The organism is Trinickia symbiotica (assembly GCF_003028655.1).
GTDB classification, from domain to species: Bacteria; Pseudomonadota; Gammaproteobacteria; order Burkholderiales; family Burkholderiaceae; genus Trinickia; species Trinickia symbiotica_A.
In genome coordinates this window covers 168,498-226,168 of the sequence record NZ_PYUC01000004.1, presented here as the reverse complement: position 1 = coordinate 226,168, position 57,671 = coordinate 168,498, and the positions used below count along the sequence as shown (strand labels likewise).

The following is a 57,671-nucleotide window of genomic DNA, read 5'->3' as shown; positions in this document are numbered from 1 at the left end:
CGAGCACTGCCCTCTCGAACCTGCTCATCGTGACGGGCAACTACGGCCGTCCCGGCACGGGCGGCTACCCGATGCGCGGACACAACAACGTACAGGGAGCAAGCGACTTCGGCTGCCTGAAGAACGTCTTCCCGGGGTACGAGAAGGTGACCGACGAGAGAGTGCGGGAGAAATGGGCCAAGGCATGGGGCATCGAGGCAAGCCGCCTCTCGGGCAAGATCGGTCAGGACAACTTCATGATGGTCGAAGAAGCCGCGCAAAAGCGACTGAAGGCGATGTACGTCATCGGCGAGGAAACGGCGTTTTCCGATGCCGATTCCGAAAACGTCCACAAGGCCTTCCGAGAAATCGACTTCCTCGTCGTGCAGGACATCTTCATGAGCCGGACGGCCGAGTTCGCCGATGTCGTGCTGCCCGGGTGTCCCAGCGTCGAGAAAGAGGGCACGTTCGTCAATACCGAGCGGCGTATCCAGCGCTTCTACGAAGTCATGCCGCCGCTCGGAAACTGCCGCCCCGACTGGCGCATCCTCACCGATCTCGCCGCACGCATGGGCCATCCGTGGGGATATACGCACCCGTCGCAGATCATGGATGAAGTCGCCGGCATCGCTCCGATGTTCGCCGGCGTCAACTACGAGCGGCTCGAAGGATGGAAGTCGCTCGTCTGGCCGGTGAAGCCCGACGGCACCGATACGCCGCTGCTCTATACCGATCGCTTCCATACCGACGACGGCAAGGCCGTGCTCTACGCACTCGAATGGAAAGCACCCGACGAGGACGCCGACGACGAATACGATCTGATGGTCGATAACGGACGCATGCTCGAGCAGTTTCAATCGACGAATCAGACCGGCCGCGGGCCGCGCATCTGGCACGAGGCGCCGAACTGGTTCGTGGAGGTGAGCCCCGAGCTCGCCGCCGAGCGCGGCATCGAAAGCGGGGCCTGGGTGCGCATCAGTTCGCGGCGCGGCTCGGCCGAGCTGACGGCGCTCGTCACCGACCGCGTGCGCGGCAAGACGCTCTTCGTGCCGATCCACCAAGGCAAGCCCGGCCTCAACGAGATGACGGGCGAGCACCATGACCCGGACGTCAACACACCGGCCTACAAGGAGATCGCCGCCAAGCTCGAGGTGCTGCCGCGCGCGAAGGATGGTCCGCCGCTGCCGCCGAGCAATTACCGCAACCATGAGCGCACGCCGATCGATGGCGTCGACGCGGCCGAGAAGTGGGCGCGTCAGGACTACACGCGCCCGCCCGCGCAGGCGCCCCATCCGGAGAGAATGTAATGGCCGAACGGATTCACTACCAAGCGAGCGTGCCCGAGATCGGACCCGATGCGCACGAAGAGCTCGAACGTCTGCTCCAAAACCTGCACCGGCACGGCGTTCTACGCTTCGTGAACGACCTCGTCGGCGCGAAAACGCCGGTCGCTCAGGTGCTCGTGAGCGGGCTCGAAAAAGAAGGCACGCTGAACGCGATCCAGAATCTGGCGATCGTGCTCATGGCGCTATCGCGCATCTCGCCACAGCAATTCTACAAAGCAGCGTTCGCGATGACGGACGCGTTTCACGCGGCGAGCACCTGGCAGCCGCAAGAGGACGGGAATACGGCGCCGGGCGTGAGCGGCGCTTATCGCATGCTGCACGACGACGCGCTCTGGCAAGCGCTGACGCCGCTCATCGAAGGACTGAAAGCATTCTCGGCCGGCCTCGAACGCGATATCGATAAACCGATATCGGCGTTCACAGGCAAGCCGAGCAGCGCTTGATGTCATGCGCGTCAGGGATGGTGCTACTGCTCTACTGCTTCATCGTCGAACCGTCGCCGCCTTCGTCGTCTCCCGGCTTGACCGACCTTCTTCTTCTGCTCGATTTCGCATCGGCGTCCTCCGCGTCGGCAATGAGCGGCAAATTGGCGTCGGGATCGGCAACGACGAGGCTCGTCGAATCCGACGCCGGCATACGCGATACCGCATCGCCCAGCAACGACGTCGTCCAACGAGCATATTCACTGAACCCGCACAGGCTCGATCCGACGCTGCCGGCAACGGTCTCGATCGCGATATCGCTGGCATGGCGCCAATAGGCGAGCGATTTCTTCATTGCGGCCTCGATCTGCGCGGGCGGCAGCAGAAGGAGCCAATCCAGCGATCGCGAGTTGACAGCTTCCTCGGCAATCTCGCGTTGCTCGCTCAAGGCACTCTGCGCCGTCTCGAGGTTCAAATGGGCGAGCCGCTGGAAGCCGTCCAGCGTGCGCTGGGCAATACCGGCGATCGATCCTGCCGTGGCCTGTTCGACTGAACCAACATATTCGACTGCAGGTGAATTCATCGTCGTGCTCCCTCGAAAGTGATTGGACAGTGATTGCCCGTCAGGCCTTCTTGGCCTGCGGATTGCCGATCTGCTCGGCAAATTGCGTCAGCTTCTGGTCCGTCGCCTTTTCTTCCTCGAGCGTTTCATGCAACAGCTTCACGGCATCCTCGCGGCCGAGCTGCTTGCCGAGCGCACAGAGCGTGCCGTACGCCGCGATCTCGTAGTGCTCGACCTTCTGTGCCGCGCCGATGAGGCCGGCATCGAGCACCGGACCCTTCTCGATCTCGTCGACGAGGTCCTGCCCCTCCTCGATGAGTCCTTCCATCGCCACGCACTTGACACGCTTGAGTCGGACGCCGCAAATATCGACGACTTTGTCGATCCGCTCAATTTGGCCCTCCGTCTCGTGCAAGTGTGTCTCGAACGCCTTCGACAGCTCGGCGTTCGCCGCCGCTCGCGATAGTTTAGCGAGCGCACGTGTCAATTGTTTTTCGGCGCTGTAGATATCCGAGAGATCGTGAATGAACAGATCCTCGAGTGTCTTGCGTGCAGCCATGATGGATTCCCTCCAGTTGGATTCAGCTGATGCCGCGGTTCAATGAACGCTGGCGAGCGCGAGGCTCGCGCGTTAAGCTGCAACGCGCGTGCCTCGAACGCCACTGGGAAGAATCGATGCGCTACCAGAGCGCGGTGATGGACGCGATGCCTTGCGCCCCGAGCGCGCGTGCCTTGGCGCAATGCTCGCGCGTCATGCCGCCGAGCGCGTACACGGGCACGCGGGCTCGCCCGACGCATTCGCCGAAACGCTCCCACCCGAGCGTCGATGCGTCGGGGTGGCTCGCCGTCGGCAGCACGGGCGAAAGCGTCACGAAATCGACGCCGACGCGCGCCGCCTGCGCCAACTGCTCTTCGGTATGGCATGCGGCCGAAAGCAATTTCGCGTCGGACAGCGGACGCGTCGAGCATTTCATCAGTTGTTCGCTCGTGAGATGGAAGCCGTCGGCGCCGGGGATCCCACCGCCATGACCGGTCGGATCGAAGCCCGACGCAGGGTTCAGCGCCGCGACGATGGCGGCATGCCCTCGCGGCGCGTTGACGATGAGCCGGGCGCCGCGCCGGTGCGATAGGGTCAGCGCCTGAGCCGCGAGTTCGTCGAAACGGGCGGCGTCGAGCCGTTTCGCGCGCAGCTGCACCAGCGCGATCCCGCGCGCCAATGCGCGATCGAGCCGATCGAGGAAGCCCCCGAATCGTCCATCGGCGTCCGGTTCGGGTTCAGGCGTGATGAGCAGTAGTACAGGGAGGTCTGTCACTATCCGCATGCGAGCTCAACGGCTGTCCGGCTTGCGCACCATCGGCGCGGCGGCTTTCTTGCGCCACATCCGCCAAAGCGCCGCCAGGACGATCGGCACGATGGCCGCGCCGATGCCGACGAGCACGATGACGTTCAGATACTGCTTGATGAACGGGATGTTGCCGAAAAAGTAGCCGGCCAGCACGAGCAAGAGAACCCAAAGCGCCGCGCCCGAGATGTTGAAGAACTGGAAGCGGCCGGCGCGCATGGCGGAGACGCCCGCGACGAACGGCGCGAAGGTCCGTACCACGGGAATGAAGCGTGCGAGAACGATCGTCTTGCCGCCGTGCCGCTCGTAGAAGTCGTGCGTCCTTTGCAGCGCGACGCGGTCGAGAAAGCGCTCGAGATAAGGGATATGCGTGTTGAACACTTTCGGCCCAAGCGCTCGCCCGATCGCATAGTTCAAGCTGTTGCCGCTAACCGATGCCGCGAGCAGCAGCACGATCAGGGCGGCGAGATTCATTTCGCCCGTCGCACAAAACGCGCCGCCGATGAAAAGCAGCGAATCGCCTGGCAAAAACGGCAGAATCACGAGTCCCGTTTCGCAAAAGACGATCAGGAACAACACCGCATACACCCATGCGCCATATTGCTGGACGAACTGGCCGAGGAACGTATCGATGTGGAGAATCAATCCGGCGAAATGAAGCAGCGTGTCCAAAGTCATCCCTTCTCGTCAATGGCCCCGGCCGCGACGACGCGCCGGTGAGTCGAACAATCGCCGCCATGATACCGAAACTGCCCGAGATCGAATCGCTATAATCGCCGCATGTCCGAGTTCCCCGAACCGCCGGCCGCCGTGCCTTCCTCGCTCGCATCGCGGGGGCGACCAGCCGCGCGTGCCATTCAGCCGCTCCCCGACCAGCTGATCAGTCAGATCGCCGCCGGCGAAGTCGTCGAGCGGCCGGCCTCGGTGGTCAAGGAGTTGCTCGAAAACGCGCTCGACGCCGGCGCGAAAACGCTGCGCATCCTGCTCGATGCGGGCGGCATCAAGCGCATCTCGATCGCCGACGACGGCTGCGGCATTCCGGCCGCCGAGTTGCCGCTCGCGCTGATGCGCCATGCCACCAGCAAGATCCGCTCGCTCGCCGAGCTCGAATCGGTCGCCACGCTCGGATTTCGCGGCGAGGCGCTCGCCTCGATCGCCTCGGTGGCGGAAACATCCATTACGAGCCGCACGGCCGACGCGCCTCATGCGACACGCATCGACGCGCAGACGGGGGCGTTGACGCCGTCCGCGGGCGGCGTCGGCACGACGATCGAAGTGCGCGAGCTTTACTTCACGACGCCCGCGCGCCGCAAGTTTCTGAAGAGCGAACAGACGGAACTCGGCCATTGCGTCGAGATGATCCGAAGGGTCGCCCTCGCTCGGCCCGATGTCGCGATTTCGGTCCTTCACAACGGACGCGCGCTCGAGCACTGGAACGCAAGCGAGCCGCCGCAACGTGTCGCGAAGATACTCGGCGAGGGATTCGCGCTGGCGCACCTGCCGCTCGACGAAGCAGCGGGCCCGCTCGCGCTCTACGGCTGCGCCGGCTTGCCGACGGCGAGCCGCGGCCGTGCCGATCAGCAGTACTTCTTCGTCAACGGCCGCTTCGTGCGCGACAAGCTGCTTACGCACGCCGTGCGCGCGGCCTACGAGGACGTGCTGCACGGCGATCGCTATCCGTCGTACGTGCTCTTCCTCGATCTGCCGCCGGAAATGGTCGATGTGAACGTGCATCCGTCGAAAATCGAAGTCCGGTTTCGCGACTCACGTGCCGTGCACCAGTTCGTGTTCCATGCGCTGCAGCGCGCGCTCGCGCGTCATGCGGGTGCTTCCGCCGAAACGACGGCCGGCGGACATGCGGCGCATCTCGAAGCGCCGTTTGCGCCCGGACCCGGCGCGGCGCAATCGGCGGGCGCGATGGCCGCGTCGGCATCGGACGGAATCGATACGAACGGCGCGAACAATGGGCCACGCGACGCCAACTCACCGTATCCGGCACGCACCGGCACGACCTGGATGCGCGACGCGCGGATGACGCAAGGCCGCTTGCCCGTCGCGCAACCGTTGGCGCTCTACGATGCGCTTTTCGGCCGCAAAGAGACGTCGGGAAATGCGGGCAGCGGCGACGGGGCGAGCGGCACATCGCACGATCCCCTCTCGCCCTCGAGCCGGCCCGCGTACCAGGTGGAAGCGCGCGACAGCGCGGTTCAAGGAACCGGCGACGCCCACGAAGACCATCCGCTCGGTTTCGCGCTCGGCCAGATCCATGGCATCTACGTGCTCGCGCAAAATGCGCGGGGGCTCGTCATTGTCGATATGCACGCGGCTCACGAGCGCATTCTTTACGAGCAGTTCAAGCGCGCGCTGGCGGAGCGATCGATCGCCGTACAGCCGCTGCTACTGCCGATTTCGATGCCGGCCGATGCCGTCGAGATCGGCACCGCGGAAGAAGAGCGGGAAACGCTCGACGCGCTCGGCTTCGACCTCGCCGCGCTTTCGCCGACGACGCTCGCGATCCGCGCCGTGCCGGCGTTGCTGAAGGACGCCGACCTGCCCTCGCTCGCGCGCGCCGTGCTGGCCGATCTGCACGCGTATGGCGGCTCGCGCGTGCTGACCGAGCGCCAGCACGAGTTGCTCGGCACGCTCGCCTGCCACCATGCGGTCCGTGCGAACCGGCGCCTCACGATCGACGAGATGAACGCGTTGCTGCGTCAAATGGAGGCGACCGAACGCGCCGATCAATGCAATCACGGGCGCCCGACCTGGTATCAGTTGTCGATTGCCGATCTCGACCGGCTCTTCCTGCGCGGGCAGTGACCGCGGACGCTTCAAAACAGCCAGCATGAGCCGAACCGCGATAGCCTGCCTGCTCGGCCCCACGGCGTCGGGCAAAACCGCCGCCGCGCTTGCGTTCGCGGCGCGACATCCAGTCGAGATCGTCAGCATCGACTCCGCACTCGTTTACCGCGGCATGGACATCGGCACGGCCAAGCCGACGCGCGAGGAACGCGCGGCCGTGCCCCATCATCTGATCGACATCATCGAGCCGACCGATAGCTATTCGGCCGCCGAATTTCGCACCGATGCGCTGCGGCTCGCCGGCGAAATCCTTGCGCGCGGACGCGTGCCGCTTTTTGTCGGCGGCACGATGCTCTACTACAAGGCGCTGTCGCAGGGGCTCGACGAATTACCGCCGGCCGACGCTACCGTGCGTGCCGAACTCGAAGCCGATGCGGCCCGCGAAGGATGGCCCGCGTTGCATGCGCGGCTCGCGCGGGTGGACCCGGCCACGGCGGCTCGCCTCGCACCCAACGATTCCCAGCGCATTCAGCGGGCGCTAGAGATCTTTGCGTTGACGGGGCGGCCGATGTCGGACCTGCTTGCCGAGCGTCGGCGGGGCCTTGCGGGCGACGACGAGCGCATCGAAGACGGCAGTACGGCGCGCGGAGAAGCGAACGATGCCGGCGCGCGTTATCGCTTCGTCCCGATCGCGCTCGAACCGAGCGACCGTGCCGTGCTGCATGAACGGATCGCTGAGCGCTTCGACGCGATGCTCGCGGCCGGTTTCATCGACGAGGTGAAACGCCTGCGCGAGCGTGGCGACCTCGATTCCGGCCTGCCGTCGATGCGCTGCGTGGGCTACCGCCAGGCATGGGAGTACCTCGATGGCGAGATCGACTACGCGACGATGCGCGACAAAGGCATCTTCGCGACGCGCCAGCTCTGCAAGCGGCAGCTGACATGGCTGAGATCGATGCCGGAGCGCATCGTGGTCGATTGTTGCTCGCAATCCGCGACGTTCGAGGCGGTCCGCGCAATCGAAGACGCGCTCGATCTCTCCGTCCGAAAGTTATAGCGCGCAGGCCCGACCGACGAAAAAAAACCGCTTGGCACTCCAAGCGGTCTTTTTTTTCTGCCTACGAAGAAGCAGCGGCTACATGCCCCTTCAAACCACGACCGTCTGCGCCTCGCCCTCGTGCCGCGGACGCACCTTGCCGATCTTCCAGACCTGCTCGCCGGCCGCGGCGAGCTCGCGCATGGCCTCATCGGCATCGGCCGCCGCCACGATGACGGCCATCCCGATGCCGCAGTTGAATACGCGGTGCATTTCGGCGTCGGCCACGCCGCCATGCTGCTGGAGCCACGAGAAGAGCGGCGGCATCGGCCACGCGTCCTTGTCGAGCTCGGCCGTGAGATCGTCGCGCAGCACGCGCGGGATGTTCTCCACGAGCCCGCCGCCCGTGATGTGCGCCATGCCCTTGACCGCGAGCTTCTCCATCAACGCCAATAGCGGCTTCACGTAAATCCGCGTCGGCGCCATCAGCGCATCGGCGAGCGAACGGCCGTGAAAATCGGCCGACAGATCGGGGTTCGCGCGCTCGATGATCTTGCGCACGAGCGAAAAACCGTTCGAATGAATGCCGCTCGAGGCGAGCCCGAGCACCGCGTCGCCCGGGACGATCGTGCTGCCGTCGATGATCTTGCTCTTCTCGACGGCGCCCACGGCAAATCCGGCGAGGTCATACTCGCCGTCCGGATACATACCGGGCATTTCGGCCGTCTCGCCGCCGATCAACGCGCAGCCGGCGAGCTCGCAACCGTGAGCGATGCCCTTCACGACCGTCGCCGCCGTACCGACGTCGAGCTTGCCGCATGCAAAGTAATCGAGAAAGAAAAGCGGCTCGGCGCCCTGCACGAGGATATCGTTGACGCTCATCGCGACGAGATCCTGGCCGACCGTATCATGTTTGTTCAGATGGAACGCGAGCTTGAGCTTCGTGCCGACGCCGTCCGTGCCCGAAACGAGCACGGGCTCGCGATACTTCTTCGGCACCTCGAAAAGCGCGCCGAATCCGCCGATGCCGCCGAGCACGCCCTCGCGCAGCGTCTTCTTCGCAAACGGCTTGATGGCGTCGACGAGCGCATCGCCGGCGTCGATGTCGACGCCCGCGTCGCGGTACGAAAGGCCTTGCGCCGAACGAGCCGGATTCTCACCATCCGGAGCGGATTTCGGTTGATTCATGGGGAAGTGCGAGAAGGTCGGTAAAATGCGATTTTACCCGATGCGCGCCGGCCCGCTCGATTTACCCTCTCCGACCACACTTGGGAAAACTCTTGTCGCACAACGCTCCGCTTCTCACGCCGTACCAACGCCAAGCCCTTTTCTGGAGCGCCGTCGCGCTCGGCCTCGGCATGCTGCTCTGGCTGCTGAGGCCCGTGCTCACCCCGTTCCTGCTCGGTGCGATCATCGCCTACATCCTGCAGCCCGGCGTCGCCTGGCTCGTGCGCAGGCGCGTGCCGCGCGGCCTTGCCGCGCTCGTCATGATGCTCTTCTTCGCGATCATCGTGTCGCTGCTCGCGCTGCTCGTATTCGCCGTCGTACAGCGCGAACTGCCGCAGCTGAAGCTGCAGGTGCCGATTTTCATCGCTCGCCTGCACGACTGGGCACAGCCGAAGCTCACCTACCTCGGCTACGGCGACATCTTCGACTTCGCGAGCCTGCGCGACATGCTCACGAGCAAGATCGAAAGCAGCGGACAAGCCGTCGCCGTCGCGGCGTGGAAGTCCCTGCGCACAGGCGGCAACGTCATGTTCACGCTGATCGGCGACCTCGTCATGGTCCCGCTCGTGCTGTTCTATCTGCTCTACGACTGGAACGCGATGCTCGCGCGGCTCGCATCGTTCGTGCCGCGCCGCTGGCTCGCGAAAACCGTCGCCCTGGTGCGGGAAATGGACCTCTCGCTCTCGCAATATCTGCGCGGCCAAGTGCTCGTCATGGGCGTGCTCGCACTGTTCTACGGCCTCGCGCTCACGATCGCCGGATTCGAGATCGCGCTGCCCATCGGCGTATTCACCGGCCTCGCCGTTTTCATCCCGTACGTCGGCTACGCGACGGGTCTCGCGCTTGCCCTCATCGCCGCGCTGCTCCAGTTCGGAAACCTCTACGGCTTCGTCGCCGTCGCGGTCGTCTACGGCGTCGGCCAAATCCTCGAAAGTTTCATCCTGACGCCGCGGCTCGTCGGCGAGCGCATCGGCCTTCACCCGCTCACCGTCATCTTCGCCTTGCTCGCGTTCGGGCAATTGTTCGGGTTCTTCGGCGTGCTGCTCGCATTGCCCGTCAGCGCGATTCTCTCGACGGCCGTGCGCGAGCTGCGCCGCAGCTATCTCGAGAGCCGGTTTTACCTCGACGCGCGCAAATCGTCTCCCCCCGTCGTCGAGGGGGAAGAACGGTGATTACGGGCGCCGCCGCGTCCCTGACAACATCCGCCCGCTTCATGCCACCCCCACTGTGTCCGTGCAACGCCAACTGACGCTCGACCTCGGCACGCCGCCGCCCTCGACGTTCGACAATTTCTTCGCCGGCGCCAATGCCGAGCTCGTCGCCCGCCTGGCCGGGCTCGACAATGCGCTCGCCGCGGGCCCGCTCGCCGATCGCACGTTCTACGTCTGGGGTGAGCCAGGCAGCGGACGCAGCCACCTGCTCGCCGCGCTGGTGCACAGCGCGGGGCCGGCGCGCTCGCGCTTTCTCGGTCCCCAAAGCGCGCTCGCCGCATTCGCGTTCGATCCGCAGGTGTCGATCTATGTCGTCGACGATTGCGACAAGCTCGCCAGCGCGCAACAGATCGCGCTCTTCAACCTCTTCAACGAGGTGCGCGCGCATCCGTCGGCCGCGCTCGTCGCCACGGGCAACGCCGCCCCGATCGCGCTAGCCGTGCGCGAGGATCTGCGCACGCGTCTCGGCTGGGGGCTCGTCTATCATCTCGCGCCGCTGCCCGACGACCACAAGATCGCCGTTCTCAAGCACGCGGCGAAGGAGCGCGGCATTGCGCTCGCCGATGACGTCCCCGCCTATTTGCTCACCCATTTCAGGCGCGACATGCCGAGCCTGATGGCGCTGCTCGACGCGCTCGACCGTTTCTCGCTCGAGCAAAAGCGAGCGATCACGCTGCCGCTCCTGCGCACGATGCTTGCGCGGCCGGCAGGCGATGCGCCCCCGGAAACCGCGAGCGAGCCGGATGCCACGCTGGAAAACCCACCGGGAGACGCCCCGCCGGCCGCCTCCGGCCGCTTGAAGTAAAATGCGGCCTCATGACGAATCTCGCTCTCTTCGACCTCGATCACACGCTCATTCCCACCGACAGCGACCACGAATGGGGTCGCTTCATGGTGAAGCTCGGCATCGTCGACGGGCCGACCTTCATGCGCGATGTCGACCGTTTCTACGCCGACTACAAGGCGGGCCGGCTCGACATCCACGCTTATCTCGAAGCGATGCTGACGCCGCTCGCCCAACACTCGCGCGCGCAGCTCGCGGCCTGGCATGAGCAGTTCATGCACGAGGTGATCCGGCCGGCGCTCGTGCCGGCGGCGCTCGAGCTCGTGCGCGGCCACCAGGAGAAGGGCGACCTCTGCTGTATCGTCACCGCGACGAACGAGTTCATCACGCGCCCGATCGCCGACGCGTTCGGCGTCGAGATGCTGATCGCCTGCGAAGTCGAGACGATCGACGGCAAGCCGCACTCGCCGTTCACCGGCCGCGGCACGGGCACGCCGAGCTACCGCGAGGGCAAGATCGTGCGCGTGGAGAGCTGGCTCGCCTCGCTCGGCAAGTCCATGGGCGACTTCCCGAAGAGTTGGTTCTATAGCGACTCGCACAACGACATTCCGCTGCTCGAGAAAGTCACCGATCCGATCGCGACCAACCCCGACGCCACGCTGCGTGCCCATGCCGAGGCGAAGGGCTGGCGCATCCTCGATCTGTTCCAACCGTCGTGATCAAGAAACTCATCCGCAAGCTGTTCGGCCAGAGCACGGCCAACCCGGACGCCTCCTTCGAGAGCGCCCCGCAAGTCGTCCTTCCCGAGAATCGAGACGAATCGCCCGCCCCCGGCAGCGAGCGAAACGCGCCAGCCGATGCTCGTGCGGGCGCCGCGACCGGGAAACCCGCGAAGCCGCGCCGCAAGAGCCCGCAAACGGCGAAGGGGGTTGCCGCGGCATCGCCCGGGGGGAGTTCATCGGGGGCGCGCGAGCCCGATGCGCCGGTCATTCTGTCGTCGGAGATGCATGGGATCAATCCCGCCCTGATCTCGCGCAATGCAGTGCGAGTGACCGAAACGCTGCAACAGGCGGGCTTCAGGGCGTTCATCGTCGGCGGCGCCGTGCGCGACCTGCTGCTCGGCATAGCGCCGAAAGATTTCGATGTGGCGACGGACGCGACGCCCGAGGAAGTCCAGCGGCTCTTTCGCCGCGCCCGGCTGATCGGCCGGCGCTTCCAGATCGTCCATGTGCAGTTCGGCCAGGAAATCATCGAAGTGTCGACGTTCCGGGCGCTCGTCGATCCGCCTGCGGCCGAAGCCGCGCCCGCGCGGCGCCTGCGCCGCGACGAGCTCGACCGCCGCACGCACGCCGTCGACGCGAGCGGCCGCGTGCTGCGCGACAACGTCTGGGGCGAGCAGCACGAAGATGCGACGCGGCGGGACTTCACGATCAACGCGATGTACTACGATCCGGCGACGGAGACGGTGCTCGACTATCACGACGGCATCGCCGACATCCGCGCGCGCATGCTGCGCATGATCGGCGATCCCGCCACGCGCTACCGTGAAGATCCCGTGCGGATGCTGCGCGTCGTACGCTTTGCCGCGAAGCTCGGTTTCGAAATCGACGACGCCACGCGTGCGCCGATCAAGCCGCTCGCCGATCTGATCCACAACGTGCCGGCGGCGCGACTCTTCGACGAGATGCTGAAGCTGCTGCTCTCGGGCCATGCTCTTGCATGCCTGAAGCAGCTGCGCAAGGAAGGCCTCCACCATGGCCTTCTGCCGTTGCTCGACGTCGTGCTCGAACAGCCGCACGGCGAATCGTTCATCACGCTCTCGCTCAACAACACCGATGCGCGCGTGCGTGCCGGCAAGCCGGTCTCGCCCGGCTTCCTCTTCGCGACCCTTCTCTGGCACGACGTGCAGCAACGCGCGCAAGCCTTCGAGAGCAACGGCGAGTACCCGGTTCCCGCCTTGCACCGCGCGATGGACGACGTCATCGAGATGCAGACGGGCAAGCTCGCGATCCACAAGCGCTATGCGGCCGACATGCGCGAGATCTGGGGGCTGCAGTCGCGCCTCGAAAAGCGTTCCGGCCGCAGCGCATTGAAGCTGATCGAACACCAAAGATTTAGAGCGGGTTATGATTTCCTCCTGTTGCGCTGCGAGTCGGGCGAGCTGGACCCCGCGATCGGCCATTGGTGGACCGCCTTCATCGAAGGCGACGCGGCCGCGCGCGAAGTGCTTCTCGCGGAGGGTGGCAAGGAACGGACGCCGCGCAAGCGCCGGCGGCGCGGCGGCCGCGGCCGGAAGCCGGCCGAGGGCGCCACGCCCGGCGAGTCGGCCGATCACGCCGATGACGCGCGTGAAGGCGGCTCGACGAATGCCGCCGCCACGCATGATGCGCACGAGGATTGATGCGGCGCCGCCAGCCGCCGAACAAGTGGTGAAGTCGTGAAGTCGTAGGAAGCCAATGTCATGACGGTTGCTTATCTCGGTCTTGGCGCGAACCTCGGGGATGCTCGCCAGTCCCTGAAGGACGCGGTCGTTTGCCTTGCGCAGCAGCACTGCGTCACCGTGCTCGCCAAGTCGAGCCTCTACCGGACGGAGCCGATTGACGCCGAAGGCGACGACTACTACAACCTCGTCGTGAAGATCGAAACCGCGCTCACCGCGCGCACGCTGCTCGCGCTGTGCCAGCGCATCGAGCATCACTTCGGGCGCGAGCGGCCGTACCGCAACGCGCCGCGCACGCTCGACATCGATATCGTGCTGTTCGGCGACGAACGCATCGACGAGCCCGATCTGATCGTCCCGCACCCGCGCGCCGCCGAGCGCGCATTCGTTCTCGTGCCGCTCGTCGAGATCGATGGCGATGTCATGATTCCCGGCGTCGGCCGTGCCGATGCGCTGATCGAGGGCGTCGCGCATCAACGGATCGAAAAGGTGCAAACCTGCGGCTGCGCCATGCTCGCCGCGTTGCGCGGCAAATCGCGATGACCTCGCCCGCACTCACCGTCACCCCTCCCGTACGGCACGCGCCATATCGCTACCTCGCGATCGAAGGGCCGATCGGCGTGGGCAAGACGTCGCTTGCGCAACGACTGGCCGAGCGTTGGTCGATGCGGACATTGCTCGAGCGCGCGGCCGACAATCCGTTTCTCGAGCGTTTTTACGCCGACATGGCGCGTTACGCGTTGCCGACACAGCTGCACTTCGCGATGCAGCGCGTGGAGCAGGCCCGTGAGGCAGGCGAGGCGCTCGCGAGCGGCGCGCCGCTCGTGGCGGACTTCATCGCGCAAAAGAACGACGTCTTTGCGCGGCTCACACTGCCCGATGACGAATGGCGGCTCTATCGATCGCTCGCCGCACACCTGCCGGCGGGCGCCTCCGCGCCCGATTTCGTCGTCCATCTACAGGCGAGCCCGCATACGCTGCTCGCGCGTATCCAGAAACGCGCGCGAGCCGCCGAGGGACTCATCACCGAGACCTATCTGCGCAAGCTGTGCGAAGCGTACGATCAGTTCTTCTACCACTACGACGCGAGCCCCGTGCTGACGATCAACACCGAGCATCTGAATCCGCTCGAATCGGAAGCGGACTTCGCGCTCGTCGTCGAACAGATCGAAACGATGCGCGGCCGCAAGGCGAGCTTCGTAAAAGCGCAGTAACATTCGCGCGGCCGGCAACGCTCGATGCGGGCCGATCATTTTTGAGACGAGACACGCGATGACCTACCTGCAGGAAACGAGCCGGCCGAAGGTGACGGTGCCGAAGCTCCAGGCGATGCGCGAGGCCGGCGAGAAAATCGTGATGCTGACCGCCTACGACGCGAGCTTCGCGTCGCTTTCCGACCGTGCCGGCGTCGACGTTCTGCTGATCGGCGACTCGCTCGGCAATGTCTTGCAAGGTCACTCGACCACGCTGCCCGTCACGCTCGACGACATCGCCTACCACACCGCCTGCGTCGCGCGGGCGCAACCGCGCGCCCTCGTCGTCGCCGACCTGCCGTTCGGCACCTACGGCACGGCGACCCAAGCCTTCGAGAGCGCCGTCAAGGTCATGCGCGCGGGCGCGCAGATGGTCAAGATCGAGGGGGGCGAGTGGCTCGCCGAAACCGTCCGCTTTCTCGTCGAACGTTCGGTTCCCGTGTGCGCGCATATCGGGCTCACGCCGCAGTCGGTTCACGCGTTCGGCGGCTTCAAGGTGCAGGGCAGAAGCGAAGCCGGCGCGGCCCAGCTCGTGCGCGATTCGCGCGCCGTTCAGGACGCCGGCGCACAGCTCATCGTCCTCGAGGCGATTCCTTCGGCCGTCGCGGCCGGCGTCACGAACGAGCTGAGGATTCCGACGATCGGCATCGGTGCGGGAATCGGCTGCTCGGGGCAGGTGCTCGTCCTGCACGACATGTTAGGTATCTTCCCGGGCAAGCCGCCGCGCTTCGTGAAGAACTTCATGGAAGGCGCGCCGAACATTCAGGCGGCCGTGGAAGCCTACGTCAAAGCCGTGAGGGAAGGCTCGTTTCCGGGCCCCGAGCACGAGTTCTGAAAGAAGCCGAAACCGGCAGCCGCTCAGGGCTGGCTTACGCTGATCATTGGACCTTGAGCCTTATGCGGGGCCGCTGACCGCGGCCCCGGCCGGAAGAATCCGCGCCGCAAGCGCGCCGCGCAATGCATTGCAGACAAGCAGCACCTCGGCGCTGCGTACGTCCCCCAGCGTCAGCACGCGTTCACGCGCACCAAGCTGCGGGTCTTCGAGCAACAGTTGGCGCATGATGCCGGGCAGCAGCCCGCCCTCCAGCGGCGGCGTCCACCACTGGCCCTCGAGCTTAACGAACACGTTCGAGCGGCCGCCCTCCGTCAGCTCTCCGCGCTCGTTGACGAACAACGTGTCGAAGCCGCCTCGCGCTTCGGCCTCGTGCCAGCCGCGGTCGAATTCGGCTCGGTGCGTGGTCTTGTGGCGCAGCAGAAAATCATCCGAGCGCCTGGGCGCGAAACCATGCTCGGGGGCGAGCAGCACACCGACGAATGAAGCTTCATCCCGCAGCATTTTCACGGGTCCGAGCGGCGCCGTTGCGATCGCTACCGTTCCGTCCTTGCCGATCGCAAGCCTGAAGCGATGTTCCCCCGGTTCGGCCAATTGCTCGCACCGCTCGGCGATATGTCGACGCACCGAGCCTTCGTCGAACGCGAAATCGAGCTGCGCAGCGCTGCCCGCTAGGCGCGCCAAGTGCCGGTCCAGGTGGGCAACACCCGCTGTCCGCGTGGCCTTCATCGTCTCGAAGAGCTGAAAGCCCGGGTCGGCCCCCGTCAGAAACCTTGCCTTCAGGCGGCATTCGGCGTATTCGTCGGCGGCCACGCTATCGAGCACGATTCCTCCGCCGATCCCCATCGAGCCGCGCAGGGCCCCCGGGTGGTGGCCGCCGCGCACGTCGCCGTCGTCCCGAGCAGGCGCTGCGTCCGGCGCCGCGAGCGTCAGCGTCCGAATCGCGACCGAGAGACAAAAGTCCCCGCACGGCTCGGACGTGCCCACGTCCACGCCGTCTCTTGTGGTCGCGCCGCTGCCGAAGTCCGGCGCGTCGTACCAGCCGATCGTGCCGGTGTAGAGGCCGCGCGGCGTCGTCTCGATCTCGTCGATGAGCTGCATCGTCCGGTGCTTCGGCGCCCCCGTGATCGAGCCGCATGGGAAGAGCGCACGCAGCACCTCGGCGAACGAAACGCCGGCGTTAAGCTCCGCCTCGATGGTCGACGTCATCGCCCAGATCGACGGGTAAGGCTCCACCGAAAACAATGCCGGCACGCGAACGGAACCCGTTCGCGCCACACGCGATAGGTCGTTGCGCAGCAGATCGACGATCATCAGGTTCTCTGCGCGATTCTTGACGTCGTTGTGCAGAAACGCTCTTGCTCGCGCATCGTCCTCGGGCGTGCGGCCGCGTGCCGTCGTGCCCTTCATCGGGCGCGTGCGCAGGCGCGCTCCCTTCTTTTCGACAAAAAGCTCTGGCGAGCATGAGAGAACCCATTCGCCTGCCGGCAGCGCGATCAGCGCACCGTAGTGCACGGGCTGACGGGCGCGCAGCCGTCGATAGAGCGCCACGGGAGAGCCGAATACGTCGAAGGCCAGCCGGTACGTGTAGTTGATCTCGTACGAGTCGCCGGCGACGAGTGCCGCATGAACGGCCGCGATCGCGGCGTCGTATTCTTCGCGCGTCACGCTCTCGACGACGTTGGCGGCGCCGGCCACCGACGGCTCGCTCGCGCCACCGTCCATCGCAACGAGCCATGCGTCGGTTTCGTCACGCGAAAGCCTCGCGCAGCGTTCGAACAACAAAAAACGCAGCGAGGCGGTGCCACGCTGCGTCGAATCGCCGACTTTCGCTGGATCGTTGAGATGGAGATCGCGGCCAAACTCGTAATCGCCGAGCACGACCGCATGCAGACCCGAGGCGGCGTCCGCCGCGGCCGCCGCGCAAACCGCATCGAGCCCGGCGGCATCGGTTGCGACGTGCTCGCGCACGAACCCCGTGTACAAGCGGCTCGAGCGGCGCGCGGCGCTTGCATCGCAATCGTCGAGCAGCGCAAAGACGTCGCTGCGCTCGTCACTCTTCATCGTCTTACCCGCACTCGCCGCTTCTTTGCGCTCGAGCTGAATGGGTCTCAGTCAAAAAAGCTCTTCACCCGGTCGAACCAGCTTTTGCTCTGGGGGCTGTGACGCGGCCCCCCCTCCACGAGCGATTTCTCGAATTGCTTGAGCAACTCGCGCTGCGGTTCCGTCAGTTTCACCGGTGTCTCGACTTGCACATGCACGTAGAGATCGCCGGGCACGCTCGAGCGCAGGCCCTTGATGCCCTTGCCACGCAGCCGGAAAGTCCGGCCCGATTGCGTGCCCTCCGGCACCGTGAACGTCGCGCGTCCCGCGAGCGTCGGCACCTCGATTTCACCGCCCAACGCCGCCGTCGTAAACGGAATCGGCATCTGACAATGCAGATCGTCGCCGTCGCGCTCGAAGACGGAATGCGGCTTGATGTGAATTTCGACGTAGAGGTCGCCCGGCGGCCCGCCGTTGACGCCCGGCTCGCCGTTGCCCGACGAGCGAATCCGCATGCCGTCGTCGATGCCGGCCGGGATCTTGACCTCGAGCGTCTTCGTCTCCTTCACCTTGCCGGCGCCGTGGCAATGCAGGCACGGATCGGGAATGTACGTGCCGCTGCCATGACACTTCGGGCAAGTCTGCTGAATGCTGAAGAACCCCTGCGACATGCGCACGGCCCCGGACCCGTGACAGGTCGGGCAAGTCTCCGGCTTCGTGCCGGGCTTCGCCCCCGAGCCGTGACAGACCTCGCAGGAGACCCAGCTCGGCACGCGGATCTGCGTTTCGCAGCCGTGCGCCGCCTGCTCGAGCGTGACTTCCATGCTGTAGCGCAGATCGGCGCCGCGATAGACCTGCGGGCCGGCGCGACGGCCGCCGCCGCCCGCCGTCTGGCCGAAGATGTCGCCAAAAATGTCGCCGAACGCGTCCGCAAACCCGCCGAAGCCCTGCGCGGCCGCGCCCGCCATGTTCGGGTCGACGCCGGCATGGCCGTATTGGTCGTACGCCGCGCGTTTTTGCGAGTCCGAGAGCATCTCGTAGGCCTCTTTGGCCTCCTTGAAGCTTTCCTCGGCCTTCTTGTTGTCCGGATTGCGGTCGGGGTGGTACTTCATCGCGAGCTTGCGATAAGCCTTCTTGATCTCTTCGTCGCTCGCGTTTTTCGCAACGCCCAGAACCTCGTAGTAATCCCTTTTCGCCATCGGTTCACCGCCGGCCGCGCAACGTGCGCGGCCGCTCCTTTCGCATGCTGTGGAGTCTTCCGACTCGTCCGGCATGCTCGCCCCGGCCGCGCTCGACGGCCGAAGCAAGCATCCCGCCCATAAAGCAAATGTGCCCGGAGAACCCGAAAGTCCGCCAGGCGTCTTGCCGGCCGGCCGCCCCTGCTAGCTGCGGGGTGCCGGCCGCCATTGCGATAGAGCGTTAAGCTCAGTCCTTCTTCACTTCCTTGAACTCCGCATCGACAACATCGTCTTCGGGCTTGCTCGCGCTTGCACCCGAGCTCGCGCCGCCGGACGAAGCGCCGCTCGCGGCGCCGGCCGCCGCGCTTTGCGCCTGCATGTCGGCGTACATCTTCTCGCCGAGCTTTTGCGAGGCCGTCGCGACGGCTTCGATCTTCGCCTCGATCTCGGCCTTTTCGCTCGCGTTGCTCTTCAAGACGTCCTCGAGCTCCTTCAGCGCAGACTCGATCTTCTCCTTCTCGCTCGAATCGACCTTGTCGCCGTACTCGGCGAGCGCCTTCTTCGTGCTGTGCACGAGCGCGTCGCCCTGGTTACGGGCGTCGGCCAGCTCACGCAGGCGATGATCCTCGGCCGCGTTCAGCTCGGCGTCCTTGACCATCTTTTCGATCTCGGCTTCGGAGAGACCCGAATTCGCCTTGATGACGATCTTGTTCTCCTTGCCCGTGCCCTTGTCCTTCGCGTGCACATGCAGGATGCCGTTCGCGTCGATATCGAAGGTCACCTCGATCTGCGGCACGCCGCGCGGCGCGGGCGGGATGCCCTCGAGATTGAACTCGCCCAGCAGCTTGTTGCCGGCCGCCATCTCGCGCTCGCCCTGGTACACCTTGATCGTCACGGCCGATTGGTTGTCGTCGGCCGTCGAGTACACCTGCGCATGCTTCGTCGGGATCGTGGTGTTCTTGTTGATCATCTTCGTCATCACGCCACCGAGCGTCTCGATGCCGAGCGACAGCGGCGTCACGTCCAGCAGCAGCACGTCCTTACGGTCGCCGGAGAGCACCTGCCCTTGGATCGCCGCGCCAACGGCCACGGCCTCGTCCGGGTTCACGTCGCGGCGCGGCTCCTTGCCGAAGAACTCCTTCACCGTTTCCTGGACCTTCGGCATACGCGTCATGCCGCCGACGAGGATCACGTCGTCGATGTCGCTCACCTTCACGCCGGCGTCCTTGATCGCGATCCGGCAAGGCTCGACCGTGCGCTGGATCAACTCCTCGACGAGCGCTTCGAGCTTGGCGCGCGTGAGCTTCAAGTTCAGGTGCTTCGGACCGGATGCATCCGCCGTGATGTACGGCAGGTTGATCTCCGTTTGCTGGCTCGACGAGAGCTCGATCTTCGCCTTCTCGGCCGCTTCCTTCAGGCGCTGCAGCGCGAGCACGTCCTTCGACAGGTCGACGCCCTGCTCCTTCTTGAACTCGCCGATGATGTAATCGATGATGCGCTGGTCGAAGTCTTCGCCGCCGAGGAACGTATCGCCGTTCGTCGAGAGCACTTCGAACTGCTTCTCGCCGTCGACGTCCGCGATTTCGATGATCGAAATGTCGAACGTGCCGCCGCCGAGGTCATAAACGGCGATCTTGCGGTCGCCCTTGTCGGCCTTGTCGAGACCGAACGCAAGCGCGGCCGCCGTCGGCTCGTTGATGATCCGCTTGACTTCGAGGCCCGCGATGCGGCCCGCGTCTTTCGTCGCCTGACGCTGGCTGTCATTGAAGTAGGCAGGCACCGTAATGACGGCTTCCGTGACCGGCTCGCCGAGATAGTCTTCGGCCGTCTTCTTCATCTTGCGCAGGACTTCGGCCGAAATCTGCGGCGGCGCGAGCTTCTTGCCGTGCACTTCGACCCAGGCGTCCCCGTTTTCGGCCTTGGTGATGGCGTACGGCATGAGGCCGATGTCCTTCTGCACTTCCTTTTCTTCGAACCGGCGACCGATCAGGCGCTTCACCGCGAACAGCGTGTTCTTCGGGTTCGTCACCGACTGACGCTTGGCCGGCGCACCGACGAGAATCTCGTTATCGTCCATGTAGGCGATGATCGAGGGCGTCGTGCGGGCGCCCTCCGAGTTCTCGATCACTTTGATCGAGTTGCCTTCCATCAGCGCCACGCACGAGTTCGTGGTGCCGAGGTCGATGCCGATGATTTTGCCCATTTTTCGAAATCTCCTGACTTTTGATCGCTTTCGGACGCCGCAGCCTCGCTGGCTCGACCGTCCGCTCAATTCAAACCTGCACACAACATAAGTGCGGCCGCATCGTTTTCAAGCCCCGGAGACCCTGAATACGATGCGGTCTTTCAATTTTTTCAATCGCCGCTGCGTCCCCCGCCCGCACTCGCCTGGCCAACGGCGGCCCGCGCCTTGGCACGCGCCGCCTCCACGGCCGCCTCGAACTGCGCGAGGCCGTGCCAGCCCGTTGCGCGCCCGAGCCGCTTGCCGCGGTGAAAGAAGAACCACGTCGGCACGCCGTGCAACGAGAACCGCTGCCCGAGCTCGCGATGCTCGTATACGTTGGCATGAAACCACTTCAGCCCGAGCGCGCGGATCGCCTCGGGCTGCGCCAGCATCGCCTTCTTCGCGACCTCGCAGTTGAAGCAGTCGACGCCCCAGAAGAACACGACAGCGAGCGCATCCCCGGCCGAAGCGAGCGACGCATCGAAGCTTGCGGCGTTCACCTCGTCCATCCCGAATACGGAAAACGCCGTAGCGTCGACCGGGTGGTCACTCATGTGCGATCCCTGGTGCGGTGTGGGGCCGGGGCGCCGCCGGCCTCACTTCTGTTGCGCGACCGTGACGAGCGCGGGCCGCAACACGCGGTCGGCAATCACGTAGCCCTTCTGCAACACGGAGACGACGGTATTGGGTTCCTGATCGGCCGGCACCATCGAAATGGCCTGGTGGCGATGCGGATCGAACTTCTGGCCGACAGGATTGACGGCCTCGACGCGGCCCTTCTCGAAGGCGCTCGAGAGCTGGCGCAGCGTCAACTCGACGCCCTCGCGAAACTTCGCGACGTCGCCCGACGAATCGGCGAGCGCCGCTTCCAGGCTGTCGATCACGGGCAGCAAATGCTCTGCGAAGGCTTCGATCGCGAACTTGCGCGCCTTCACGACGTCTTCGTGCGCACGCCGGCGCACGTTCTCGGTCTCGGCCTTCGCGCGAAGAAAGCTCTCGTTGAGCTCGGCGATCTTCGCCTGAGCCTCGGCCAGCGCCGCTTCGGGAGTCGGCTCGGGGGCAGGCTCGGCGGCGGCGGCCGCCACTTGCTCCGCGACGTTCTCGGCAATGGGCTGCGCGGTGTCGTCGCCGGCAGGCTTCGAGTTCTGGCTGGCCGGGTTGTCTTGCGTATTTTCCATGTCGCTGAATCGTCCAATAGTTGAAATCAAAGGGCGGCAAGCGCCTCCTCTCGCGTGCGTCGCGCTTGCCGCCACACATCGGCGGCAAATGGGGCTGACGACGAGGAATTCAAGGGCTCTTTGGCGCTTTTTTTGCCCAAAAAAAGTGCATCGAAACGAGCCGTAACAGGGATTACCGTGTCAAAACCGAAATCGCATTGAGCACCATTATGGTTTGCCCTAGACTGACCTTATGACTACCGTCGCATCGAGCGGTCCAGGTAGCCGACGCGCGGCGAGACTCGATCGCGGCGCGAGGTCCGTCGCTTTTCAACAGGGAGCCCCCGCGGGGAAGTACAGTGAAACTGACCTTTGCCATTGCGGTGGTCGCGCTGATACTCGTTGCGGGGACCACGACCATCTGCATGTCCGGTGCGGTGACGGACACAACCACCGAATACGGCGTCGTTCATGCCACGTTCGAGCAGCTGTTCAACCCCCACCACCTGAAAGTTTGTCGATGATGCGTCTGTCGCGCTTGGTCGGTCTGCCGTGCAGCGCGGCCGACGGCTCGCGGTAGGTTCTGCGCCGCTCGGCTTCCGCCTCCCGCTTCGCGCGGCTCGCGGAAGTCTCCTCGTAGAGCGTCTGCGCCACGGCGGCCGGGCCGCGCACCTCGCACACGCCCATTACGCGCACCTCCCATACCATGCGGTCGATGTCGATTTCGACAAGATCGCCGACGCGCACATCCTTCGCCGGCTTCACGGCCATCCCGCCGATGCGCACGCGGCCCTTGTCCACGGCATCGGCGGCGAGCGAGCGCGTCTTGAAGAAGCGCGCGGCCCAGAGCCACTTGTCGATGCGCAGGCGTGCGCCCGGTTCAGTCGAGATCTTGTAGTTCATCGGAGTGCCAGAAATTCGGATCGGCCGGCAATTGCAAGCCGCCGTATGGTCAAGTACGCACAAAAGCAATGATCTTGCCCGATCGGCCGGCGCGAGCGACCAGGCGCGACCCGGGACCCGTCCGGTTCGTGAGCGGCGGACTCACGCCGGCACGCTCGGCGATGCCGGCAGAGGCGACCGCGCGGGCCATCCCTGCAACTGTTGCGCGACGATTTCGGCGAGCGCGGCGATCCATGAGGACGATGCGTTGAGGCACGCGATGCGTTCGAATTGCCTGCCGCCCGCATGCAGGAATTCGTCGCGAACTTCGAGACCGATTTCTTCGATCGTCTCGAGACAATCCGACGTAAACCCGGGACAAAACACATCAACCCGCCGCACGCCGGCCGCGCCGAGCTCTCGCAGCGTCGGCGCGGTGTAGGGCTGCAGCCACTCCGCCTTGCCGAAGCGCGACTGAAAAGTGACAAGGCACTCGGTCGAACTCAGTGCGAGCTCGTTCGCGAGCAGCGCCGCCGTCAGCCGGCATTGCTCGTGATACGGATCGCCGAGGTCGAGCGTGCGCTTCGGCACGCCGTGAAAGCTCAATACGAGCTTGTCCCCGCCGGCAAAGTTCGGGCGGCCGCGCGCGGCCCAGTGCCGCCGCACCTCGTCGGCGAGCGCCCGAATATACGCCGGATGGTCGGCAAAGTGCCGGACCGTCCGGACTTCCAGCTGGTTGCGCATCCGCCTGAGGCCCGCGAACGCTGCGTCGAACGCCGTTGCCGTCGTCGATGCCGAGTATTGCGGATACATCGGCATCAGCAGCACGCGCTCGGCGCCGGCCAGCTTCAGCTGATTCAACATCGCGCCGATGCCTGGCGTTCCATAGCGCATCGCATAGTCGACGATGACCGGATACCCGTTTGAATGAAGCAGAGCCCGCAGCGCCTCCGTCTGCCTTTCGGTATAGACGCGCAGCGGCGAGCCTTCCGGCATCCAGATCGACGCATATTTCTTGGCGACCTTCGCCGCGCGCAACGGCGCGATCAGCCCGCGCAGCAGCGGCTGCCACACGAGCGCCGGAATTTCGACGACGCGCGGATCGGTCAGAAATTCGACGAGATAGCGACGCACCGCGCGCGCCGTCGGCGCATCAGGCGTGCCGAGATTCATCAGCAAGACGGCGACTCGGTGTGACGCGGCAGGCTGCGACGGCAGCTCGAGATCGAAACGCATGGGCAATCGACAGGGCCGGGTGAGAGACCGTATCCGTATGAGCCGGCCTCGGTGAAGTCAACCGATTATAGCGAGGCCGGCGGCCATGGCGACTCGGCCATTCGGCCAATGGCGTAAAGGCCGCGCGCGAAGGATCATGCAAGGGGCGGCGTCGGCGTTCGCGAACGGAGCTTGCGGCGGGCGCGCGGAATTGCGTTCACTGTTGGCTCAGGGCCGTCGACAGCAGCCGCGCGGTGATGTCGACGATTGGAATCACGCGGCTGTACGCCATGCGCGTCGGTCCGATCACACCGAGCGTGCCGACGATCTTGCCGTTGACTTCATAGGGCGCCGTCACCACGCTCATCTGTTCGATCGGCACCAGATTCGATTCACCGCCGATGAATATTTGCACGCCTTGCGCGTGGCTCGATACATCCAGCAATTGCAGGAGGCTCGTCTTTTGGTCGAATACATCGAAAAGCTTGCGCAGCCGCGCCATGTCGGACGACAGATCCGCCACCTCGAGCAGGTTGCGCTCGCCGGAAATCAGCACCGTCTCGCCCAGCTCGCTTTCGTCGGTGCTGGCGGTCACCGCTGCCTGCATGAGCGCGGTCATGTCTCCGCGCAACTGGTCGATTTCCTCGCGCAGGCGCCGGCGAACTTCATCGAACGAAAGTCCCGCGAAATGCGCATTGATGTAGTTCGATGCCTCGATGAGCTGCGACGGCGTGTAGTCACGCTGCGTGGCCATGATGCGGTTCTGCACATCGCCTTCGGGTGTGACGATGATGAGCAGGATGCGCTTGGCCGACAGGCGCATGAACTCGATCTGCTTGAAGATATGGCTGCGGCGCGGCGTCAGAATGACGCCCGCGAACTGCGAAAGGTTCGAAAGCACGCTCGCCGCGGCCGCGATGACTTTCTGCGGCTCCCCGGGCGTCAGCGTCCTTTCCACGACGCGCGTGACCGCCTCCTCGTCGGCAACCGACTCGACGGTCAGCATGGTATCGACGAAGAGACGATAGCCGCGCGGCGTCGGCACCCTGCCAGCGGAAGTGTGCGGGCTCGCTACGAGCCCGAGCTCCTCGAGGTCCGACATCACGTTGCGTATCGTCGCCGGGCTCAGTTCGAGCCCCGAATAGCGCGACAGCGTGCGCGAGCCGACCGGCTGACCTTCCGCGATATATCGCTCGATCAGGGTTTTCAGCAGAGTCTGAGCGCGTGGTTCTAGCATGACGCAAGATTTTAGACGAACGCCGATGGCCCCATGTCCGCCTCCGCGGACGTGCTGGCCGCCTCCCGCCCGGCGTGCCGCCGCGAGCGGCGCAGCGCAAGATCCGCGCCGGAAAGGCAGCCTGTCATCGGCACGACATCATTCTAGCGACAAATCAATCCGGAGGAACCTGCTCGGAACCCGCGCGCGTCGAGGCGAGGGCAATCGGGGCCCGCCCGGGTTCGCGAGGCGGTGCTTTTTCAACCCAGGGTCCGCTTACATACGAAACGCGTCCCGAGCAGCCGCTCCGGGCAACATGGCCAGCCTCCGTATGTAAACAGACCGTAGCTATGGTGTAATGCCGGCATGGAAATGGGTCACCAATTCAAGACGGTTGCGCTCGTCGGGCGCAGCAATACGCCCGGCATCGGCGAGCCGCTGATGGCGCTCGCCGGCTGCATCGCGAAACGCGGCTTCGAGGTCGTCTTCGAAGCCGATACCGCACGCGAGATCGGCGCGACCGGCTATCCCGCGCTCACGCCCGCCGAGATCGGGGCGCGCGCCGATGTCGCGGTCGTCCTCGGCGGGGATGGAACCATGCTCGGCATCGGGCGTCAGCTCGCGCCCTACCGGACGCCGCTCATCGGCATCAACCAGGGGCGGCTCGGCTTCATCACGGACATACCGGTCGCGGAGATGCAGCAACGCGTGCCGCAGATGCTCGCGGGCAGTTACGAGCGCGAGGAGCGCACGCTGCTCGAGGCGCGCATCGTGCGCGCCGACGAGCCGATCTATCACGCGCTGGCGTTCAACGACGTCGTCGTCAACCGCAGCGGCTTTTCGGGAATGGCCGAGCTGCGTGTGTTCGTCGACGGCCGGTTCATGTACGACCAACGCTCGGACGGCCTGATCGTCGCCACGCCGACGGGCTCGACGGCCTATGCGCTGTCCTCCCAGGGCCCGATCCTGCACCCGCAACTGCAGGGCCTGGTGCTCGTGCCCATTGCGCCGCATGCGCTCTCGAACCGCCCGATCGTGCTGCCGGACGACTGCAAGCTGCGCATCCAGATCATCGGCGGGCGCGACGTCAACGCGAACTTCGACATGCAATCGTTCACGGCGCTCGAACTCAACGACACGATCGAAGTGCGCCGCTCGCGCCATACCGTGCCGTTCCTGCATCCGGTCGGCTACAGCTACTTCGCGACGCTGCGCAAGAAGCTCCACTGGAACGAGCATCCGTCGAGCGCCGCCGAAGAAGATGAAGACGACGATGCCTCGCTCTGACTGCATCGCCAGATCGGTTTGCCCCGCTCCGTCCTTGGCGTCCGGCGCCCCTTTGGGACGCACGTGCGAATATCCGATGTCGGTCGCGAGGCAAGGTTTCACGAAACACTAGCCGGCCACGCATGGCCGCCCAACGAACCCGCAGTCAACACGCTCCCATGCTCCGCCACCTTTCGATACGCGACTTCGTCATCGTCGCCGCGCTCGACCTCGAATTCGACCGCGGCTTCACGGTCTTTTCGGGTGAAACCGGCGCCGGCAAGTCGATCTTGATCGACGCGCTTGCGCTCGCGCTCGGCGCGCGTGCCGATGTCGACGTCGTCCGCACGGGCGCAAGCCGAGCCGACATCACGGCTGAATTCTCGGCGAGCGCCGAGGTGTCGCGCTGGCTCGACGAGCAGGCGTTGGCGGGCGGCGAGCCCGACGGCGCCGAGGCCACGACGGTGCTCTTGCGCCGCGTAGTGGACGCGAACGGCCGCTCGCGCGCGTTCATCAACGGCACCGCCGCCACGCTTGCGCAACTGCGCGACGTCGGCGAAATGCTCGTCGATATCCATGGTCAGCACGCGCACCAGTTGCTGATGCGCCCTGAAGCGCAGCGCACGCTCTTCGATACTCACGCCGGTCTCACCGCGGCCGCCTCGAGCGTTGCACGAGCGCACCGCGCCTGGCGCGACGCTGCGCACGCGCTCGAACTCGCGAAGACGCGCGATCGTGAAATCCAGCTTGAGCGCGAACGGCTCGTCTGGCAGCTCGCCGAGCTCGACAAGCTCGCGCCGCAGCGCGGTGAATGGGAGGAAATCGGCGCGGAGCATCGCCGGCTCGCGCATTCGGCGAACCTGATCGAGGGTGTGCGCGGCGCCCTCGATGCGCTTTCCGAAGCGGATGACGCGATGCTCGGTCAGCTCGGCTCGATCGTCTCGAAGCTGCGCGATCTGGCCGAGATCGACCCGGCGCTCAACGACGCGCTCGCTGCGCTCGAGCCGGCTGAAATCCAGTTGCGTGAGGCGGCTTATTCGCTCACGCACTACGCGCAAAAGCTGGATCTCGACCCGGACCGCCTCGCCGAGGTCGAAGCGCGACTCGACGCGCTGCATTCGGTGGCCCGCAAGTTCCGTCTGCAGCCTGAAACGCTGCCGGACGAACATGAAGCGCGCCGCGCGCAGCTCGCCGCGCTCGACGCCGCGGCCGATCTCGACAAGCTCTCCGCCGCCGTCGAAGCCGCTCACGAGGCGTACCTGCGCGAGGCGAAGCAACTGTCGAAAGCGCGCGCGAAGGCGGCGAAAGCGCTGGGCGCCGCCGTGACCACGGGTATGCAGGAGTTGGCGATGGCGGGCGGCAGCTTCGAAGTCGCGCTCGTGCCGCTTGCGGAGGGTGGCGCGCATGGGCTCGAGCAAATCGAGTTCCGGGTCGCCGGCCATGCCGGCGTGCCGACTAAGCCGCTAGCGAAGGTTGCGTCCGGCGGCGAGCTCGCGCGGATCAGCCTGGCGCTGTCGGTGATCGCGAGCGCGGCGAGCCCGACGCCCACGCTGATCTTCGACGAAGTCGATACCGGTATCGGTGGCGGCGTCGCGGAAGTTGTCGGCCGCCTTTTGCATCAGCTCGGCCGCGACCGTCAGGTGCTCTGCGTCACGCACTTGCCGCAGGTCGCCGCGCGCGGCGATCATCACTTCCAGGTGGCGAAGGCAAGTACTGGCGACGGCGGCACGCTTTCGACCGTCACGGCGCTCAATCATGCGAGCCGCATCGAGGAAGTCGCGCGCATGCTGGGGGGCCTGGAAATCACGGCCACCACGCGGCGTCATGCGAAGGAAATGCTGGCGGCTTGAGCAGTTGACCCGCTCGCGTCACGATTTCTCGAGTGCCTCAATGCAACGTGCTTTGACGTCTCGCAACCGCGGCTCCGTTACGTTGCGTACTGCACGGAGCGCTTTGACTTTGTAGCCGGCGGGAACGGTCTCGATAAAAGGGATGCCGCATACGCGCGAAACTTCGAGGATGTGACCATCACCTTCGAGTGGGTCCACAACATTTAGGACGGCCTGCGGATTCTTCGGCAGCGCATATGCGAGTTCGATGCCTAGTCCTTCGGCATTACCTGCGTCGGCGCCCTCAGCAAGCTTGGGGGCGAGCGCAACCCACTCGGATCGGCCGGAGCCGATTTTGTCCATCAACCTATCGATGTCGTCCGCGCTGAGAGACGCCAGGAATGTTGCCGCGCCTTGTTGCTCGACCGCGGCGGATACTTGCGCAGGCGAGGTAATGGCGGAGCCGGCCCATGCTGAGCTACACATGACGGCGGCGGCGAATGCGCAGTATCTCATCATGCTTTGCTCGAAAAAGCCTCGGACTTCTGTCCGAGGACGAAAGGAGCGCCGCCGAAAGCGGCAATTCCCCAGTTAGCATCGGCGGCATGATCTTCCTCAACCGCTGCCGCGTGAAATCCGCCAATGGCTCGCTTGACCCGCGACGCCGCTCGGTGAACCCGTCGTGCGGTCCACTGCTCTGAACGTTATGCCGATATCCTGCCAGTTCCACTTGAACAATAACCAGTTCTCCACGCTTTCGTGCACCGGTGTTGGCGCGTTCACCGCTTTTTCGGGGAACGGCGAGGGACGCGACAATCCTGCCGCAGTCGATCAGCCGGATGTCGGTCCACTGCCGCCCGGCCGGTACTATATCGTCGACCGTGAGTCGGGCGGCCGGATGGGCAGTATCCGCGATTTCGTCCTTAAGCATTTCTACCGCACGGACCGGACCGCTTGGTTCGCGTTGTACCGCAACGACGACATTATTGACGACTGGACTAGCGTGAACGGCATCCGCCGCGGCAACTTCAGGCTTCACCCAGTTGGGCCGCGGCGGCTCAGCGATGGCTGCATCGCCCTTGTGAGTCCCAGCCAGTTCGAAATACTGCGCGATCGCCTCAAATCGGCTTCGACCATTTCGATTCCCGGAACTACAATGCGCGCCTATGGCACCGTGGACGTCCGATGAAACGCTTCAAATTTATCGCACCGAACTTGGCGGCCACCCTAGTCATTGCGCTAGGCGTTGCGCGCGTCCTCGGTTCTATCCCTTTTGCGCCTTGGGCGACGGAAGCGCTCGTCCGCTTCGCCGCATGGTTCGGCGCGTATGGCGACGAACAAGTGGAGGACGTCTACGCGATAGCCAGTTTGCTCGCCGCTTTGATACTGGCGGGAACTCTCGTCTGGACTACCAGCCGGCTGCTGAGGCGACGCCGCGGCTAATCGTCCATGTTCGGCGCATCGACGCGCCGGCACCGCAATCATCAAGGTTCCGGGCGTTGACGTCGACCGATTGTTCATCGCCGACTACTGCCCGATGTGGTCGATAGCACCTGACCCATTCCGGGCGGTCACATCTGTCGAAAGCGGCTACTCACGGTTGGGTTTCAACTACGAACATTCGCGCTTGCTGAGCCTCCTGACGTTCTGCCTTTATCGGCGCATACCTCTCCGAGTTGTAGAAGGCTAGCGCTTGCGCGAGAGTCGGAAACTCAAACACGCCAGCCATCGGCAGCGGCGCCTCATCCCCCTCCAGAACCTGCGCAACGGGGCCGAAATGTAGTATCCGTCCGCCCGCTTCTTCTAGGGCAACCTTAAAGCGTGGAGCGAGCCGCGCCTGCTTTGAGGAATCGATGACGCGCAAATTGACGTGTACGTATGCTGGCATTGTGCCTCCTCAAATGGCTCGATCGTAAAATAACAAGAGGCGTTATTTTAGGATCCACCGTTATCCTAAAATAGTGCTGACTTGTGTGTTCCGTCGGGTCCGTCCGAAAGTCCTTATTGGCACGTCGTATCGATGATTATCGAAACGGTCACAATGCCCGATGACACGAACAGTCAACGTCCGCTGGCTGCTACAGGGACGGCCGCTGAAGTATTTGGAGCGCACGCCGGCGAATTGCAGGATGTGGCCCGGCAAGCGCCTGTCGCCCTTGCCGAAAACGGCAGTTCATCATTAACCGCACGTCAACCAAACACGCGCCGCCAAAGCCCCAACACGGCCCCACGCTCCGCGCCAATGCTCTCCGGCGCCACGCGCGCAATCTCCATCCCGTCGAGCCTCAGTCGGTGCTGCAACTTTCGATAAGTGCGATAAGCACCGCCGACCGTCTCAGCCTCCTCGGCGCTCATCAACCCAAAATGCGAGACCTCTCGCAACAGCGCGATATTCCCGGTATTGAGCACGAGCTCCGGATGCCGCGCCGCATGGAGCAGCACCCAATATTGAACGACGAACTCGATATCGACCATCCCGCCGCGATCGTGCTTCAGATCGAACAACTCCGTGCGATTCGGATGGCCCGCGGCGACGCGCTCTCGCATCGCCACGATCTCCGCAGCAAGTGGCGCCGCCTCGCGCGGCGTCGTCAGCACCTGCTTGCGGATGGCCTCGAACTGCGCGCCGATCTCCGCGTCGCCCGCACAAAACCGTGCGCGCGTGAGTGCCTGATGCTCCCAGACCCAGGCCGCATTGGCCGCATCGCCCTCGCGCAACTGATAACGACGGAACGCATCGAGATCGGTGATGAGCAGCCCCGACTCCCCGTTCGGCCGCAACCGCAAGTCGACATCGAACAAAGTGCCGGCACCTGTTGATGTCGTGAGCCAAGTGATGAGGCGACGCGCGAAAGTCGCATAGATCTCGGCCGCCGCTTCATCCGGGTCGTCGTAAAGAAAGATGAGATCGAGATCCGACGCGTAGCCAAGCTCCTTGCCGCCAAGCTTCCCATACGCAATGATCGAAAAACGCGGCACATCGCGATGCCGCTTCGGCAGATGCCGCCAGACGGCCTCCATCGTCACATCGAGGACCGAATCGGCCAGCTCGGAGAGCCGGTCGCTCACCTGCTCGACCGTCAGCTTGCCGGCCAGATCGATGAGCAGAATGCGGAAGACCTCGGCCTGATGAGCATGGCGCAGCAAATCCATCTGGAGCTCGACGCCGTCCGCCGCGGCAAGCCGTGCGCGCAGCGACGCCCGGAACGCGCCCCAATCGAACGGGCTCGCGATCGCCTCGTCGTCGAGTAGTTCGTCGAGCAACTGCGGATGGCGCGTCAAGTACCCGGCCGCCCAGCGCGAGGCCGCGAGCACCCCTATTACGCGTTCGAGCGCTGCCGGATACTCGTCGAGCAATGCGAGGTAGGCGCTGCGCCGACTCACCGTTTCGAGCAGATCGAAAAGCCGCGTCAGCGTCGGCGCACGGGTCACCGCCGGCTCGAGCCTCGCCGCGGCGTCCAACGCCCGGCGCGCGATCGTATCGAAGCGCTCACGGCTACGCTCGGGGAGGCCGAGATAGCGTGTCGAACGGCGAACAGCGGTGAGTCGCGCGAGCACCTCCCCCGATTGGTCGCCGAAACCTTGCTCGGCCAGTCGGGCGGCAAGCGCTTCGCTAGCCGCATCGTCTTCCAGCGCGCTTTCCCAGACCCCGGCCGCCGCGCCTTCGTCGGGCGCATCACCGATACCCCGCGCCTTGTCCGCAAAAATTTGATCGAACTGCGTCTCGACGAACTCCCGATAGCCGTCGAGCTTCGCCACGAGCGCAGCGTAGTCGGCAAAGCCAAGCGAAGCAGCGAGCCGCGCGCGCTCGTCCTCGTCGACAGGCATCGCATGCGTTTGCCCGTCGTGCCGATACTGCAGGCGATGCTCGAGCATGCGCAAAAACGTATAGGCTTCACCGAGCCTCGCGCAGACGGCGGGCGTCACCAGTCCGCGCGTCGCGGCATAGCGCAGAACTTGCAGCGTCGGCCGAATGCGAAAGCCCGCATCCTGCCCGCCGCGAATAAGCTGGAAGACCTGCGCGCTGAACTCGATCTCGCGAATCCCGCCGCGGCCGAGCTTGATGTCGTCGGCCTTTTCGGGGCGCATCGAGGCTCGCCGCCGCGCCTCCTCGCCGATCTGCCGGTGCAGCGCGCGGATCGCACTTATCACGCCGAAATCGAGATAGCGGCGATAGACGAATGGCTTCACGAGCGCGTCGAGCTGCCGCGCGAGGCGTTTCGCGGCTTCACTCTCGTCCTCGGAAACGAGCCGCCCTTTTATCCAGGCGTAGCGCTCCCACTCACGCCCTTGCACATAGAAATACTCTTCGAGCATGCCGAGACTGCAGACGAGCGGCCCGGCGTCCCCATTCGGCCGCAGACGCATGTCGACGCGAAAGACATAGCCGTCGGCCGTTGGTTCGGCGAGCGCGCCGATGAGCCGCCGCCCGAGCCGGGTGAAGAATTCCTGCGTCGTAACTGGTGCGCGCGTACCGCCGGCCGTCTCTCCGTCGTCTTCGTAGACGAAGATAAGGTCGATGTCGGACGAGACATTGAGCTCGCGCCCGCCGAGCTTGCCCATGCCGACGACGCCGAGCACGAGTCGCTCGCCTTCCGGCCCGCGCGGCTCGCCGAAGAGCGCTTCGAGCTCGGCTGAAAGCACCTCGAGCGCCTTCCGGATCGATACCTCAGCCAAATCGGTCATGGCCCCCGTGACTTCGGCCACATCAGCCCGCCCGCGCAGATCGCGCTCCATGACAGTGCAAAACACATCAGTTCGCAAGCGGCGCAACACGCGGCGCAACAGCGCCTCGTCGAAGGGCGCGCCGCTGGCCTGAGCCTCGTTCACCAGCTCGCCGAAACGCGCCTCGATCCATTCTCGCGTGACAGGCGCCTCGGCCCATTCGGCCAAGCGCTCGGCCAACTCGAGGCGCGCCGCGATCGCGCGCGCGGCGTAGGTGGAATAGCTGGAACTCGACAAGGAGGGTACGGTCATGAGCGGTGTGGGTCGCGGGTTGCCGCGACGGATGGAAAGCTCCGGAAAGCTTGACGGCGCGCCGGCGGCAGACCCTCAGTCCGCATAGCCATGATCGCTGGCGCCCGCCCCTGTGATACATTCGACGTCCAAGACGCCAAACTACCACAGCCCGGCCGCTCCACCCCGTTCACGCCCCGTTCGCCGCAGCATGTCCGACAGCAAGGAATCCGCAGCAAGAACCGTTGCCGGACAGTCGCTTCACGATCATCGGCTTCTTCGCCGCGCGCTGAAAATCGCGCTCGCGTTCGCCATCACGCTTTACTTCGCGGCCGCGGCCGCCTTCCTCGGTCTGCGCTATCTGCTGTTGCCGTGCATCGACGACTTTCGCCCGCGCATCGAGCAAGCTGTGTCGGCAACCATCCATGCCGAGCTGCGCATCGAGAAGCTCGCGCCCCACTGGTCCGGTCTCGAACCCGGGGTGGATGTGACGGGCCTCACGATACGCGATCGCGACGGCAATCTCGCGCTATCGGTGCCGCATGCGACGGCGACGGTCTCGTGGCGCTCGCTCGCACGCGGCAAGCCCGCGCTCGCGAGCCTCGTCGTGGACGGGCCCGATGTGCTCGCGGCGCGCGCGGCCGACGGCTCGTTGACGATCGCGGGCGTCCAGGTGCCGACCACGCACAAAGGCAACGACACGACCTTCACGAACTGGCTGCTCTCGCAGGAGGCGATCGTGCTGCGCGGCGGCAAGCTGCGCTGGCGCGACGACGTCCGCAAGGCGCCCGAGCTCGCGCTGCACGACATTCGCGCGGCCATCGTCAATAAGGGCTTCGAGCACTACCTCGCTTTGCAGGCGCCGGCCGAAGGCACGGTTCTCAAGGGCCCGCTCGACTTCCGCGCGCGCTTTCGCCATCGGCCCCTCGGCGAGCGCGGCAGGCCGCAAAACTGGACCGGCGAAACCTATATTTCAACGGGCCCCGTCGACCTGCCGATGCTCGCGCGCTACGTCCAGACGCCGATCGCGCTCTACGCCGGGCGCATCGACAACGCGATATGGGCGGACTTCTCCGGCGGCCATATCCTTGCGGCGTCGGGCACGCTGCAAGGCTATGACATCGCGCTGCGCGTGCGCCCCACCCACCCGCAACTCCATGTGCCCGTCGCGCAGTTCAGCTGGGCCGCCGAAATCGAGCCGCAGCGCGACTATCGCCTGCGCCTCTCGAATCTGCACGCCGAGCTCGGCCAGCCGCCGCTCGCCGACGGCACGCCCGTCACCCGGACGCTGTCCTTTTCGACGCTCGTGGGCCGTTATCGCCCGGCGAGTGTCGAGCACGGGCAACTGATGAGCGTCACGGGCGATCGCGTCGATCTCGGCGTGCTCGCAGAGTTCAGTCGGGCGCTCCCGGTGCCCGAACGCTTCCTCGACGAGCTCGTGCGTTTCGATCCGCGCGGGATGATCGCGAAATACACGTTCGAGGCCGAGCGAGCTCGGCCCGAGAATGCGCTCGCGGCGAGCGAGCAGCGCGTCACGGGCACGGCGCCGATCGTCCGCTACCGTGTGAAGGGCGACCTCGAAGGCATCAGCCTCGCCGCGCAGGAGCCGCCCCCGGGACTCTCGCCCGCCGGCCATCCGCGCGTAGGCTTGCCGGGCTTCGAAAACATTTGGGGAACGATCGACGCCGACGAAACGCATGGCGACGTATCGATCGATACGGTCAACGCGACGCTGACGGTGCCCGGGGAGTTCGACGACCCTCGCCTCGCATTCGACCGTCTGCGTGGACGCGGGCAGTGGACCGTGACGCCGGCCCCCGGCGAGCCCCACAAGGCGTTTGCGGTGACCGTGCCTGAGCTCAGCTTCGAGAACGCCGATACGGCCGGTACGGTCGTCGCGAACTATACGAACCCGGGGCACGGGCGCGGTGCGCTCGACTTGACGGCGAACATCGCGCGCGCGAAGGTCCCCGCCATCCCGCGCTACCTGCCGACGAGCGTCGGCGAGCACACGCGCCATTATCTCGGCCACGGTCTGCAGGACGGCATCGCGCGCAACGCAACGATCGAAATCCATGGCGGCCTCGACAAGTTTCCCTATTCGAGAGATCCGCACGCGGGCATCTTTCGCATCGTCGCACCGTTCTCGGGCGGCAAATTCGATCCCTCGCCCTATCCGCCGAAAAAGCTCCGGAACGGCGAGCCCGACGTCTGGCCGGCGCTCGAGGGCATCAACGGCGTCTTTACGCTCAGCGAGAACCTGCTGCGCTTCGATATCGACAAAGGCCACTACAAGCGCATAGCGCTGGAACGCGTCAACGGCCGAATCGCCGATCTCGGCAATCACGGGTCGAGCCTCGTCATCGACGGCAGAGCTCGGGGACCGCTCGCCGATCTGCTCGACTATTTGAATAACAGCGCCGCCGGCAACTCGACGGATCACGTGGGCGACACGCTCAGCGCTAGCGGGCCGGCGACCCTCGATCTCCAATTGACGGTGCCGCGCACACAGATGCCGCACGTGAGCGTGGCCGGCACCGTCGGGCTGCACGGCAACACACTGGCCCGTCCGCAATGGCCGCCGCTCGAGAAGCTCACGGGCGGCGTGCGATTCACGGAGCACACGCTCTCGCTCGAACGGATCGCCGGTCGCTGGCTCGGCGGCGAGTTCAAGGCCGACGGCGGGCTCGCGGCCAACGGCAGCTATGGCTTCGGCATTTCGGGACAAATCGCGGCGGACAGCGCGCGCGACTTCGACCGGAACGGAACGGCCGGCAAGCTGCTGGACCGTGTGCACGGTGCCGCGCCCTATGCGCTCGAGATCCGTGGCAGAAAAGGCGCCTTGCCCGAGGTCTCCGCGCATTCCGACCTCACCGGCCTCGCGCTCGATCTGCCCGCCCCGCTTGGCAAGCCGGTGGGCACGCCGATGCCATTCTCGTTCTCGGTGAAGCCCGAGCCGGCCCTCGCGCAAGATAACGGTTCGCCGCTCACGCGCGCGGACCTTGCACTGGGTCCCGTGACGGCTTCGTATCTGGTGCGTCACGGCGCGGTGCATCCCGATGCACTGGGCGCGCTCTCGGTCGTGCGAGGAGCGATCGGCATCGGCGAGCCCGCGCGGCTGCCGACCGAAGGGGTGAGCGCGGCGGCCGATTTGCAGTCGTTCGACGCCGACGCCTGGCGTACGCTCGTGACCGAGCTGCGCCAGTCGCGGGATACGGCCGGACCTCGAGAGGCCCGCCCCAACCCGGTGGATGGCAACGATTCGAGGGGCCACTCGGGCAGCGCGTCGAACAACGCATCGAGCAGCCAGTTCGCCCCGAGTCACTTCGACCTGCGGTTCGGTACGCTCAAGCTGCTCGAGCGCGAATGGGCGAACGTCCACATCGACGCGGAAGAATCGGGGCGCGACTGGCAAGCGCGAATTGCATCCGATCAGCTCACGGGCGATCTGAACTGGCGGCCCGGCGCAACGAGCAACGACGGCGGTCAACTGAAGGCCCATTTCGCCAAGGCGGAAATTCCGGTCGCCGTCGGGCACGCGCTCGTCGGTCAACTGTCGACGCCTTCGGCTCGGCATATGCCGGCCATCGATCTGACGATCGACGACTTCGTCGTGCGAGGGCACAAGCTCGGGCAGCTCGCCCTCGCGGCACACAATCTCGACGAAGACGGCGTGCCGGTCTGGCAAGTCGACAAGTTCGACATCACGAGCCCTGCCGCACACCTCGCCGCGACCGCCAACTGGCGCACGGCGCCGCGTCTCGGCGCGAACGTCGCTGCGGATACGCCGCGCCGCACGGCCATCGATTTCAAGCTCGACATTGCCGACGCGGGCGCCCTGCTCGATCAATTGGGCCTTCCGCGCACAGTGAAGGCCGGCAAGGGCTCGCTCACGGGCAGGATCGGCTGGCGCGGCGAGCCGACGGCCATCGATTACCCGACGCTTTGGGGCCACATGAGCGTCGACCTCCAGCATGGACAGATTCTCAAGGTCGATCCCGGCGTCGCGAAGCTGCTCGGCGTATTGAGCCTGCAAAGCCTTCAGCGCGTGATCACGTTGAACTTCCGCGACGTGATCGGCGAAGGGCTGCCGTTCCACAGCGTGACGGGCACGGGCCGCATCACCGACGGCATTGCGCGAACCGACGACTTCCGGATCGTCACCGCGCCGGCGCGCGCCGACCTCTCGGGCTCCGTCAATCTCGCCGCGGAGACGCAGAATCTGCACGTCGCGGTCACACCCACGCTCAATGCCGGCTCGGCCGTCATTGCTGCGACGGTCGTGAATCCGCTGCTGGGCCTGGGCGCGCTGGTGGCCAACCTGGCGCTCTCGCAGTCGATCGCCCACGCGTTCGCGACGCAGTACGCAATAACGGGGTCATGGTCGCATCCGCGCGTCGAGCGGGTCACCGGCGATCAGGGTAAGATGGTTGCTCCGGCCGAAGCAACCGGCAACACCGGCAACTGACGGAACTGACGGGTTACGTTGATCTCCATGAGCGATCTTTCGACTACACCGACGCGCTCCGCGCCGTTTCGCGTCGCCGCGCTGCAAATGGTGAGCACGCCCGAGCGCGAGCGCAATCTCGAGCATGCCGCGCGGCTCATCGCCGAGGCGGCGAGCGACGGCGCGCAGCTCGTGCTGCTGCCCGAGTACTTCTGCTTCATGGGCTTCAAGGAGGCGGACAAGCTCACGATGCGGGAAACCTACGGCGACGGCCCGATTCAGCGCTTTCTGGCCGACGCGGCGCGCCGCCACGGCCTCTGGGTCATCGGCGGGACACTGCCGCTCGCCGTCAGCGAGCCGTCCGCGGACCGCGAGCGCGTGCTCAACACGTCGCTCGTGTTCGATCCGCAAGGCAGGGAAGCGGCGCGCTACGACAAGATCCACCTTTTCAACTTCGAAAAGGGCGACGAGTCGTTCGACGAAGCGCGCACGATCCGGCCCGGCGGCGAGGTCCGCACCTTCGAGGCGCCGTTTGGCCGAGTGGGGCTGTCGGTCTGCTACGATTTGCGCTTTCCCGAGCTCTATCGGCGTATGGGCGATGTCGCCATGATCGTCGTGCCCTCGGCGTTCACGTACACGACGGGGCGCGCGCACTGGGAGATGCTGTTGCGCGCCCGCGCCGTCGAGAACCAGTGCTACGTGCTCGCCGCCGCGCAGGGCGGCACGCACGAGAACGGCCGGCGCACATGGGGGCATAGCATGCTCATCGACCCGTGGGGCGAGATCGTGGCCGAGCGCGCGGACGAGGGCCCGGGCGTCGTGGCCGGCGATATCGAGCGCCGGCGCATCGAAGAAGTCAGGCGCAGCCTCCCCGCCTGGCGGCACCGCGTGCTCGCATAGCCGCTTTTTCAATCACCGCATTCCGTTCGTTTCGATCTATTCGCATGAACATCATCGAACCCGGCATTCGCAATCTCGCCACGGCGAAAGACGCGCTGCTCACCCCCTATGGCCTCGACGAGGCGCTGCTCACGCGCACGCTCGCCGATATCTTCACGCACCGCGTCGACTACGCGGACCTCTACTTCCAGGCGACGCGCAGCGAAGCGTGGAGCCTCGAAGAGGGAATCGTGAAATCGGGCAGCTTCAGCATCGATCAGGGCGTCGGCGTGCGCGCCGTCTCCGGCGATCGCACGGCCTTCGCCTATTCGGACGACCTCTCGCCCGAGGCGCTGCGTCAAGCGGCCGAGGCGACGCGCTCGATCGCCAAGGCGGGCGGCGGCAAGCAGAAAATCCAGGCGGCAAGCGCGCTCAGGGGCGTCGCGGGCCGCGATCTCTATCTGGCCGCCGACCCGCTCGCCTCGCTCGACGCGACGGCGAAGGTGAAGCTGCTGGAGCGCGTCGAGCAGATGGCGCGCGGCGCCGATCCGCGCATTACGCAAGTGATGGCGGGCCTCGCGGGCGAATACGACGTCGTGCTCGTCGCGCGCAGCGATGGCGCGCTCGCGGCCGACGTGCGGCCGCTCGTGCGCGTGTCGGTGACGGTCATCGCCGAGCAGAACGGCCGGCGCGAGATCGGCACGGGCGGCGGCGGCGGCCGATTCGACTATGGCTATTTCACCGACGAAGTGCTCAAGCGCTACGTCGACGACGCCGTGAAAGCCGCGCTCGTCAATCTCGACGCACGGCCTGCTCCGGCGGGCACGATGACGGTCGTGCTCGGGCCCGGCTGGCCTGGCGTGCTGTTGCACGAGGCGATCGGTCACGGGCTCGAGGGAGACTTCAATCGCAAAGGCTCGTCGGCGTTCGCGGGACGCATCGGCGAGCGTGTGGCGGCGAAGGGCGTCACTGTCGTCGACGACGGCACGCTGCCGAACCGGCGCGGGTCGCTCAATATCGACGACGAAGGCAACCCCACGCAATGCACGACGCTGATCGAAGACGGCGTGCTGAAGGGCTACATTCAGGATTCGCTGAACGCCCGGCTCATGAAGATGCCGGTGACGGGCAATGCGCGCCGCGAGTCGTACGCGGCGCTGCCGATGCCGCGCATGACGAACACCTACATGCTGAACGGCGACAAAGACCCCGCCGAGATCATCGCTTCCGTGAAGAACGGCCTTTATGCCGTGAACTTCGGCGGCGGCCAGGTCGACATCACCAACGGCAAATTCGTCTTCTCGGCCTCCGAGGCCTACATGATCGAGAACGGCAGGATCGCGTACCCCGTCAAGGGTGCGACATTGATCGGCAGTGGCCCCGAATCGCTCAAATACGTGACGATGATCGGCAACGACATGTCGCTCGATACGGGCGTCGGTGTCTGCGGCAAGGAAGGTCAGAGCGTGCCGGTCGGCGTCGGTCAGCCGACACTGCGCATCGAGAAGATGACGGTCGGCGGAACGGTTTGATCGATCGGGTCCGGCTGGCCGGCGTTCCAGGCCGGCCACCGATGCAACCGTCTCTGCCCGTCGTTGCCGGAAAAAGCCCTCCCGTGCCTGCCGATCATGCCCGTTTTGCGGCTTTTTCCGGCACGCGACTTGCCAGCCGCGCGCAACCGGGGTATAAAGCGTAAGCACCTTTTTTGAGACGTCCCACCCGAGCCATGTTCACGAAGTTTTATTTTTACTTCTTTTGGCATCTCAGTCCGCTGGCGGATCGAGAGGGGTGTTAGCGCTCAAAGCGAACCCGAATTCCCGAGAGAAACCGCCGGCAAAGCCCGGCGGTTTTTTTTCGTGCCGCCGCCGCGCGCGAACTCGGCACCCTACCGACAGGAGAAACGCAGCATGCCCCCGCACAACACTGACGACGTCCGGATCCGCGAGCTCAAGGAGCTGACTCCGCCCGCGCATTTGATCCGCGAATTTCCGTGCACGGAGCCGACCTCCGATCTCATCTTCAGCACACGCCAGTCGCTGCATCGGATCCTGCACGGGATGGACGACCGGCTCATCGTCATCATCGGACCGTGCTCGATTCACGATCCCAAGGCGGCGCTCGAATACGCGGGCCGGCTCGCGGAGCAACGCCAGCGCTTCGCCGGCGAGCTCGAGATCGTCATGCGCGTCTACTTCGAAAAGCCGAGGACGACGGTCGGGTGGAAGGGTCTCATCAACGATCCCCATCTCGACAACAGCTTCAAGATCAACGAGGGGCTACGAACCGCGCGCGAGCTGCTCGTCGGCATCAATGAGCTCGGCTTGCCGGCCGGCACCGAGTTCCTCGACATGATCAGCCCGCAGTACATCGCCGATCTCGTCGCCTGGGGCGCCATCGGCGCGCGCACGACCGAGTCGCAGGTCCACCGCGAGCTTGCGTCGGGGCTGTCGTGCCCGGTCGGGTTCAAAAACGGCACGGACGGCAATGTGAAGATCGCCGTCGATGCGATCAAGGCCGCCTCGCAACCTCACCACTTTCTCTCGGTAACGAAAGGCGGGCACTCGGCGATCGTATCGACAGCCGGTAACGAGGATTGCCACGTGATCCTGCGCGGGGGCGTGAAGCCGAACTACGACGCCGAAAGCGTCGACGCCGCCTGTTCCGCGATCGGCAAGGCCGGTCTGGCGGCGCGGCTCATGATCGACGCGAGCCACGCGAACAGCTCGAAGAAGCACGAAAACCAGATTCCCGTTTGCGCCGAGATCGGCCGGCAAGTGGCAGGCGGCGACGAGCGCATCATCGGCGTGATGGTCGAGTCGCACCTTGTCGAGGGACGGCAGGATCTGCTGGAAGGCTGCCCGCTCAACTACGGCCAGAGCATCACCGACGCGTGCATCGGCTGGGACGAGAGCGTCGGCGTGCTGGAGCGGCTGGCCGATAACGTGAAAGCACGGCGTGTCGTGCGCGGCAGCGGGAACTGACCGGTCCCGCCGCGCTTATCGCCGGATCAGACCGCGCCCGAACCGAACACTTCCGTGTGGATGCGCGCCGCATCCACACCTAGCGCGACCAATGCGTCGCGCTGGAACTGCATGAACGGAATCGGCCCGCACAGGTAGTAATCGGCATCGGGGAGCAGCGCCTGCTCCGCAATGCGCGCGAAGTCGATTCGACCGGTGAAGTCGTAGTCGACGCCGGGGCGATCGGCATCCGTCACCTCCTCATAGAAGACGGCGCGCGTCACGTTCGCATGCTTCGCCACCGTATCGGCGAGCCACGTCTTGAACGCATGCACGCGGCCGTTGCGGCAAGCGTGGACGAACGCCACGCGGCGAGTACTGCCTTCGGCCACGAGGGAAGACAGCATCGACATCATCGGCGTAATGCCCACGCCGCCCGAAACGAGCACGACGGGCGTCGTCTTCGTGCGATCGAGGCAGAAGTCGCCCATCGGCGCCGTCACTTCGACGATCGAGCCTTCTTCCACGCCCTCGTGCAGCAGCGTCGAGAGCCGCCCCGGCGGCACGTCCTCTTTGCCCTGCGGCGCGCCGTGGCGCTTCACCGAAATGCGCAGCCATTTGCCGTGCGGCGCGTCCGACAAGCTGTATTGACGCGGCTGGTCGACGCCGAGTTCGCCGACATAGCGCTTGACCGTGACGAACTGCCCCGGCTCGAAACCGCATGCCTCGGCGCCGTCGGCCGGCGTCAGGTAGAACGAGGTGATTTCATCGCTCTCCACCACTTTGCGCGAGACGATGAACGGCCGATACCCGCTCCATGCCGCGCCCTGATAGAGCTTCGACTCGACGCCGATCATGATCTGGGCGAGTTGCGCATAGGCGGCGCGCCAAGCCTCGAGCGTCGCCTCATCGACAGCTTCGCCAAGCACTTCGACCACGGATGCCAGGAGGTTCTCGCCGACGATCGGATAGTGCTCCGGGCGGATATTCAAGCTCGCGTGCTTGTTCGCGATGCGGCCGACCGCCGTCCCGAGCGCGGCGAGATTGTCGATGTTCGCCGCGTAGGCGTAGACCGCATGCGCCAGCGTCTCGGCCTGGCTGCCGCTCGCCTGATGGGTCTGGTTGAAGAGGTTGCGCAGCTCCGGGCGGTTGGCGAACATGCGCCGGTAGAAGTGCTTCGTGATCGTGGCGCCGTGCTCGGCGAAAACAGGCGCGGTCGCCTTGACGCGCGCGATCTGGTCTGCGGTGAGAGGGGAACTCATTCGGCTGCTCCTCGTTAAAGATGCGCACAATTTACATCTTTATCAGCAAATCTTAATACGACAATTTGTCGCAGCGCATCATTCTTCGCGGGCGAAGACAGCCTGGCGGGCGGCTAGCCGGCGTTGCGCCCGCGCTGCCAGAGCACGTCGGCGCCGCCGCCCGCGCGATTCAAGACGCGGGCGAGGACGAACAGAAGATCCGACAGGCGATTGACGTACCGACGCGGCGCCGCTTCGAGCGGCTGCGTTTTGCCGAGCGCGACGATCGAACGCTCGGCACGGCGGCAGACGGTGCGGCACACATGGGCGAGCGCGGCCGGGCGCGCGCCGCCCGGCAGAATGAATTCCTGGAGCGGCGGCAGATCGGCGTTGTAATCGGCGAGCCAGTCGTCGATGCGCGCGAGGTGGGCGTCTCCGATCATCGTGTGACCGGGAATGCAAAGTTCGCCGCCCAGGTCGAACAGATCGTGCTGGATGACAGTCAGCGCCTCGCGAACGTCGTCGGGCAACGTTTCGCAGAGCAGGAGGCCGATCTGTGAATTGAGCTCGTCGACATCGCCGATGGCCGCGATCCGCGCATCGTCCTTTGGCACGCGGCTGCCGTCGCCGAGGCCCGTCGTGCCGTCGTCACCGGTGCGCGTTGCGATCTTGCTCAAGCGGTGGCCCATGATCTGCTCCTCGTTGTTAAATCGACCAAGCCGTGCCTTTCTGAAAACCCACCACTGGTCATGCGCGAGCGCGCCGTGGCAGCGGAAAACAGTTTGATTATAAAAGCGCCGCGGAAGCCAATCGGCGGCCCGTTGCATGTCGCGTCGCAGCCAGCACCGACGCACGCGCCGCTTCGCGTTGTCTCCGCCCCGATCGGCGTAGAATGAAATGGTCATTCCATTAGCCTGACGATCACGCTTGATCGGTATGCAACCACAACGAGCGCGCCTGTGCCGTCGTCCCTCGGCATGGCCGCGCCAGGAGACATTCGTGAACCATCCCGTGCCGCCAGCCGCCGTCAACCCGCGCCGTCCGTTTCCGGCCGATCTCGCCACCGCGCTCAAAACCGCCTTCGGCGAACGCGTGTCGATGTCGGAAGCCGTGCGCGCGCATCATGGGCGCGACGAGTCGCCGTTCGACCCGGTACCGCCCGACGCCGTCGTCTTCGCCCAAAGCACCGACGATGTGCGCACGGCCGTCGAGCTCTGCGGGCGCTACGGGGTGCCCATCATCCCCTTTGGCAACGGCTCGTCGCTCGAAGGCCACCTGCTCGCGGTGGAAGGCGGCGTCTCGATCGACCTCTCGGGAATGAACCGGGTGCTCTCGATCAACGCCGAAGATTTGACGGCCACCGTCGAGGCCGGCGTTTCGCGCAAGGCGCTCAATGAGGCGCTGCGCGACACCGGCCTTTTCTTCCCGATCGATCCGGGTGCCGATGCGAGCATCGGCGGCATGTCGGCGACGCGAGCCTCGGGCACCAACGCCGTGCGCTACGGCACGATGCGCGAAAACGTGCTCGGCCTCACCGTCGTCCTGGCCGACGGCCGTATCGTCAAGACCGGAACGCGCGCGCGCAAATCGTCGGCCGGCTACGATCTGACTCGGCTTTTCGTCGGATCGGAAGGCACGCTCGGCGTCATCACGGAAATCACCGTGCGACTCTATCCGCTACCGGAGGCGGTCTCGGCCGCCGTCTGCGCATTCCCGACGATGGGCGATGCCGTACGCACCGTGATCGAGACGATTCAGCTCGGGGTGCCTGTCGCGCGCGTCGAGTTCGTCGATGCCCTCGCGATTCGCGCCATCAATCGTCATTCGAACATGACGCTGACCGAATCGCCGACGCTCTTTTTCGAGTTTCACGGCACGGACGCGAGCGTCGCGGAGCAGGCCGAGCGCGTCCAGGAAATCGCGGCCGACCATGCCGGCAGCGGGTTCGCCTGGGCGACGCGCCCCGAGGAGCGCAGCCGGCTTTGGAACGCGCGGCACAACGCTTACTTCGCGATGCTGCAGCTCAAGCCCGGCAGCCGCGCGCTCTCGACGGACGTCTGCGTGCCGATTTCGCGGCTGGCCGAGTGTGTCGTCGAAACCGAGGAAGATCTGCGCGGGTCTCCACTGCCCTGCCCGATCGTCGGCCATGTCGGCGACGGCAATTTCCATATCTGCATGCTGATCGACCCGGCCAAGCCCGCGGAGCTCGCCGAAGCCGAGCGCCTGAACCGGCGCGTGGTCGAGCGGGCCCTGCGCATGGACGGCACCTGCACCGGTGAGCATGGCGTTGGGTTGCACAAGATGGGCTTCCTGCTCGACGAGCATGGCGCCGACGCGATAGGCGTGATGCGTGCGGTCAAGCATGCACTCGATCCGCGCAACCTGATGAACCCGGGCAAAATCTTTTCCTACGACGCATAAACAGCGCAGCGCGCATAAACGGTACGCGAGGAGACGACAATGAACGGCCCGCATGCTCACTCACGCCCGTTGCCCTCCGATACTCGGAAGGCCCCGCACTTGGGCCATCGTTCGGGCGATCCTGCGCCGAACGAGGTTCCCTCCCGAGTCGATACGGATCCGCGGCCGGAAGTCGCGGGCGCACCGCGAGGGGCTAATGGAGGGGCATCGATCACGCGCCCCGCCGGGGACGACGACGAGGCGGTGCGAGCCAAAATGCGCGCCGACCGTCAGCGCGAAGTCGTTCAGGCGCTGATGGCGACGTTGCCCGCTCACTGTCTGCTTTATCGCGACGAAGATACGGCGCCCTACGAATGCGATGGCCTTTCGGTCTATCGCGAACTGCCGCTTGCCGTCGCGCTGCCTGAGACCGAATCGCAAGTGCAGCGCATCGTGCAGATTTGTGGACGCCTCGGCGTGCCCGTCGTTCCGCGCGGCGCGGGCACCGGACTGTCGGGCGGCGCCACGCCGATCGCACAAGGCATTGTCGTCTCCCTGTCTCGATTCACGAAGATTCTCGACATCGATCCCTACGGGCGCACCGCGACGGTTCAGCCGGGCGTGCGCAACCTGGCCGTCTCGGAGGCCGCCGCACCGTACGGGCTTTATTACGCGCCGGACCCGTCCTCGCAAATCGCCTGCACCATCGGCGGCAATGTCTCCGAGAATTCAGGCGGCGTGCACTGCCTCAAATATGGGCTCACCGTGCACAACGTGCTGCGCGTGCGCGCGGTGACGATGGACGGCGAGATCGTCGAGTTCGGCTCGCTCGCGCCTGACGCGCCGGGCCTCGATCTGCTCGCGGTGATGATCGGCAGCGAGGGGATGTTCGCGATCGTCACGGAAGTGACATTGAAGCTGATCCCGAAGCCGACGACAGCCCAAGTCGTCATGGCGAGCTTCGACGATGTCGTCAAGGGCGGCGATGCGGTCGCCGCCATCATCGCTGCGGGCATCATTCCGGCCGGGCTCGAGATGATGGACAAGCCCGCGACGCGCGCCGTCGAATCGTTCGTCGGTGCCGGCTACGATCTCGACGCGGCCGCGATCCTCCTTTGCGAATCGGACGGCACGCCCGAGGAAGTGGCGGAAGAGATCGTGCGCATCACGGCGGTGCTGCGCGAGCACGGCGCGACACGGCTGCAGATCTCGCGCACGGACGCCGAGCGGCTCAAGTTCTGGTCCGGGCGCAAGAACGCTTTCCCCGCCGCGGGCCGGCTCGCGCCCGACTATTACTGCATGGACGGCACGGTGCCACGCCGCAGCATCGGGCCGCTGCTCGCCAGCATCGAGGAGATGGAGGCGACCTACGGACTCGCCTGCATCAACGTCTTCCATGCGGGCGACGGCAACATGCATCCGCTCGTCCTCTTCGACGGCAACGATCCGGACCAGCTCCATCGCGCCGAAGCGTTCGGCGCGGCGATCCTCGAATGCTGCGTCGAGCTGGGTGGAACGGTGACGGGCGAGCACGGCGTCGGTATCGAGAAGCTCAATTCGATGTGCGTCCAGTTCTCGCTGGCCGAGCGGGAGGCATTTTTTGCGGTCAAGCGCGCGTTCGATCCGGCCGAGCTGCTCAATCCGACCAAAGGCATCCCGACGCGAGCGCGCTGCGCGGAGTACGGCAAGATGCACGTACGCGGGGGGCTGCTGCCGCACCCGGAGTTGCCACGCTTTTAACAACGAGGACTAACCCGGAGCGGGTGAACCGCGAGTTGCTCCGCCGCGATGCGTCGGTACAATGGGCTCCCTGAGAAAGTGCCCCTGGGGCACGAATCAGCAAGACTCGAACAAAAAGCCGACGACCGGATGAACGAGACGACAAAGCGAGAGGCCATGCAAGATGACGACATCGTCGAGCAATGGGCAGAGCGCATTCGCGCGGCGACGGCGGATGAACGTCCGTTGCGCCTGCGCGGGGCCGGTACGAAAGACTGGTACGGCCAGACCCTCTCCGGAGAAATCCTCGATACGCGCGCGTACCGCGGCATCATCGCCTACGATCCGGCCGAGCTCGTCATCACCGCGCGTTGCGGCACGCCGCTCGCCGAAATCGAGGCGGCGCTCGCCGAGCGCAATCAGATGCTCGCTTTCGAGCCCCCCTACTTCGGCCGCGGAGCCACGCTCGGCGGCTGCATCGCGGCCGGCATCGCGGGGCCGCGGCGCGTATCGGCGGGCGCGGCGCGCGATTTCGTGCTCGGTGCGACGGTGATGAACGGTCGAGGCGAAACCCTGCGCTTCGGCGGACAAGTCGTCAAAAACGTCGCCGGCTATGACGTCGCGCGCCTGATGGCGGGCTCGCTCGGCACGCTGGGGCTCATTCTCGAGCTCTCGATCAAAGTGATGCCGCGGCCGGTGGCCGAAGCCACGCTGAAGTTCGACATGAACGGCACGGACGCCGTGCGCAAGCTCAACGAGTGGTGCGGCCGGCCGGTGCCGATCTCGGCGAGTGCATGGCGCAACGGTACGCTGGCGCTGCGGCTCTCGGGTGCCGAAAGCGCCGTCAAGTCCGCGCGCAATTTGCTCGGCGGCGAAGTCGTCGATGCGGTCGAGGCCGAACGCTTTTGGGAGGGGCTGCGCGAGCAGACCGATCCGTTTTTCTCGACGATCCCGGGCAAGGCCGCGCTCTGGCGGCTCGCCCTGCCCTCGATTGCCGAGCCGCTGCAATTGCCGGGGGCGCAAATGATGGAATGGGGCGGTTCACAGCGCTGGTGGATCACCGATACCGATGCGCAAACGGTGCGCATCAGCGCGAAGCAGGCCGGTGGACACGCGACGATCTTCCGGGCCGGGCGCGAGTTCGACCGCAGCGCCAGCGTTTTCACGCCGTTGCCGGCGCCGCTCATGAAGATTCATCGCGGGCTGAAGGCGGCTTTCGATCCGGCCCGCATCTTCAACCGGGCGCGCCTCTACCCGGATCTTTGATCGATCGTCCGAGCGACCCGATGCAAACCCAACTCGCGGACTTCATTCGCAACACGGCGGACGGCAACGAAGCCGATGAGATTCTGCGCAAGTGCGTTCATTGCGGCTTCTGTACCGCGACCTGCCCCACCTACCAGCTGCTCGGCGACGAGCTCGACGGGCCGCGCGGACGCATTTATTTGATGAAGCAGATGTTCGAAGGCGCGTCCGTCACGCGCAGCACGCAGCTGCATCTGGACCGCTGCGTCACTTGCCGAAGCTGCGAGACGACGTGCCCGTCCGGCGTTCAATATGGACGACTCGTCGAGATCGGGCGGCAACATGTCGAGGCGACGGTCGAGCGCCCGTTCGGACAGCGGCTCCTGCGACGCCTTCTCGCGACCGTGCTGCCCAGCGCCGCCGTTTTCACACCCATCATGCGCCTCGGCCAGATGGTGCGGCCGGTGCTGCCGCCGAAGCTGCGCGACAAAGTCCCGCCACGCCAGCGTCTGCTGCAATGGCCGCAAGCGCGGACGACCGGATACAAACACAAGATGCTGCTGCTTGCCGGCTGCGTGCAACCGGCGATGCTGCCGAATATCAATATCGCCACGGCACGTGTGCTCGATGCGCTCGACGTCCAGACGATCGTCGAGCCCGAGGCCGGCTGTTGCGGCGCGATCCGCCTGCATCTCGGCTACCGTGACGAATCGCTCGACGACGTGCGCCGGAACATCGATGCGTGGTGGCCGCACATCGAAGCCGGGATCGAGGCGATCGTCGTCAACGCCTCGGGATGCGGCGCGACGGTCAAGGAATATGGGCATTTGCTGCGTGACGATCCAGCGTATGCGGAGAAGGCGCGACGCGTGACGGAGCTAGCGCGCGATGTGGCCGAGGTACTGAGCGACTTCGAAACCGAGCTGACCGCGCTTGCGCGCCGGCGCGGCGTGCATACGGTGGCGTTTCACCCGCCCTGCACGCTCCAACATGGGTTGCAGGTTCGAGGTCTGGTTGAACGTTTGCTCGGCACGCTCGGAATCGAGGTGCGTCTGCCTGTCGATAGCCATCTCTGCTGCGGGTCGGCCGGCACGTATTCGATCCTGCAGCCGGCGCTGGCTTACGCGCTGCGCGATCGCAAGCTCGATAGCCTCGCGGCACTCGAACCGCAGATGATCGTTTCGGCCAATGTTGGCTGCATCGCGCATTTGCAAAGCGGCACGCCGATGCCTGTTGCGCATTGGATCGAGCTCGTCGAGCACACCATTTACGGTTGAGCCGCCCAGCGCGGCCATATTGCACTATCGCTTTGGTGATTAGGACTTGCGGGAAAGCTCTCCTATCACCCCGTCTTCCAATCGATAGACACGATCGGCGTCTTCCAGTAGCGCAAACCGATGCGTGATGACGACCAACGTAGACACGCGCTGCCGAGTCCGAGCGAATATGCGAGTTTCGCGCTCGGAATCCAACGGCGAAGGACTCGATTGTGGAAGCGGCCCGCGCCGATGAGATCACTTGAGATCACCGGAGGATGGCAGCATCGGATACGTATAATCCGAACGTAACGTTGCTCCAACGCCTCCGACAGAACCCTTATGTCCTCCATCGCCGATAACCTGGCGGCGGTCCATGGCCGCATCGCCCAGGCCGCCCTCGCGGCGCAACGCGATCCCGCTTCCGTCAAGCTCCTCGCCGTCTCGAAGACGTTTCCGGCCGATGATGTGCGCACTGCCTTCGCCGCCGGACAGCGCGCCTTCGGCGAAAACTACGTGCAGGAATCCATCGCGAAGATCGAAGCGCTCGCTGACCTTCGCGCGCAAATCGAATGGCATTTCATCGGACCGTTGCAGTCGAACAAGACGCGCCCCGTCGCCGAGCATTTCGACTGGGTGCACTCAGTCGATCGCCTGAAAATCGCCCAGCGCTTGTCAGAACAACGGCCGCCGAATCTCGCGCCGCTCAATGTCTGCCTTCAAGTCAACGTCAGCGGCGAGGCCTCCAAAAGCGGAGTCTCTCCCAATGAGGCCCCGGCGCTCGCCAAAGAGATCGCCGCCTTGCCGCGGCTCGCGCTGCGCGGACTCATGTCGATCCCGGAGCCGACCGAAGACGCCGACGCTCAACGCGCCCAGCATCGCACGCTGCGAGCGCTCTTCGAGGCACTGCGAGTCGAAGGCCTCTCGATCGATACACTTTCGATGGGCATGTCGGCCGACCTCGAAGCGGCCGTCCTCGAAGGTGCGACGATCGTTCGGATCGGCAGCGCAATCTTCGGTGCGCGCGATTACAGCCGCTGATCGGCAGTCGCGCGAAGCTACAACCACCTCTTACACGACCACAGTCATCCTCATGAAAATCGCATTCATCGGCGGCGGCAACATGGCCGCGGCATTGATCGGCGGCCTCATCAAGCGCGGCACGTCCCCAACCGATCTCTATGCCGTCGACGTCAACGAAGACGCCCGCACGCGCCTGCAAACGCAGTTCGGCATCGCTACGGCGGCAACGCCCAACGACACGTTGCGCGGCTATGACGCCATCGTCCTCGCCGTCAAGCCGCAGGTCATGAAGGAAGTGGCCGCCGCGCTCGCGCCGCACCTATCGGCGCAACTCGTCATCAGCATCGCGGCCGGCATTCGCGGCGCCGACATCGCGCGCTGGCTGAACGGCTACACGCGGATCGTGCGCGCGATGCCGAATACACCGGCGCTGATCGGCATGGGTGTGGCGGGTCTCGTCGCACTGCCGGGCGTCGAGGAGGCAGGCCGCGAGCTCGCGGCTAACGTCCTCGGCGCCGTCGGTGAAACGGTCTGGTTCGACGAGGAAGCGAAGATCGACGCGGTGACCGCCATCTCCGGCAGCGGTCCGGCTTACGTCTTCTATTTCATCGAAGCGCTACAGGAAGCGGCGCACCGCCTGGGACTCTCGGACGATCAGGGCCGCGCGCTCGCACTCGCGACATTTGCCGGCGCGGCGCAACTCGCCGCGCAATCGGAAGAGCCGGCCGGCGTGCTGCGCGAGCGCGTCACCTCGAAAGGCGGCACCACGGCCGCGGCACTGGCATCGTTCAATGCCCAAGGGGTGAAGGACGCGATCGTCGCGGGCGTGCTCGCCGCCGATGCGCGAGCGAAAGAGATGGGTGACGAACTCGGCACGCAGTAGCCGAGCACCGTTCAGCCGCTGTGCTGTCGACATCGACGCCCGCCTCGTCCTGACGAACGCGGGCGAGGTGTACCGCGCAACTGATCGCAACTGATCAGAAGCCGGCCGCGACATAGTGCGCGGCAATCCCGGCAAAGAGGGCACCGCCAAGCCAATTGTTGTGCCGAAACGCCGCGAAGCACGGCATCCGCTCACGATTGCGGATCAGCGTGTAGTGGTAGACGGCGCAGCCGATTGCCGCGGCCCAGCCGAGCCAGTACAGCCACCCGAAGCCGAGCAAAGCGCCAAGCCACGCATAGATGGCGAACGTCGCCGCATAGCAGAGCATGACGGCCGCCACGTCAAAACGGCCGAACGTAATGGCCGACGTGCGGATGCCGATCTTGAGATCGTCGTCGCGATCGACCATCGCATACTCGGTGTCGTATGCGACGGCCCAAAAGATATTCGCGACAAGCATCGCCCAGGCCAAAAGCGGCACGCGATCCTGCACGGCCGCGAACGCCATCGGAATGCCGAAACCGAATGCGATGCCGAGGTAGGCCTGCGGGATCGCGAAAAAACGCTTCATGAACGGATAGCTTCCCGCGACGAAAAGCGCGACGACCGACAGCGCCTTCGTGAGCCCGTTGAGCGGCAGGATCAGCAAGAACGCGATGAACGAGAGCACGCCCGCGATCGCCAGCGCCTCCCATGAGCGGATCTTTCCCGAAGTGAGCGGGCGATCGGCCGTGCGCTTGACGTAGCGATCGAAGTCGCGGTCCGCATAGTCGTTGATCGCGCATCCGGCCGAGCGCATCAGCACCGTGCCTACCGTGAAAATGACGATCAACGATAGCGACGGGCGGCCGTTCGACGCAATCCAAAGCGCATTGAGCGTCGGCCACAGCAGCAGGAGGCTGCCGATCGGCTTGTCCATGCGGATCAAGCGCAGATAAAGCGGAAAACGGGCGAACATGGACGTCGACATCGGGCGGCCGGAACGGAACGTGATCGCCTATTTTAGGCCCGAACGGTGGGCCTTTCAGCCATGTCGCTCCGAGACGCGAGTTTCGCCGCGCATGCGCGATTCGCCGCCAAGGCCAATACCGCCGATCGATCGACCGGCAAGCCGATTGCCCGAAGGCGAGCGGCCTCCTTTTACGCAAGCATCGCGCGCAGCATCCAAGCCGTCTTTTCGTGCGTCTGCATCCGCTGCGTCAGCAGATCGGCGGTCGGCTCGTCGTTGGCTGCCTCGGTGGCCGGGAAAATCGCCCGCGCCGTGCGCACGACGGCTTCCTGGCCCGCCACGAGCTGACGAATCATCTCCTCGGCGGCCGGCACGCCGTCGGCCTCGGGAATCGACGAGAGCTTCGCAAACTCCTTGTAGCTGCCCGGCGCCGGCACGCCCAGCGCGCGGATACGTTCGGCGATGGCATCGACCGCGAGCGCGAGTTCGTTGTACTGCTGCTCGAACATGAGATGCAACGTGTTGAACATCGGCCCCGTCACGTTCCAGTGGAAGTTGTGCGTCTTGAGGTAGAGCGTGTACGTATCGGCCAAAAGCCGCGACAGTCCTTCCGCGATCTTCTTGCGATCTTTGTCGCTGATGCCGATGTCGATTTGCACTGCAGTGTTTTTCTTGGCCATGGCTATTCCTTGCAAATTTGATGCGAACGACTGCGGGCGGCAAACGCCTTTAACGCCACGACGCCCGCGAGACACGTCACGTGCCTGCAGGCGTCGGGCGAGCGCCAGTGTATCTCACGCAAACGCAGCGGCGCTATCTCAGCGGCTCGCGCATTGCTCGCGCGTATGCGTCGGCGCGACGCATACGGCTACTTCGCACGCTTGGCCTTGTGCATCTCGATTGCGGCCGCGACGCCCTCGCCGTAGGCCGGATCGGCGCGCCTGAAATGCTCGAGCTGCCGCGCGACGATGTCCTCGGGCACTCCGTCGATCGCGCGAGCGATGTTCTCGAAGAGCCGCTGCCGCTCGCCCTCGTCGAACAGACGGAACAGCGCGCCGGGCTGGCTGTAGTAGTCGTCGTCCTCGCGGTGATCGTAACGGTCGATCGTGCCGGCGGCGAGGGGCGGCTCGGCGGCATTGCGATCCTGCGCGAACTCGCCGAAGCGGCTCGGCTCGTAGTTCACGGTGCCGCCGAGATTGCCGTCCGCGCGCAACGCACCGTCGCGGTGGAACGTGTGATGGAACGGGCACTTCGGCGCATTCACCGGAATCTGGTGATGGTTCACGCCGAGGCGATAGCGTTGCGTGTCGCCGTATGAAAAGAGTCGCCCCTGCAGCAGACGGTCCGGCGAAAAGCCGATTCCAGGCACTACGTTGGCCGGCGTGAAGGCCGCCTGCTCGACGTCCGCGAAATAATTCGCCGCATTGCGATTGAGTTGGATCACGCCGACGTCGATGAGCGGATAGTCTTTGTGCGGCCAGACCTTCGTAATATCGAACGGGTTGTAGGGCACCTTGGCCGCGTCAGCCTCGGGCATCACCTGAATGCGGAATGCCCACTTCGGAAACTTGCCGTCGTCGATCGCCGTCACGAGGTCGCGCTGCGCACTCTCGCGATCGCCCGCGATCACCCGCGCCGCTTCCTCGTCGGTGTAGTTCTCGATCCCGTTGAGGGACTTGAAGTGGAACTTCACCCAGAATCGCTCGTTGTTCGCGTTGATAAACGAGAACGTATGCGAGCCGAAGCCGTGCATCTGCCGATAGTTCTTCGGAATGCCGCGATCGCTCATGACGATCGTGACCTGGTGCAGCGACTCGGGATGGCGCGACCAGAAATCCCACGCGGCGACGTTGTTACGCAGGTTCGTGTACGGATCGCGCTTTTGCGTGTGGATGAAGTCGGGGAACTTCAACGGGTCGCGGATGAAGAACACCGGCGTGTTGTTGCCGACCACATCCCAGTTGCCCTCTTCCGTATAGAACTTGATCGAGAAGCCGCGCACGTCGCGCTCGGCGTCGGCGGCGCCGCGTTCGCCGGCCACGGTCGAAAAGCGCATGAAGAGTGGCGTTTCCTTGCCGACCGTGGAAAAGACTTTTGCCTTCGTGTAGCGCGAAATGTCATGCGTCACGCGCAACGTGCCGAAGGCGCCCGAGCCTTTGGCATGCACGCGTCGCTCGGGAATCACCTCTCGGTCGAAATGCGCGAGTTTCTCGATGAGCCAGACGTCTTGCAACGCAACGGGGCCGCGCGGGCCGGCCGTCAGCGAGTTCTGGTTGTCGGCGACAGGCGCGCCGGCGGCGGTAGTGAGACTGCGGTCATTACGGTCGGACATGGGTTGAGCTCCTTAGCATCGGGAAACGTCTGGCGACGTGGAACGAAGCGATAAGACAGGGACGGGATGCAAACGAGAGAATGAACGCGAATGCGCCGCGCTGCTTCGAAACTGCTCACCGTCCCTGCCTCGAAACGTTGAGCGAGATGTCGACGCCGCATTCGGCAAGCGGCGCGCGGCCGCTTCATCGAGCTAGCCGGCGAGCGCCCGATCGGCGAGCAGGGCGAACCCGATGGCGCGCGAACGACGCAACGCCGCCGCGAGTCGCACGCCGACGCGCCGAGAGGCGGCCTCGCCGGCTACAGACGAGAAGCGTTTCAACATGACCTCCTCCATGAATGCGATCACCATGCGAGGAAGTATATTCAGACTATCGATTTACGGTGATTGATTGATTTTATATATTCGATAGTGGCGACACCGGTACGCCAAGCGCCAAGCGACGAGCGACGTCTGTCTGCGCGATCAAGAGAGGCGGCACGCGGTGCCGCCTGCCGGATCAGTTGACCGCAACCGGCATGTCGAGCTTGTTGACGCCGGGCAGTTCGCAGGCGGCGATCGCTTCGCTGATCGCATCGATGGCGGGCATGCGCGTGAAGCTCTTGCGCCAGGCGAGGACGACGCGCCGATCGGGCACCGGCTCGCCGAACGGCACGTAGCTGAGCAGTCCGGCGTCGGGGCCGCCCGCCTGCGGCTTCACCTCGGTCACCGACATGCGCGGCAGCACTGTGATCCCGACGCCGCTCGCCACCATATGACGGATGGTCTCGAGCGACGAGCCCTCGAACGTTTTCTGAATGCCGTCGGCCGTCTGCGAGAAGCGCATCAGCTCTGGGCAGACGCCGAGCACGTGGTCGCGGAAGCAATGCCCGTTGCCGAGCAGCAGCATCGTTTCCTGCTTGAGGTCATCGGGATCGATCTCCTTGCGCGACTCCCAGGCATGCCCGGCCGGCAACGCGACGACAAACGGCTCGTCGTAGAGCGGACGCACCATGAGCCCGGTCTCGGGGAACGGCAGCGCCATGATTGCGACGTCGATCTCGCCCTGCTTGAGCAACTCGATCAGCTTCAGCGTGAAGTTTTCCTGCAGCATCAGCGGCATCTGCGGCACGCTCTTGATCATCTGCTTGACAAGCGCCGGCAGCAGGTACGGACCGATCGTATAGATGACGCCGAGCCGCAGCGGCCCGACGAGCGGATCCTTGCCCTGCTTCGCGATCTCCTTGATTGCAAGCGTCTGCTCGAGTACGCGCTGCGCCTGGGTCACGATCTGCTCACCGATCGGTGTCACGCTGACCTCACTCGTTCCGCGCTCGAAGATCTGAACATTGAGCTCGTCCTCGAGCTTTTTGATCGCCACCGAGAGCGTCGGCTGGCTGACGAAGCAGGCCTCGGCCGCCCGGCCGAAATGGCGCTCGCGGGCGACCGCCACGATGTATTTGAGTTCGGTAAGCGTCATGGGGACCAATCAGACTATGACTGTCGATAGGTTTTATCTTATACACCTGTCGCGGCGATTCGCCAACACCGCAACGCGGCGGCTGACCGGTCGGCCCGGCGGCTCGATTCACCGGATGAAGGTGCGTTGGCGAAGCGATGCCCCGCGGACTCACCGTCAAGCCTTCAGATACTGCTCCCGCGTGCCAAGCCAGCGCGCCAAATGCTGAATAGCGACGTCCGGATACTCCGCGATGAGCCGCGCCGCCGCCTCGCGCGCCGGCTCGATCAGCCACGCATCGTGCTGCAAATCAGCAAAGCGCAGCATCGCCGCGCCCGACTGCCGCGCGCCAAGGAATTCGCCCGGGCCGCGAATCTCCAGATCGCGGCGCGCGATCTCGAAGCCGTCCGTCGTCTCGCGCATCGTCTTCAGCCGCGCACGCGCCGTCAGCGAAAGCGGCCCGCCGTAAAGCAGCACGCAGACCGATGCCGTGCTGCCGCGGCCGACTCGCCCGCGCAGCTGGTGCAACTGAGCGAGCCCGAATCGCTCCGCATGCTCAATGACCATCAGCGATGCGTTCGGCACATCCACGCCGACCTCGATCACCGTCGTGGCGACGAGGAGCTGGATCTCGTTGCGCGAGAACGCATCCATCACGAGGGCCTTCTCGGCTGGCGCGAGCCGTCCGTGCACGAGGCCCACGCGCAGCTCGGGCAGCGCGGCCGCGAGCGTTTCGTAGGTCTCGACGGCGGTCTGCAGCTGCAACGTTTCGCTCTCCTCGATGAGCGGACAGACCCAGTAGACCTGCCGCCCCGTCAGCGCCGCCTCGCGCACGCGCGCGACGACTTCGTCGCGGCGCGCATCCGAGATCAGCTTGGTGACGATCGGCGTGCGCCCCGGCGGCAGCTCGTCGATCGTCGAGACGTCGAGATCCGCGTAGTACGTCATCGCGAGCGTGCGCGGGATCGGCGTCGCCGACATCATGAGCTGATGCGGCTGAAACTCACGCGCATCGCCGGCCGCCGCCCGCGCAGTGCCTTGCTGCGCGCCCTCGTCCGCTTGATCCGCGGTCTTGTCCTTGCGCGCCTTCGCCCGCAGCGCGAGTCGCTGCGCCACGCCGAAACGGTGCTGCTCGTCGACGATCACGAGCCCGAGCCGCGCGAATTCGACCGTTTCCTGGATCATCGCGTGCGTGCCGATGACGAGGCGCGCGTCGCCCGAAGCCGCGGCCGCGAGCGCCGCGCGCTTCTCCTTCGTCTTCAGGCTGCCGGCCAACCATGCGACCGTCACGCCGAGCGGCTCCAGCCAGCCGCGCAGCTTGCGCGCGTGCTGCTCGGCGAGGATCTCCGTCGGCGCCATCATCGCGGCCTGATAGCCGGCGTCGATCGCCTGGGCGGCCGCGAGCGCGGCAACGATGGTTTTGCCGCTGCCGACGTCGCCCTGCAGCAGCCGCTGCATCGGGTGCGGTGCGGCGAGATCGGCGGAAATTTCGGCCACGACGCGCTGTTGCGCGCGCGTGAGCGCAAACGGCAACGCCTCGATGAGACGCCCCGCGAGCGAAGCCGAATCGCCGGACGGGCGGCGCGGCATCGCGGGCGCCGTGCGGCGGCGGCGCTCCTCGTGCGCGCGCTTGAGCGAAAGCTGCTGCGCAAGCAGCTCGTCGAACTTGATACGCGTCCAGGCGGGATGACTGCCGTCG

Annotated in this window: 50 protein-coding genes (2 of these 50 cut by a window edge); 26 read left to right on the top strand and 24 right to left on the bottom strand. The window is 65.3% G+C overall.

The features are described 5' to 3' along the window. Positions 1-1,286: the final stretch of a formate dehydrogenase subunit alpha gene (gene fdhF, locus C9I57_RS09485; RefSeq protein ID WP_107150611.1), read on the top strand. 1,696 nt of this gene lie to the left of the window's left edge; only the last 1,286 of its 2,982 coding nucleotides appear in the window; the start codon falls outside the window, past its left edge; it ends in the stop codon at positions 1,284-1,286. Beyond that, the gene (locus tag C9I57_RS09480; RefSeq protein WP_107150366.1) at positions 1,286-1,768 is read left to right on the top strand and encodes a DUF1641 domain-containing protein; all 483 of its coding nucleotides are present in this window, start codon (positions 1,286-1,288) and stop codon (positions 1,766-1,768) included. The genes fdhF and C9I57_RS09480 overlap by 1 nt, the downstream gene beginning before the upstream one ends. Before the next feature lie 31 nt (positions 1,769-1,799). On the opposite strand, the gene C9I57_RS09475 is transcribed toward C9I57_RS09480, so the two are convergent. The 4 genes from C9I57_RS09475 to C9I57_RS09460 form a co-directional block, all read right to left on the bottom strand. Beyond that, complete coding sequence (locus C9I57_RS09475; protein ID WP_107150365.1) at positions 1,800-2,330, bottom strand: phasin family protein; 531 nt, start codon at positions 2,328-2,330, stop codon at positions 1,800-1,802. Between the two features lie 40 nt (positions 2,331-2,370). Further along, entirely contained in the window at positions 2,371-2,868 is a 498-nt protein-coding gene (locus C9I57_RS09470; RefSeq protein ID WP_107150364.1) for a YciE/YciF ferroxidase family protein, read from the bottom strand. 121 nt (positions 2,869-2,989) lie between these two features. Further along, positions 2,990-3,631 carry a thiamine phosphate synthase gene (locus C9I57_RS09465; protein ID WP_107150363.1) on the bottom strand — a complete coding sequence of 214 codons (642 nt, stop codon included), beginning with the start codon at positions 3,629-3,631 and terminating at the stop codon, positions 2,990-2,992. Positions 3,632-3,637: 6 nt separating this feature from the next. Next, positions 3,638-4,324, bottom strand: a complete 687-nt coding sequence (locus C9I57_RS09460) for a DedA family protein (RefSeq protein ID WP_107150610.1) — start codon at positions 4,322-4,324, stop codon at positions 3,638-3,640. Between the two features lie 108 nt (positions 4,325-4,432). On the opposite strand from C9I57_RS09460, the gene mutL reads away from it, so the two are divergent. Next, a complete protein-coding gene (gene mutL, locus C9I57_RS09455; RefSeq protein ID WP_107150362.1) occupies positions 4,433-6,469 on the top strand; it encodes a DNA mismatch repair endonuclease MutL in 2,037 nt (678 codons plus the stop codon). A gap of 25 nt (positions 6,470-6,494) precedes the next feature. After that, positions 6,495-7,508 (top strand): tRNA (adenosine(37)-N6)-dimethylallyltransferase MiaA, encoded by a 1,014-nt coding sequence (gene miaA / locus C9I57_RS09450; RefSeq protein ID WP_107150361.1) that lies wholly within the window; start codon positions 6,495-6,497, stop codon positions 7,506-7,508. A gap of 90 nt (positions 7,509-7,598) precedes the next feature. Here miaA and purM read toward each other — a convergent pair whose 3' ends face one another. Next, entirely contained in the window at positions 7,599-8,675 is a 1,077-nt protein-coding gene (gene purM / locus C9I57_RS09445; protein ID WP_107150360.1) for a phosphoribosylformylglycinamidine cyclo-ligase, read from the bottom strand. 92 nt (positions 8,676-8,767) lie between these two features. Between purM and C9I57_RS09440 the strand changes: the two genes are divergently transcribed. Genes C9I57_RS09440 through panB form a run of 7 tightly spaced genes read left to right on the top strand, consistent with a single transcriptional unit; the run spans position 8,768 to position 15,237 of the window. Then, positions 8,768-9,886, top strand: a complete 1,119-nt coding sequence (locus C9I57_RS09440; protein WP_107150359.1) for an AI-2E family transporter — start codon at positions 8,768-8,770, stop codon at positions 9,884-9,886. A 55-nt stretch (positions 9,887-9,941) separates the two neighbouring features. Further along, positions 9,942-10,730 (top strand): DnaA regulatory inactivator Hda, encoded by a 789-nt coding sequence (hda, locus tag C9I57_RS09435; protein WP_308836328.1) that lies wholly within the window; start codon positions 9,942-9,944, stop codon positions 10,728-10,730. 11 nt (positions 10,731-10,741) lie between these two features. Continuing rightward, on the top strand, positions 10,742-11,428 hold the full coding sequence (locus C9I57_RS09430; RefSeq protein ID WP_107150358.1) for an HAD family hydrolase: 687 nt from the start codon (positions 10,742-10,744) through the stop codon (positions 11,426-11,428). Then, positions 11,425-13,110 (top strand): polynucleotide adenylyltransferase PcnB, encoded by a 1,686-nt coding sequence (gene pcnB / locus C9I57_RS09425; RefSeq protein WP_107150357.1) that lies wholly within the window; start codon positions 11,425-11,427, stop codon positions 13,108-13,110. The genes C9I57_RS09430 and pcnB overlap by 4 nt, the downstream gene beginning before the upstream one ends. Before the next feature lie 60 nt (positions 13,111-13,170). Continuing rightward, on the top strand, positions 13,171-13,692 hold the full coding sequence (gene folK / locus C9I57_RS09420; protein WP_107150356.1) for a 2-amino-4-hydroxy-6-hydroxymethyldihydropteridine diphosphokinase: 522 nt from the start codon (positions 13,171-13,173) through the stop codon (positions 13,690-13,692). After that, the gene (locus C9I57_RS09415; protein ID WP_107150355.1) at positions 13,689-14,363 is read left to right on the top strand and encodes a deoxynucleoside kinase; all 675 of its coding nucleotides are present in this window, start codon (positions 13,689-13,691) and stop codon (positions 14,361-14,363) included. The genes folK and C9I57_RS09415 overlap by 4 nt, the downstream gene beginning before the upstream one ends. A gap of 58 nt (positions 14,364-14,421) precedes the next feature. Beyond that, positions 14,422-15,237 (top strand): 3-methyl-2-oxobutanoate hydroxymethyltransferase, encoded by an 816-nt coding sequence (panB, locus tag C9I57_RS09410; protein ID WP_107150354.1) that lies wholly within the window; start codon positions 14,422-14,424, stop codon positions 15,235-15,237. A 60-nt stretch (positions 15,238-15,297) separates the two neighbouring features. Here panB and C9I57_RS09405 read toward each other — a convergent pair whose 3' ends face one another. From C9I57_RS09405 to grpE, 5 genes are all read right to left on the bottom strand, one after another. Continuing rightward, positions 15,298-17,298, bottom strand: a complete 2,001-nt coding sequence (locus tag C9I57_RS09405; RefSeq protein WP_107150353.1) for a chorismate-binding protein — start codon at positions 17,296-17,298, stop codon at positions 15,298-15,300. A 47-nt stretch (positions 17,299-17,345) separates the two neighbouring features. Continuing rightward, positions 17,346-18,476, bottom strand: a complete 1,131-nt coding sequence (gene dnaJ, locus C9I57_RS09400) for a molecular chaperone DnaJ (RefSeq protein ID WP_107150352.1) — start codon at positions 18,474-18,476, stop codon at positions 17,346-17,348. A 226-nt stretch (positions 18,477-18,702) separates the two neighbouring features. Continuing rightward, positions 18,703-20,658, bottom strand: a complete 1,956-nt coding sequence (dnaK, locus tag C9I57_RS09390) for a molecular chaperone DnaK (protein WP_107150350.1) — start codon at positions 20,656-20,658, stop codon at positions 18,703-18,705. Positions 20,659-20,810: 152 nt separating this feature from the next. Beyond that, on the bottom strand, positions 20,811-21,233 hold the full coding sequence (locus C9I57_RS09385; RefSeq protein WP_107150349.1) for a thioredoxin family protein: 423 nt from the start codon (positions 21,231-21,233) through the stop codon (positions 20,811-20,813). 42 nt (positions 21,234-21,275) lie between these two features. Then, on the bottom strand, positions 21,276-21,857 hold the full coding sequence (grpE, locus tag C9I57_RS09380; RefSeq protein ID WP_107150348.1) for a nucleotide exchange factor GrpE: 582 nt from the start codon (positions 21,855-21,857) through the stop codon (positions 21,276-21,278). 338 nt (positions 21,858-22,195) lie between these two features. On the opposite strand from grpE, the gene C9I57_RS32700 reads away from it, so the two are divergent. Then, on the top strand, positions 22,196-22,360 hold the full coding sequence (locus C9I57_RS32700; RefSeq protein ID WP_181321782.1) for a hypothetical protein: 165 nt from the start codon (positions 22,196-22,198) through the stop codon (positions 22,358-22,360). On the opposite strand, the gene C9I57_RS09375 is transcribed toward C9I57_RS32700, so the two are convergent. The 3 genes from C9I57_RS09375 to hrcA all read right to left on the bottom strand — a co-directional run bounded on the left by C9I57_RS09375 (position 22,329) and on the right by hrcA (position 25,170). Further along, on the bottom strand, positions 22,329-22,739 hold the full coding sequence (locus C9I57_RS09375) for an RNA-binding S4 domain-containing protein (RefSeq protein WP_107150347.1): 411 nt from the start codon (positions 22,737-22,739) through the stop codon (positions 22,329-22,331). The two genes, C9I57_RS32700 and C9I57_RS09375, sit on opposite strands and share 32 nt — an antisense overlap. Before the next feature lie 141 nt (positions 22,740-22,880). Then, on the bottom strand, positions 22,881-23,954 hold the full coding sequence (gene hemH, locus C9I57_RS09370; RefSeq protein WP_107150346.1) for a ferrochelatase: 1,074 nt from the start codon (positions 23,952-23,954) through the stop codon (positions 22,881-22,883). Positions 23,955-24,150: 196 nt separating this feature from the next. Further along, on the bottom strand, positions 24,151-25,170 hold the full coding sequence (gene hrcA / locus C9I57_RS09365; protein WP_107150345.1) for a heat-inducible transcriptional repressor HrcA: 1,020 nt from the start codon (positions 25,168-25,170) through the stop codon (positions 24,151-24,153). 345 nt (positions 25,171-25,515) lie between these two features. On the opposite strand from hrcA, the gene C9I57_RS09360 reads away from it, so the two are divergent. After that, positions 25,516-26,436 carry an NAD kinase gene (locus C9I57_RS09360; RefSeq protein ID WP_107150344.1) on the top strand — a complete coding sequence of 307 codons (921 nt, stop codon included), beginning with the start codon at positions 25,516-25,518 and terminating at the stop codon, positions 26,434-26,436. Positions 26,437-26,594: 158 nt separating this feature from the next. Then, positions 26,595-28,265 carry a DNA repair protein RecN gene (gene recN / locus C9I57_RS09355; RefSeq protein WP_107150343.1) on the top strand — a complete coding sequence of 557 codons (1,671 nt, stop codon included), beginning with the start codon at positions 26,595-26,597 and terminating at the stop codon, positions 28,263-28,265. Between the two features lie 18 nt (positions 28,266-28,283). Here recN and C9I57_RS09350 read toward each other — a convergent pair whose 3' ends face one another. Continuing rightward, positions 28,284-28,607 (bottom strand): hypothetical protein, encoded by a 324-nt coding sequence (locus tag C9I57_RS09350; protein ID WP_258187566.1) that lies wholly within the window; start codon positions 28,605-28,607, stop codon positions 28,284-28,286. 343 nt (positions 28,608-28,950) lie between these two features. Here C9I57_RS09350 and C9I57_RS09345 point away from each other — a divergent pair, with 343 nt between their 5' ends. Continuing rightward, the gene (locus tag C9I57_RS09345; RefSeq protein WP_107150342.1) at positions 28,951-29,433 is read left to right on the top strand and encodes a DUF2778 domain-containing protein; all 483 of its coding nucleotides are present in this window, start codon (positions 28,951-28,953) and stop codon (positions 29,431-29,433) included. Then, positions 29,430-29,687, top strand: coding sequence for a non-ribosomal peptide synthetase (locus C9I57_RS09340; RefSeq protein ID WP_107150341.1), 258 nt, complete (start codon positions 29,430-29,432; stop codon positions 29,685-29,687). Before C9I57_RS09345 ends, C9I57_RS09340 begins: the two co-directional genes overlap by 4 nt. A gap of 151 nt (positions 29,688-29,838) precedes the next feature. Here C9I57_RS09340 and C9I57_RS09335 read toward each other — a convergent pair whose 3' ends face one another. Both C9I57_RS09335 and glnE read right to left on the bottom strand, forming a co-directional pair. Continuing rightward, positions 29,839-30,132 carry a DUF1330 domain-containing protein gene (locus C9I57_RS09335; protein ID WP_107150340.1) on the bottom strand — a complete coding sequence of 98 codons (294 nt, stop codon included), beginning with the start codon at positions 30,130-30,132 and terminating at the stop codon, positions 29,839-29,841. A gap of 302 nt (positions 30,133-30,434) precedes the next feature. Further along, positions 30,435-33,221, bottom strand: coding sequence for a bifunctional [glutamate--ammonia ligase]-adenylyl-L-tyrosine phosphorylase/[glutamate--ammonia-ligase] adenylyltransferase (gene glnE, locus C9I57_RS09330; RefSeq protein WP_107150339.1), 2,787 nt, complete (start codon positions 33,219-33,221; stop codon positions 30,435-30,437). 190 nt (positions 33,222-33,411) lie between these two features. Between glnE and C9I57_RS09325 the strand changes: the two genes are divergently transcribed. The 4 genes from C9I57_RS09325 to aroG all read left to right on the top strand — a co-directional run bounded on the left by C9I57_RS09325 (position 33,412) and on the right by aroG (position 41,507). After that, positions 33,412-37,668 carry a YhdP family phospholipid transporter gene (locus tag C9I57_RS09325; protein WP_107150338.1) on the top strand — a complete coding sequence of 1,419 codons (4,257 nt, stop codon included), beginning with the start codon at positions 33,412-33,414 and terminating at the stop codon, positions 37,666-37,668. A 27-nt stretch (positions 37,669-37,695) separates the two neighbouring features. Then, positions 37,696-38,547, top strand: coding sequence for a carbon-nitrogen hydrolase family protein (locus tag C9I57_RS09320; protein ID WP_107150337.1), 852 nt, complete (start codon positions 37,696-37,698; stop codon positions 38,545-38,547). Between the two features lie 44 nt (positions 38,548-38,591). After that, positions 38,592-40,058: a metalloprotease TldD gene (gene tldD, locus C9I57_RS09315; RefSeq protein WP_107150336.1), complete on the top strand. Its 1,467-nt coding sequence runs from the start codon at positions 38,592-38,594 to the stop codon at positions 40,056-40,058. Between the two features lie 375 nt (positions 40,059-40,433). Then, the gene (gene aroG / locus C9I57_RS09310; RefSeq protein ID WP_107150335.1) at positions 40,434-41,507 is read left to right on the top strand and encodes a 3-deoxy-7-phosphoheptulonate synthase AroG; all 1,074 of its coding nucleotides are present in this window, start codon (positions 40,434-40,436) and stop codon (positions 41,505-41,507) included. Positions 41,508-41,533: 26 nt separating this feature from the next. On the opposite strand, the gene hmpA is transcribed toward aroG, so the two are convergent. Further along, positions 41,534-42,748 (bottom strand): NO-inducible flavohemoprotein, encoded by a 1,215-nt coding sequence (gene hmpA, locus C9I57_RS09305; protein ID WP_107150334.1) that lies wholly within the window; start codon positions 42,746-42,748, stop codon positions 41,534-41,536. Positions 42,749-42,861: 113 nt separating this feature from the next. Beyond that, positions 42,862-43,416 (bottom strand): cob(I)yrinic acid a,c-diamide adenosyltransferase, encoded by a 555-nt coding sequence (locus C9I57_RS09300; RefSeq protein WP_107150607.1) that lies wholly within the window; start codon positions 43,414-43,416, stop codon positions 42,862-42,864. Between the two features lie 310 nt (positions 43,417-43,726). On the opposite strand from C9I57_RS09300, the gene C9I57_RS09295 reads away from it, so the two are divergent. The 6 genes from C9I57_RS09295 to proC all read left to right on the top strand — a co-directional run bounded on the left by C9I57_RS09295 (position 43,727) and on the right by proC (position 51,253). Beyond that, the gene (locus C9I57_RS09295; protein WP_107150333.1) at positions 43,727-45,148 is read left to right on the top strand and encodes an FAD-binding oxidoreductase; all 1,422 of its coding nucleotides are present in this window, start codon (positions 43,727-43,729) and stop codon (positions 45,146-45,148) included. Positions 45,149-45,403: 255 nt separating this feature from the next. Then, positions 45,404-46,867, top strand: a complete 1,464-nt coding sequence (locus C9I57_RS09290) for an FAD-linked oxidase C-terminal domain-containing protein (RefSeq protein WP_107150332.1) — start codon at positions 45,404-45,406, stop codon at positions 46,865-46,867. Positions 46,868-47,023: 156 nt separating this feature from the next. Continuing rightward, positions 47,024-48,112, top strand: coding sequence for a glycolate oxidase subunit GlcE (glcE, locus tag C9I57_RS09285; RefSeq protein ID WP_107150606.1), 1,089 nt, complete (start codon positions 47,024-47,026; stop codon positions 48,110-48,112). 20 nt (positions 48,113-48,132) lie between these two features. Then, complete coding sequence (gene glcF, locus C9I57_RS09280) at positions 48,133-49,368, top strand: glycolate oxidase subunit GlcF (RefSeq protein WP_107150331.1); 1,236 nt, start codon at positions 48,133-48,135, stop codon at positions 49,366-49,368. Between the two features lie 321 nt (positions 49,369-49,689). After that, entirely contained in the window at positions 49,690-50,388 is a 699-nt protein-coding gene (locus C9I57_RS09275; protein WP_107150330.1) for a YggS family pyridoxal phosphate-dependent enzyme, read from the top strand. 52 nt (positions 50,389-50,440) lie between these two features. Then, positions 50,441-51,253 (top strand): pyrroline-5-carboxylate reductase, encoded by an 813-nt coding sequence (proC, locus tag C9I57_RS09270; protein ID WP_107150329.1) that lies wholly within the window; start codon positions 50,441-50,443, stop codon positions 51,251-51,253. Positions 51,254-51,347: 94 nt separating this feature from the next. Here the strand turns inward: proC and ubiA are convergent, their stop codons facing one another. From ubiA to recG, 6 genes are all read right to left on the bottom strand, one after another. Next, complete coding sequence (ubiA, locus tag C9I57_RS09265) at positions 51,348-52,211, bottom strand: 4-hydroxybenzoate octaprenyltransferase (RefSeq protein WP_107150605.1); 864 nt, start codon at positions 52,209-52,211, stop codon at positions 51,348-51,350. Between the two features lie 182 nt (positions 52,212-52,393). Next, positions 52,394-52,882: a Dps family protein gene (locus C9I57_RS09260; RefSeq protein ID WP_018439974.1), complete on the bottom strand. Its 489-nt coding sequence runs from the start codon at positions 52,880-52,882 to the stop codon at positions 52,394-52,396. Between the two features lie 188 nt (positions 52,883-53,070). Further along, the gene (locus C9I57_RS09255) at positions 53,071-54,534 is read right to left on the bottom strand and encodes a catalase (RefSeq protein ID WP_107150328.1); all 1,464 of its coding nucleotides are present in this window, start codon (positions 54,532-54,534) and stop codon (positions 53,071-53,073) included. A 192-nt stretch (positions 54,535-54,726) separates the two neighbouring features. Beyond that, positions 54,727-54,858, bottom strand: a complete 132-nt coding sequence (locus C9I57_RS33165) for a hypothetical protein (RefSeq protein ID WP_258187565.1) — start codon at positions 54,856-54,858, stop codon at positions 54,727-54,729. Positions 54,859-55,033: 175 nt separating this feature from the next. Next, the gene (locus tag C9I57_RS09250; protein WP_018439971.1) at positions 55,034-55,993 is read right to left on the bottom strand and encodes a hydrogen peroxide-inducible genes activator; all 960 of its coding nucleotides are present in this window, start codon (positions 55,991-55,993) and stop codon (positions 55,034-55,036) included. 156 nt (positions 55,994-56,149) lie between these two features. After that, on the bottom strand, positions 56,150-57,671 hold the 3' portion of the coding sequence (gene recG / locus C9I57_RS09245; protein WP_107150604.1) for an ATP-dependent DNA helicase RecG. The gene runs 830 nt beyond the window's last position; the window shows 1,522 of its 2,352 coding nt (coding positions 831-2,352); the start codon falls outside the window, past its right edge; its stop codon occupies positions 56,150-56,152.

Coding starts and splice junctions, on each gene's coding strand:
- C9I57_RS09430 (WP_107150358.1), top strand. CDS start 10,742: ATGACGAATCTCGCTCTCTTCGACCTCGATCACACGCTCATTCCCACC.
- C9I57_RS09320 (WP_107150337.1), top strand. CDS start 37,696: ATGAGCGATCTTTCGACTACACCGACGCGCTCCGCGCCGTTTCGCGTC.
- C9I57_RS09250 (WP_018439971.1), bottom strand. CDS start 55,993: ATGACGCTTACCGAACTCAAATACATCGTGGCGGTCGCCCGCGAGCGC.
- hrcA (WP_107150345.1), bottom strand. CDS start 25,170: ATGCTAGAACCACGCGCTCAGACTCTGCTGAAAACCCTGATCGAGCGA.
- C9I57_RS09290 (WP_107150332.1), top strand. CDS start 45,404: ATGCGCGCCGACCGTCAGCGCGAAGTCGTTCAGGCGCTGATGGCGACG.
- aroG (WP_107150335.1), top strand. CDS start 40,434: ATGCCCCCGCACAACACTGACGACGTCCGGATCCGCGAGCTCAAGGAG.
- C9I57_RS09375 (WP_107150347.1), bottom strand. CDS start 22,739: ATGAACTACAAGATCTCGACTGAACCGGGCGCACGCCTGCGCATCGAC.
- grpE (WP_107150348.1), bottom strand. CDS start 21,857: ATGGAAAATACGCAAGACAACCCGGCCAGCCAGAACTCGAAGCCTGCC.
- C9I57_RS33165 (WP_258187565.1), bottom strand. CDS start 54,858: ATGTTGAAACGCTTCTCGTCTGTAGCCGGCGAGGCCGCCTCTCGGCGC.
- hmpA (WP_107150334.1), bottom strand. CDS start 42,748: ATGAGTTCCCCTCTCACCGCAGACCAGATCGCGCGCGTCAAGGCGACC.
- mutL (WP_107150362.1), top strand. CDS start 4,433: ATGTCCGAGTTCCCCGAACCGCCGGCCGCCGTGCCTTCCTCGCTCGCA.
- C9I57_RS09335 (WP_107150340.1), bottom strand. CDS start 30,132: ATGCCAGCATACGTACACGTCAATTTGCGCGTCATCGATTCCTCAAAG.
- ubiA (WP_107150605.1), bottom strand. CDS start 52,211: ATGTTCGCCCGTTTTCCGCTTTATCTGCGCTTGATCCGCATGGACAAG.
- tldD (WP_107150336.1), top strand. CDS start 38,592: ATGAACATCATCGAACCCGGCATTCGCAATCTCGCCACGGCGAAAGAC.
- C9I57_RS09480 (WP_107150366.1), top strand. CDS start 1,286: ATGGCCGAACGGATTCACTACCAAGCGAGCGTGCCCGAGATCGGACCC.
- recN (WP_107150343.1), top strand. CDS start 26,595: ATGCTCCGCCACCTTTCGATACGCGACTTCGTCATCGTCGCCGCGCTC.
- glnE (WP_107150339.1), bottom strand. CDS start 33,221: ATGACCGTACCCTCCTTGTCGAGTTCCAGCTATTCCACCTACGCCGCG.
- C9I57_RS09350 (WP_258187566.1), bottom strand. CDS start 28,607: ATGGACAAAATCGGCTCCGGCCGATCCGAGTGGGTTGCGCTCGCCCCC.
- proC (WP_107150329.1), top strand. CDS start 50,441: ATGAAAATCGCATTCATCGGCGGCGGCAACATGGCCGCGGCATTGATC.
- C9I57_RS09275 (WP_107150330.1), top strand. CDS start 49,690: ATGTCCTCCATCGCCGATAACCTGGCGGCGGTCCATGGCCGCATCGCC.
- C9I57_RS09325 (WP_107150338.1), top strand. CDS start 33,412: ATGTCCGACAGCAAGGAATCCGCAGCAAGAACCGTTGCCGGACAGTCG.
- C9I57_RS09465 (WP_107150363.1), bottom strand. CDS start 3,631: ATGCGGATAGTGACAGACCTCCCTGTACTACTGCTCATCACGCCTGAA.
- C9I57_RS09260 (WP_018439974.1), bottom strand. CDS start 52,882: ATGGCCAAGAAAAACACTGCAGTGCAAATCGACATCGGCATCAGCGAC.
- C9I57_RS09340 (WP_107150341.1), top strand. CDS start 29,430: ATGAAACGCTTCAAATTTATCGCACCGAACTTGGCGGCCACCCTAGTC.
- C9I57_RS09415 (WP_107150355.1), top strand. CDS start 13,689: ATGACCTCGCCCGCACTCACCGTCACCCCTCCCGTACGGCACGCGCCA.
- glcF (WP_107150331.1), top strand. CDS start 48,133: ATGCAAACCCAACTCGCGGACTTCATTCGCAACACGGCGGACGGCAAC.
- miaA (WP_107150361.1), top strand. CDS start 6,495: ATGAGCCGAACCGCGATAGCCTGCCTGCTCGGCCCCACGGCGTCGGGC.
- dnaJ (WP_107150352.1), bottom strand. CDS start 18,476: ATGGCGAAAAGGGATTACTACGAGGTTCTGGGCGTTGCGAAAAACGCG.
- C9I57_RS09470 (WP_107150364.1), bottom strand. CDS start 2,868: ATGGCTGCACGCAAGACACTCGAGGATCTGTTCATTCACGATCTCTCG.
- C9I57_RS09385 (WP_107150349.1), bottom strand. CDS start 21,233: ATGAGTGACCACCCGGTCGACGCTACGGCGTTTTCCGTATTCGGGATG.
- hemH (WP_107150346.1), bottom strand. CDS start 23,954: ATGCGTTTCGATCTCGAGCTGCCGTCGCAGCCTGCCGCGTCACACCGA.
- glcE (WP_107150606.1), top strand. CDS start 47,024: ATGCAAGATGACGACATCGTCGAGCAATGGGCAGAGCGCATTCGCGCG.
- C9I57_RS09300 (WP_107150607.1), bottom strand. CDS start 43,416: ATGGGCCACCGCTTGAGCAAGATCGCAACGCGCACCGGTGACGACGGC.
- C9I57_RS09255 (WP_107150328.1), bottom strand. CDS start 54,534: ATGTCCGACCGTAATGACCGCAGTCTCACTACCGCCGCCGGCGCGCCT.
- C9I57_RS09405 (WP_107150353.1), bottom strand. CDS start 17,298: ATGAAGAGTGACGAGCGCAGCGACGTCTTTGCGCTGCTCGACGATTGC.
- folK (WP_107150356.1), top strand. CDS start 13,171: ATGACGGTTGCTTATCTCGGTCTTGGCGCGAACCTCGGGGATGCTCGC.
- C9I57_RS09475 (WP_107150365.1), bottom strand. CDS start 2,330: ATGAATTCACCTGCAGTCGAATATGTTGGTTCAGTCGAACAGGCCACG.
- C9I57_RS09345 (WP_107150342.1), top strand. CDS start 28,951: ATGCCGATATCCTGCCAGTTCCACTTGAACAATAACCAGTTCTCCACG.
- dnaK (WP_107150350.1), bottom strand. CDS start 20,658: ATGGGCAAAATCATCGGCATCGACCTCGGCACCACGAACTCGTGCGTG.
- C9I57_RS09360 (WP_107150344.1), top strand. CDS start 25,516: ATGGAAATGGGTCACCAATTCAAGACGGTTGCGCTCGTCGGGCGCAGC.
- panB (WP_107150354.1), top strand. CDS start 14,422: ATGACCTACCTGCAGGAAACGAGCCGGCCGAAGGTGACGGTGCCGAAG.
- purM (WP_107150360.1), bottom strand. CDS start 8,675: ATGAATCAACCGAAATCCGCTCCGGATGGTGAGAATCCGGCTCGTTCG.